Source organism: Ralstonia sp. RL (assembly GCF_001683835.1).
Taxonomy (GTDB): Bacteria; Pseudomonadota; Gammaproteobacteria; order Burkholderiales; family Burkholderiaceae; genus Ralstonia; species Ralstonia mannitolilytica.
Map to the genome: position 1 here is coordinate 1 of NZ_LWRX01000059.1, position 54,465 is coordinate 54,465.

Here is a 54,465-nt window from a genome sequence, read left to right on the forward strand (position 1 = left end):
CAAGACAAAGAAAGTAAGTCGCCCCCGGCAGGGGGTGAAACAAGGGATGCACCAGCAACGTCAAGCAATAACCGACTCAACAAATAAACCACCGCCCCATCATGACCACCCGCCAACTAAGCTGGCTAGAATCCGCCAACACCCCCGACACCCATTTCCCCCTGGAAAACCTGCCCTTCGGCATCTTCTCCACCAAGGAAAACCCGTCGCCACGCGCAGGCGTGGCCCTTGGCGATCAGGTCATCGATCTCGGCGTGCTGGATGATGCCGGCCTGCTCCCCGCAGCAACACGCGGCACGTTCCGCACCGGCAAACTCAACACCTTCATCGCACTCGGCAAGCCCGTCTGGGCAGAAACGCGCAAGAAACTGCAAGCGCTGTTCAGCGTGGCCGACACGCACGTGCGCGACAACGCCACACTGCACGCTCGCGCGCTGGTGCCGCAGGCGCACGCCGTGATGCACCTGCCCATCGACATCCCCGGCTACACCGATTTCTATTCGTCCAAGGAACACGCCACCAACGTCGGCCGCATGTTCCGAGATCCCGAGAACGCGCTGCTGCCCAACTGGCTGGAAATCCCGATCGGCTACAACGGCCGCGCCAGCTCCGTGGTGGTGAGCGGCACACCGCTGCACCGCCCGATGGGCCAGATCAAGCTGCCCGACCAGCCGCGCCCGATCTTCACGGCCTGCCGCAAGCTGGACTACGAGCTAGAGATGGCGTTTGTGGTCGGCAAGCCCAGCGTGCTCGGTGAGCCGGTTTCCGTGGACGCCGCACCGGACTACATGTTCGGCGTCGTGCTGCTCAACGACTGGAGCGCGCGCGACATCCAGCAATGGGAATACGTGCCGCTCGGCCCGTTCAACTCGAAGGGGTTCGGCACATCGATCTCGCCGTGGATCGTGACGATGGAAGCGCTGGAGCCGTTCCGCGTGGCCAATCCGGCGCAATCGCCCGAGCCGCTGGAGTACCTGCGGCAAAGCCGGCCGAACGCCTACGACATTGCGCTGGAAACCGCGCTGCGCCCGCACGGCGGCGAGCGCACCACCATTGCGCGGACGAACTTCCGCGCGATGTACTGGACGATGGCGCAGCAGCTTGCGCACCACACGGTGTCGGGCTGCAACGTGCGCGTGGGCGACCTGATGGGCTCCGGCACCATCAGCGGCACCACCCCGGATTCGTACGGCAGCCTGCTGGAGCTGACGTTCAACGGCAAGCAGCCGCTGGAACTCGGCAACGGCGTCAAACGCGCGTTCCTGGAAGACGGCGACGAAGTGATCATGACCGGCTGGTGCCAGGGCGATGGCTACCGCGTGGGCTTCGGTGAGGTGCGCGGCGAAATCCTGCCGGCGCGCGGCGCGAAGTAAGGCTGGGTTGTGCAACGGATTCACGGTCCGTTGCGCTCTGCCTGCTTGGTTTTGGCTGCGGCGCAGGCCAGCATCGCGTCACCCATCAGGTGCTGGCCGCTGGCCTTGAGTGCCTCGCCGGCGCCGGCCATGTCGCGCGTCTCCTTGTTCTGGCTCAGCTTGAGCTTGCCGTCGAGGCGCGTGATCTCGATCTCGATGCCGACGATCATCTTGAGCAGGGCATCGGTGTAGTCGGCGGGGGCGTCCGACATCTTCCACGGCGTCGGCTGCGATGCCTCGTGCGTGCGCGTCAGGCGCGCCACCACACCGCGCACAAAGCGCTCGTCGTCACGCACGGTGATGCGGCCATGGGCGTGCACCACGCGGTAGTTCCACGTCGGCACCTGCCTGTGCGCCTCGTGCTTGCTCGGGTACCACGTCGGCGAGATATACGCATCGCCCGCACGGAAGATGACGAGGACTTCATCGCCACCGGCCACGTCCTGCCACACCGGGTTGGCGCGCGCCACGTGCGCATGCAGCGTGCCGAGCGGCCCGTCCTCGGGCAGCAGCAGAAACGGAAGGTGGTTCGCATCGAGCCCGTTCCTGCCGTGCGTGACAAGCGAGCCGAACGGGTTCTGCGCGATCAGCGCATGCAGCGCTTCGGTGCGTGATTCTTCGAAGTGGGCGGGGACGTACATGGCGGCTCCGTAAAGTCCGGCGCAGCGGACGAACCCCCCATTGTGCGCGCATGCGTGGCCCCAAAACTGAGCCAACTTTGCGCGAGTGTTTAGGGCCAGCCTAATCGCGCAGCAGGTGCTTGGCGATGATGAGCTGCTGGATCTGCGTCGTGCCTTCGTACAGGCGCAGCAGGCGCACGTCGCGGTAGAAGCGCTCGGCCTTGTATTCGGCAATGTAGCCGGCGCCGCCGTGGATCTGCACCGCGCGGTCTGCCACGCGGCCCACCATCTCGGTGCAGAACATCTTCGTGCAGGAGGCCAGCATGCTCACCTCGTGGTCTTGCTTGCCGACGGGCTTGGCGTCATAGCGGCGGGCGCAGTCGCGCACCATCGACATGCCGGCATACAGCTCGGCCTGGCTGTCGGCCAGCATGGCCTGGATCAGCTGGAAATCGGCGATCGGCTGGCCGAACTGCCTGCGCTCCTTGGCATACGCCACCGCATCGGTAATGAGCCGATGCGCCATGCCGCATGCGAGCGAGGAGATATGCAGGCGCCCGCGATCGAGCACCTTCATCGCCGTCTTGAAGCCCTGCCCTGCCACGCCGCCGATGATGTTCGCCGTCGGCACGCGCACGTTGTCGAGCACCACGTCGCACGTCTTGGTGCCGCGCTGACCCATCTTCTTGTCCGGCTTGCCGAGCGTGATGCCCGGCGTGTCGGCCGGCACGATGAAGGCGGAGATGCCGCCGGCACCCTCGCCGCCAGTGCGCGCCATCAGCGTAAAGGCGCCTGCGCGCGGCGCGTTGGTGATGAAGCGTTTGGTGCCGTTGATGACATAGTGGTCGCCCTCGAGCACGGCGCGCGTCTGCAGCGATGCGGCGTCCGAGCCTGCATTCGGCTCCGTCAGCGCAAACGAGATGATGAGCTCGCCACTGGCGATGCGCGGCAGGTAGCTGGCCTTCTGCGCCTCGGTGCCGTCCATCAGGATGCCCTGCGAGCCGATGCCCACGTTGGTGCCGAACACTGACCGGAACGCCAGCGCCGTATGCCCGAGGTCGTATCCGACCTCGCATTCCTGCGCCATCGACAGGCCGATGCCGCCGTATTGCTCGGGAATGGACAGGCCGAACAGGCCCATTTCCTTCATGTCGGCAACGATGTCAGCGGGCACGTCGTCCTCTTCCTCGAGGATGTTTTCCGCCGGCATGAGCCGTTCTGCGATGAAGCGCTGCACCGATTGCTGCAGCAGGCCGAAGGATTCGTCGTCGAGCGCCATGTGGCTTGGCTCCATAGGGGTGTTGCGGGTGATGTTACCGGGCTGCGACGCTTTGACAATCCTGGCTTGCATCAACAGAATGTCGAATCGCCTTCACCAATTGCGGCCCCCACATGGACCTCAACGCGCTCAAGCTGTTCGTGGAAATCGTCGACGCGGGCAACCTGTCGGCGGCGGCGCGGCGGCTGCAGACCACGCGCTCGAACGTCAGCCACCGGCTCAAGGCATTCGAGCGCGCACTCGGGGTGCAATTGCTGCGCCGGACGACGCGCCGCGTGGAGCCCACGGAGGTCGGCGCCGGCATCTATGAGCATGGACGCAGCATCCTGCGTGAAATGGCGGCGGCCGACGCGCTGGTCTCGTCACTCGGCAAATCGCTGCAGGGCAGCGTGCGGCTGTCAGTTCCGACGGGGTTGGGGCACCTGCTGGTGTCGCCGCTGCTGGTGGCATTCAAGCGCGCCTATCCGGACATCCGCCTCGACGTGCGGTTCGACAACCGTGTATCCGACCTGATCGGCGAAGACGTCGATGTGGCGCTGCGCATCGTGTCGAACCCGCCGGAGTCGCTCGTCGCCACCCTGCTCGACGAGGTCGACTGGGTGCTGTGCGCGGCGCCCGATTACCTGGCCGCGCGCGGGGTGCCGGAAACGCTCGATGCGCTGGCCGGCCACACCATCGTCAGCGCGCCGGCCGTGGGGCAGCCGCTGCGGCTGTCGGCGCAAGCGGGGGAGGAACGCACCCTCGTCACGCTGGACCCGGGCGTCTCGTCAGACAACTACCTGTTCCTGCAAGCGGCCGCGCGCGCCGGCAACGGGCTGGGCATCCTGCCTTACTACGCCGCGGCCGACGATTTGCGCGACGGGCACGTCAAGCGCGTCTTGCCCGGCTATCGGTTCAGCGTCTTCGGCAGCCGCCTGTACATGCTGGCGATGCCGAGCCGGTATCGGACGCTGGCGACGCGGCATTTGCTGGATTTCCTCAAGGAGGGGCTGCAGGGCAAGCTGCCGCGGCTGCCCCAGAAGGCGCGTGCCTGATCAGGCCTCCAGCGGCATCAGCCCCGGCAACTGCGCAAAGCAGATCGCCTTGGCCGTCTCGATGAAGTCCTGCGCAAACGGCGCCTGCGCGTAGTCGCGCGTCATGGCGGCGTAGAGATCGCTCCACAGGCCATCCTTGCCGACACGCTTGGCGATCACGTATTCGTAATCGACGTAGTTCTTGATGCCCCAGCTCGGCAGCGCGGCCAGCCCGCGGCGGCTCGCGACGAGCTGCAGCACGGCAATCGTGAGTTCCGCCGTGCGGCGGTTGAACGCAATGCCGGCAGGCGTCAGGACCTGCCGGATCAGATCGATACGCTCTTCCGGCACGGGATACGTGATGAGCGTCTGGTCGGCAAAGTCCTTCGCCTCCATCCATTTCCTGTTGCGCAGCGGGTGGTCGACCGGCAGCACGGCCAGGATCTCGAAGCGGAACAGCGGCGCGAACACCACGCCCCGGCGCATCTTGGCATCGGAGCCGATGACCACGTCGGCGCGGCCGTCCTTGAGCAGCGCCAGCGGATCCGTATGGAAGCCGGAGACGAGATCCATCTCCACCTCGGGCCAGCGCTGGCGGAAGGCGTCCATCACAGGCATCAGCCAGTCGAAGCACGTGTGGCATTCCAGCGCGATACGCAGCGTGCCGGCCGCCCGGCCCTTGATGCGCTCGAGGTCGCGCTCGGCGGTCTGGATGTCGGCGACGACCTTTTGCGCGAGTTCGAGCAGGCGCTCGCCGGCTTCGGTCAGCTCGACCGTCTGGCCCTTGCGGCGCACGACCGGCAGCCCGTAGTGCGATTCCAGCGCGCGCAACTGGTGCGACAGCGCCGATTGCGTCAGATGCAGCCGCTCGGCTGCGCGCGACACAGAGCCGCCATCGGCCAGGGCGATCAGCGTGCGGAGGTGACGGATTTCGAGCATGTTCCGAGGCGCCTCAAAATATGAATCTTATTCAAAGATACCGAAAATAATATCATTTGATTCATGATCGAGGGTCGCCCATCATCGCAGGACTGCAACACATTGCCTCTCTGTGCGATCAACATGACGACCATCCACACCCTCGGCTACCCGCGCATCGGCGCGGAACGCGAACTGAAATTCGCGCTTGAATCGTTCTGGAAAGGCGCTTCGTCCGAAGACGACCTGCGCGCCACCGGCCGTGCGCTGCGTGAGCGCCACTGGGCTGCCCAGCGCGACGCCGGCCTCGACTACGTGACCGTGGGCGATTTCGCCTGGTACGACCAGGTGCTGCAGACGGCGGCCCTGCTGGGCGCCCTTCCCACGCGCTATGGCTTTGACGCGGCACAGCTGACGCTGGCGCAATCGTTCGTGCTTGCACGCGGCAATGCCGACCACGCGGCCATGGAAATGACCAAGTGGTTCGATACCAACTACCACTACCTCGTGCCGGAACTCACGCCCGACCTGCTTGATCGGCAATGGGGCCCCGGCACCGAATGGCTGTTCGACGAAGTGCGTGAGGCGCAGGCCGCCGGCCATCGCGTGAAGGTCGCGCTGATCGGCCCGGTGACGTTCCTGCATCTGGCCAAGGCGCGCAATGGCCTGACCGACAAGCTCGCGCTGCTGCCGCAACTGCTGCAGGCCTACACGGCCGTGCTCAAGCGCCTGGCCGCACTGAACGTGGAGTGGGTGCAGATCGACGAACCCGCGCTCGTGCTGGACCTGCCGAATGCCTGGGTGGAAGCGTTTGGCCCGGCATACCAGGCGCTGGCCGCCGCCCATGGCCCCAAGCTGCTGCTCGCCACGTACTTCGAAGCCGCTTCGCATCATGCTGCGCTCATCAAGTCGCTGCCCGTGGCCGGCGTGCACCTGGACCTCGTGCGTGCACCGGAACAGTTGGGCAGCTTCGCGCCGTGGCCCGCCGACAAGATCCTGTCGGTGGGCGTGGTGGACGGCCGCAACATCTGGCGTACCGACCTCGCACGCGTGCTCGAGCGCCTGACGCCGCTGGCCGAAGCGTTTGGCGATCGCCTGTGGATTGCCCCGAGCTGCTCGCTGCTGCACGTGCCGGTCGACCTGTCGGCCGAAACCAAGCTCGACGACGAGCTCAAGGGCTGGCTCGCCTTTGCGCGCCAGAAGCTGGATGAACTGGCGGTGCTCAAGCGCGCCCTGGTTGAAGGGCCCGCGGCCGTGCAGACGGCGCTCGACGAGAACCGCGCCGCCATCGCCTCGCGTGCCCAATCGCGCCGCGTGCACAACGCCGGCGTCAAGAAGCGCGTGGCCGCCATCCGCCCCGAAGATGCCGAGCGCGGCGCACCCTACCCGGCTCGCGCTCAAGCCCAGCAGGCCCGCCTGAAGCTGCCGCTGCTGCCCACCACCACGATCGGCTCGTTCCCGCAGACGCCGGAGATCCGCCACGCACGCGCGCAACACAAGCGCGGCGAACTGCCCGCCCTGGACTACCTCGAACGCATGCGCGCCGAGATTGCCGACGTCGTGCGCCGCCAGGAAGCGCTGGGGCTCGACATGCTCGTGCACGGCGAAGCCGAGCGCAACGACATGGTCGAGTACTTCGGCGAGCTCCTCTGGGGCTACGCCTTCACAGCCAACGGCTGGGTGCAGAGCTACGGCTCGCGCTGCGTGAAGCCACCCGTCATCTATGGCGACGTCTATCGCCCCGAGCCGATGACGGTCGAATGGAGCAAGTATGCGCAAAGCCTCACGGCCAAACCGATGAAGGGCATGCTGACCGGCCCGGTGACGATGCTGCAATGGTCGTTCGTGCGCGACGACCAGCCGCGCGAGCAGACCGCGCTGCAGATCGCGCTGGCCCTGCGCGACGAGGTGTGCGACCTTGAAGCCGCCGGCATTGCCGCCATCCAGATCGACGAGCCGGCCTTCCGCGAAGGGCTGCCGCTGCGCGCATCGGATGTGCCGGGCTACCTGGAATGGGCGGCGCGCGCGTTCCGCGTCTCAGCCTCGGGCGTGCGCAACGACACGCAGATCCACACGCACATGTGCTACTCGGAGTTCAACGACATCCTGCCGGCCATCGCGTCGATGGATGCCGACGTGATCACCATCGAAACGTCGCGCTCGAACATGGAGCTGCTCGACGCGTTTGGCGAGTTTGCGTACCCGAACGAGATCGGCCCCGGCGTGTACGACATTCACTCGCCCCGCGTGCCGCGTGTGGAAGAAATGGAAGCGTTGCTCGACAAAGCCGCCCAGGTTGTGCCGGTGCAACGCCTGTGGGTCAACCCAGACTGCGGCCTGAAGACGCGCGGTTGGCCGGAAGTGGAAGCGGCACTGCAAGGCATGGTGGAAGCCACGCGCCGCTTGCGCGCCAAGCATGCCAATGTGCTGCATGCCGGCAGCAGGGCCGACCAGGGCGAAACCGCTACGGCCTGAACGTCAGCAAGGCTCAAAAAAAAGCGCCAACCGGCTTGCGCCGGTTGGCGTTTTGCCTTGTGCACTCACTCACATGGGAGGCTCTGCTCGGCCATGCCGGCCCGCGCCACCCGCAAAGCGCGCGGCGCCCGCAACGCCTTCGGCAAACACGACCGGTACGCCGCGCACGCCCTCCTGCCGCAATGCGTCGGCCAGCGGCAGATCCCATTGCGCATATACCGATGCCCGGTCGGCCAACATGCACTGCTGCGGAAAGGCGGCGATGTCCCGCGCGAGCTGTTGGGCGGCAGCGAGCGCGCCCCCGGGCTCGACCACTCGATTGGCGAGACCCATGGCCAGCGCTTCATCGGCAGACACGGCGCGGCCGGTCAGGATCATGTCCAACGCTCGGCCCATGCCGATGATGCGCGGCAAGCGCACCGTACCGCCGTCGATAAGGGGCACACCCCAGCGGCGGCAGAACACGCCGAATACGGCGTCGCGCTCCATGACGCGCAGGTCGGCCAACAGCGCAAGTTCCAGCCCGCCCGCCACGGCATAGCCGCTTACCGCAGCGATGAGCGGCTTGGACAGCGCCATGCGCGAAGGGCCCATCGGGCCGGGCATGCCGCCGTCAGGATCGAGATGATTGCGTCTGGAGGGGTCACCGACGGCCGTCAGGTCGGCGCCGGCACAGAAGTGGCCGCCAGTGCCGCCAAGCACGGCAACGCGCAACGCGTCATCGGCTTCGAAACGCTCGAACGCATTGAGCAGCGCGGCAGCGGTCGGCCCGTCCACCGCGTTGCGGCATTCGGGCCGGTTGAGCAGGATGGTGCAGACCGGGCCATCGGTCTGGAAGAGCACGGCATCGGGCATGGGCGGTCTCCGCAGCGCGGTACGTTGGCAGACCGCCCGATGCTACACCTAGCGCGGGCCATGCTCCGACGCGGCCTCCGCCCGGTTCCCGTGATGGCGCACGCCGCGGAACTTGTGCAAGGCCCACTCTTTAAAGTCGTCCACCTTCTCGAACACCACCGGCACCACGAGCAGGCTCAGCAGCGTGGAAGTCAGCAGACCGCCGATCACCGCCACGGCCATCGGTGCGCGGAAGCCGGCATCGCCTTCCAAGCCGAGCGCCATCGGCACCATGCCCGCCGTCATGGCCACCGTGGTCATGACGATAGGGCGGGCGCGCTTGTGGCAGGCGTCGATGATCGCCTCGGTGCGCGACATGCCGAGATCGCGCCGCGCAACGATGGCGTATTCGACCAGCAGGATCGAGTTCTTGGTGACGATGCCCATCAGCATCAGCAAGCCGATCAACGCCGGCAACGACAAGCTGAAACCGAACAGCGCCAAGAGCCCGAACGCTCCGCCCACCGACAGCGGCAGCGCCGCCAGGATCGTCACCGGCTGCGTGAAGTCGTGGAACAGCAGCACCAGCACCGCATACACGCACAGCACGCCGGCAAACATGGCGAGGAAGAAGCTGCCGAACAGCTCCTGCATGCCCTCGACATCGCCGGCGGCAATGCGGTGCACGCCTGCGGGCAGGTTCTTGATGGAGGGCAGCGCCTCCACGGCCTCGTTGGTGTCGCCGAGCGCGCGCCCCTCCAGCCCCACGTTGATGGTGACATTGCGGCTGCGGTCGTAGCGGTCGATCTGCGCGGGGCCGCTGGCGATGGAAATGTCGGCGATGTTCTCCAGCGGCACCGCGCCGTTGCGCCCCGGCACGCGCAACTGCCGGATCGTATCGATCTGGTTGCGCGCCTTCGGGTCGAGCTCCACGCGGATGTACACCTGCCGCTCTGGCAGGTTCAGCTTGGGCAGGTTGACGTCGTAGTCGCCGGCGGTGGCCACGCGCACGGCCTGGCCAATCGCCGCGGCGGTCACGCCTTGCTGTGCCGCGCGCGCAAAGTCGGGGCGGATGACGATTTCGGGCCGCAGCAGGCTCGCGGATGAGGTGACGGCACCCAGCCCCGGCACGGTGCGCAAGTCGCGCATGACATCGCGCGCGGCCCGCTGCAGCGTGACCGGGTCGTCGCCGGCCAGCACGACCTGCAGCTGTTCGCCGGAACCGACCGCGCCGAATGAGATACGCACGCCGGGTACGCCCTCGAGCATCTCGCGCAGCTGGCGCTGCACGTCCTGCTGCCTGATGTGGCGCTCGTGCCGGTCCGTCAGCGAGATCGTCAGCGTGCCGGTGCGGACTTCGCCGCCGCTCGAGCCCGGCACACCGGCCATCACGCCGGAGCCGATGGCGGTGTACACGCGTCGCACTTCCTTGTGCTGCATGATGATCCTGCGTACGCGTTCGGTGTTGTCGCGCGTTTGCGCGATGGTGCTGCCGGGCGGGCTTTCGACCGTCATCTGCAGCTGCGCCCAGTCTTCGGGCGGCAGGAACGTCGCTGGAATCAGCCCGATGATGGCGACCGACACGACGAAGAACGCCGCCGCCATGCCGCCCGTCTTCCACGGGTGGACGAGGCACCAGCGCGCCGCGCGCAGATAGCGCGTCATGATCCAGCTATCGCGGTTCGGCTCGGCCTGCGGCTTGAGCAGGTAGGCGGCCATCATCGGGGTGAGCAGCCGCGCCACCAGCAGCGAGGCCAGCACCGCCAGCGACGCCGTCCATCCGAACTGCTTGAAGAATTTGCCCGAGATGCCGCCCATGAAGGCCGTCGGCAGGAACACCGCCACCAGCGTGAGCGAGGTCGCAATCACCGCCAGGCCGATTTCCTGCGCCGCCTCCATGGCCGCTTCGAGGGGCTTCTTGCCGTTGCGCAGGTGGCGCACGATGTTTTCGACCTCCACGATGGCATCGTCGACCAGAATGCCGACGACCAGCGTCAGCGCGAGCAGCGTGATGCCGTTGAGCGTGAAGCCCAGCATGTCCATGGCGGCGAACGTCGGGATGATCGACAGCGGCAGCGCCACCGCCGACACGAACGTCGCGCGCCAGTCGCGCAGGAACAGCCACACCACCAGCACGGCCAGGATGGCGCCTTCGTACAGCGCGTGCATCGATGCGGTGTACGCATCGGACACCGGCTTGACCATGTTGTAGACCTCAGTCACCTGCACGTTGGGGCGTTCGGCCTGCAGCCGGGCCAGTGCGTCGCGTACGCCCTTGGCGACCGAGATCTCGCTCGCGCCGCGCGAGCGGAACACCTGGAAGCTCACCACCGGCTTGCCGTCGAGCAGGGCCATCTGGCGCGGCTCGGCGGCGGTGTCGCGCACGTCGGCCACATCCGAGAGGCGAATGCGCCGGCCGTCGGACAGCGGGATGTCCATCTGCGCGAGCTCGCGGGCGCTCTTCACAGTGCCCAGCGTGCGCACGGCCTGCTCCTGCCCGCCGATGTTGCCGCGCCCACCCGGCGCCTCCTGCTGCATGCCGCGCACCTGCGTGCTGACCTCGGCGGCCGTCACGTTCAGGGCCTGCAGGCGCACGGGGTCGAGCTGTACGCGCACTTCGCGGTCCACGCCGCCCTGGCGCGTGACCTTCGCCACGCCATGCACCGACAGCAGGCGCTTGTTGACCGTGTTGTCGACGAACCAGGAGAGGTCTTCCGGGTCCATGTCCGGCGCATTCACGGCGTAGGTCAGCACGGGCAGGCTGGCAAACGTCACCCGCGAGATGACGGGTTCCTGCACGTCGGACGGCAACTGCGCGCGGATGCGGCTCACCGCATCGCGCACGTCGTTCACGGCCTCCTGCACATCCTTTTCGAGCTGGAACTCGACCATCGTGGTCGAGCTGCCATCGTTGATGGTCGAAGTGATGTGCTTGATGGCGCCGATGCTGGCGATGCTGTCCTCGATCTTGCGCGTGACCTCGGTCTCCATCTGCGTGGGCGTGGCGCCCGGCAGCGTGGCCGTGACCGACACGGCTGGGAAGTCGATGTCCGGAAAATTCTGGATCGACAGCATCTTGAACGACACCAGCCCCGCCACCGTGATCAGGATGAACAGCAGGATCGACGGAATCGGCTTGCGGATCGCCCACGCGGAAAAGTTCATCGCCGGGCTCCTGCGGGCGCCGATGCCGCGGACGCCGCAGCACTGGCGTCCGCCACACGCACCGTGTCGCCATCGCTCAGGAAGGCGGCGCCTGCGGCCACCACGCCATCGTTCGGCCCAATGCCCTGCACGATCTCGACCTGCCCGTCCTGGCGGCGGCCCACCGTCACCTTGGTCTGGCGGACGCGGTTTTGTGCAACAAGCGCCATCACGTAGTCGTAGCCGTCGCGCGAGAACACGGCCGACTCCGGCAGCGTCGCAGCCGGCGCGTCGCCCAGCAGCACGTCGCCCGACAGGTACATGCCGGCCTTGACGCCAGACGCCGCGGCCTGCGCGGGCAGGTCGACGTAGACGAGGCCATTGCGCGTGCTGGCATCCACCGTGGGCGCAACCTGGCGCACACGCCCCTCGACCACACCGCCGTCCATGCGGCGCAGCCGCACGGCCTGGCCGGGCTGGATGCGCGGCAGCACCTCGCCATGCATCTCGGCGCGCCATTCGAGGCGGTTCTTGCGGATCAGCTTGAACAGTTCCGTACCCGACGACACCACCGCGCCCACGGTGGCAGAGCGCGCGCTGATCACGCCATCGTCGGGCGCCACCACGCGCGTGTAACGCAGGCGCAGTTGCTGGCTGTCGAACTGCGCGCGTGCGGCAGCCAGCTTGGCGGCCGCCGTCTTGGCCTGCGTGTCGTACTGGATCAGATCCTGCTGGCTGATGGCGCCGCTCTTGTCGAGCTCATGCGCACGGCGCGCCTCACCGGCCGCCTGTGCGGCCGACGCTTCGGCCTCGACGAGCGTGGCGCGTTGCGCGGCCACATCGGCGCGCACGGTCTCATCCGACAGGTGAGCGAGCAACTGGCCCTGCTTGACCACATCCCCGACGTTGACGAGCACTTCGGCCAGCTTCAGCCCGTTGACCTCGGCGCCGACACTGGCCTCCTGCCACGGTTGGACCGCCCCGCTGGCCGTGGCGATACGTGGCCACACGCGCTGCACCAGATGCACCACGTTGACGGCCAGCGCGGGCTTGGCGGCCTGCTGCTTGTTCTGGTGCTGCGCCGCGGGCTTTCCGCATGCCGCCAGCATGCTGGCCAGCACCATGGCGAGGCCGGCCATCCAAACACGTTGTCCTGTCATGAAGCGTTTCCGGTGGGCGCGCCGCCCTGTGCGGCAGACGCGGGAGCATGAGTGGAATCCGGTAGCGCGCCGGCGACGTCGTCTTCGCGCCAGCCGCCGCCCACGGCCTTGTAGAGCGCGACCCACGCCTGCGCGCGCTCAAGCCTGACGGCCGCCAGCGATTGCGAAGCCTGCAACGCCATGCGGCGCACATCCTCCAGCTGCAGCAGGCTGCCCGCGCCCAGCCGATAGCGGGCATTGGCGGCCTCGAGCACCTTCGCGTATTGCGCATCGGCCTTCGTGGCGGCATCGAGGCGGCGCTCGGCGGCATCCAGGCGCACCAGCGCGTCTTCCACTTCCTGCACCGCCTGGCGGACCTTGGCGCGGTAGCTTGCCAGCGCCTGGTCGTAGCGGGCACGGGCGGTTTCGACGCGCGCGGCGCCGGCACCGCCATCAAAGATGGGCAGCGACACCGACGGCCCGAACGACCACGATTTCGTCGTCACCGACTGGCCGCTGAAGCGAAAGGAATTGATGCCGATGGAACCGGCCAGCGTGATCGACGGCAACCGGCTGGCGACCGCCACGCCAATGTCTGCGCTGGCACCGGCCAGCGCGCGCTCGGCGGACGACACATCGGGCCGTTGCGACAGCACCCGCGCCGGCACCTCCGGCACGCCGGCATCGGGCGGGGCGGGAATCTGCGCACCGGCCTGGGCGAGCAGGCCGTTCAACGTGTCGTGGTCGACGCCAGTCAGGGTGACGAGCTTGTCGATACCCTGGGCGCATTGCGCGCGCTGCGCTTCCAGGGCGTTGATGGCATCGCCCACGGTGGCTTGCGCCTGTGCGTGATCGGCGGGGGTGACGAAGCCCGCGTGAAATTTCCGCTCGGTGAGTTGCAGCGTCTCCTGCCGTGAAGCGAGCGTCGCAGCGCCGATCTCGACGAGCGCCTCGCACTCGCGCTGCTGAAGGTAGGTGTTGGCGACTTCTGCGGCAAGCGATACGCGCGCGTCGTGCCAATCTGCCTCGGCCGCGCTCAAGCGAGCGTCTGCGCCTTCCAGGCTGCGCTGCTTGCCGCCAAAGAGGTCGATCTCCCAGGAGGCGTCGGACTGGGCGGCCAGCGTCGTGATGGTGCCCAGGCCGGGCGTCGGCCCGAGCGTGCCGGCGGGCACCCCGCCAAAGCCGGACGCCCCGCCAAACTGGCTGCTGCCAAACCCGCCCTGACGCGTTGCCGAGCCGGTGCCTTTGAGCTGCGGCAACAGTGCCGCCTGGCTGCTTGAAACGCTTGCCCGCGCCTCGCGCACGCGACCGACCGCCTGGGCCAGCGTCGGGCTCGTCGCGTCGGCCTGCTCGACGAGCCGGGTCAGCACCGGATCGCGAAACTGCTCCCACCAGCGCGCCAGCGCCATACGGCTGCCGTGGTGCGGCAGCGTGGCGTGCCAGCCTTGCGGAGCTTCGGTGCCGCCGAGTTGCGGCGCACGGTAATCGGGCCCGACCGCGCAGGCGGCCAGCGCGAGCGCCGCCAGCAGCGCGGCATATCGCACCCGCCCGCCGTGCGCTGGGCGGCCGGCGCATCGACCTGTCGTCATGGAGAAAGTGTCCTTCGGGAACGCAGCCGGAATTATGCCCAGTCAAGCGTTCGCAAGACACCTGCGCCGCGACGGCGGCCGTTCAACCGCAGGTAAGGGTCAGGCGATGCTCAGAAAGACGCACATGCCCGTCAGATGTAGCCGAGCAGCACCAGGATGATCACGATGACGACGATCAGACCGAGCCCGCCCGTGGGCCCGTAGCCCCAGCCGCGGCTGTACGGCCAGGACGGCAGCGCGCCGATCAGCAGCAGGATCAGAACAATGATGAGGATGGTACCCAGCATGATGCCTCCTGATTTCGTGTTGGTATGCCGTCACCCGGGGGCGAGCGACGGTCTTGTTCGTCACCTAGCACGCCTCGTTCCCATTGCCGGCTGCCTGGCCTGGCGCAGAAAATTGCTGGCGGTTAATTGCATGCACCATGCATCGCGCGGCTTATGATCCGGCCGTTCTGATCAAGGGGTTGCGTATGTCTTCCATTTCGATGGAGTCGCCGGCTTCGCTCGGCTGGATCGGGGCCGGCCGCCTCGCTCGCGCCGTTGCCGCCCGGGCGCGCGACGCTGGGGCGCAGACCGTTGCGGTGGCCAGCCGTACTCCTGCCCATGCGGCATGGCTGGCACAAGCCACCGGCGCCGCCGCGCTCGACGCCCAAGGGGTGGCCGATGCGGCGGACTGGGTCTTCATCACCGTGCCGGATGACGCGATCGCCACCGTGGCGCAACGCGTCCGCTGGCGCCCCGGGCAGCTCGTCATCCACTGCAGTGGCGCTGGCGAGCGCGAGCTGCTTGCCGCCGCGCGACGTGCCGGGGCCGACACCGCCAGCTTTCATCCGCTGTTTCTCTTTGCCGGCCTGCCGGATGATGCCGAGCGGCTGGGGGGCGCCTCCGTCGCCATCGACGCCGACGCTCCACACGACGCCGCGCTCGCCGGCTTTGCGCAGCGCCTCGGCTGCACGCCGCTGAAGGTGCGCGCCGGCCAGCGTGCGCTGTACCACGCCGGGGCCAACTACGCCGCCAGCTTTCTGCTGTGCGCGCTGCACGAAGCGGCGACGTTGTGGGAAGCGGCGGGCATCGATCGCGACGCCGCAGTGGCCGCCATGTGGCCGCTGGTGGACGGCACATTGGCCGCGGCCCGCGCACGCGGCTTGGCGGGCGCGCTGTCAGGCCCCGTCTCTCGAGGCGACGGCGGCGTCATCGACAAACACCTGCACGCGCTCGATACGCTGGGCGCGGATCACGCTGCCCTGTATACGGCGCTCACCCGGCGCGCGCTCGCGTTGGCGGCAGAACGCGGTGCACCGCCTGCCGACGTGCTGGCGAGTCTCGCGCGGCGCCTCGATCCGCCGCAATAACTGCATCGGCGTCATTGGGATTGGGCCGCAGGCATGCACCAATCCAGGGCCTTGCTTACAATCGGCACCCTGCCTCGACGCCCCGCCCTACCATGTCCTCCACACCGTCCTCGTCTGCCACCCCGCACGCTGAACGCCGCTCGACCGGCGCGCTGATCCTCCTGGTGATCGGCCTGGTGCTGGTGGGCGTGAACCTGCGGCCGGCGCTGTCGAGCCTGTCGCCGGTGCTCAAGCAGGTGACGGCCGGCACGGGGCTGTCGGGCGCCACGGCGGGTCTGCTGACGACGCTGCCGGTGCTGTGCCTGGGACTCTTCGCGCCGGCCGCAGCGGTGCTCGCGCGGCGCTTCGGTGCGGAACGTGCCGTTGGCGGCCTGCTCGTCGCACTGGCAGCGGGCATTGCGTTGCGCAGCGCGGGGGGTGTCGCGCCGCTCTTCATCGGCACGCTGGCGGCAGGCGCGTGCATCGGCGTGACCGGCATTCTGCTGCCGGGCATCGTCAAACGCGATTTCGGCCGCCAGGCCGACCTGATGACCGGCGTCTATACGATGGCGCTGTGCTTCGGTGCGGCCGTTGCCGCCGGCGCGACGGCGCCGCTGTCGGCATGGCTTGGCGGCTGGCAGCCGGCGCTCGCGTTCTGGGCGCTGCCCGCGTTGCTGGCTTTCATCGGCTGGTGGCCGCACATGCGGCATGCGCATGGCAAGCACGCCGCCACGCGCCTCGAACGCGTCTCGCTGTGGAACAAGCCGATTGCCTGGCAGGTGACGCTGCACATGGGTCTGCAATCGTCGCTCGCGTACTGCGTGTTCGGATGGCTGCCCGTGATCCTGCAGGACCGGGGGCTGTCTGCGGTGCAATCAGGCGTTGTGGTGGCGGTGTCGATCCTGATGCAGCTCATCACCGCGCTGGGCGGCCCGTTCGTAGCGCGGCTCGGCCGCGACCAGCGCCCGGCCGTGCTGCTGATGATGCTGATGTGCTGGGCGGGCCTGCTCGGCTGCCTCTATGCGCCGCTGTCCACGCTGTGGTGGTGGGCGGTGCTGCTGGGCCTCGGTCAGGGCGGCAACTTCAGCGTGGCGCTTTCATTGATCGTGCTGCGCTCGGCCGATGCGCGCGTGGCAGCCAGCCTGTCGGCCATGACGCAGGGCATCGGCTATACGATGGCGGCAGCCGGCCCGTACCTCATGGGTGTGCTGCACGACCTGACCGGCAACTGGGCCGTGATGGGCTGGCTGTTCAGCGCGATTGCGCTGGCGTCCATCGTGGCGGGCATGCTGGCCGGACGCAACCGCACGCTGCACGCCGAGCGGTCCAGCTAGCGCTTGCCGGCGCGGAAACAGCCGGCTTCGTGGTCGTCCACCATGCCCGTGGCCTGCATGAAGGCATAGCAGATGGTAGGGCCGACAAACTTGAAGCCGCGCGCCACCAGCGCCTTGCTCATCGCCTTGGAGACATCGGTGGCGGCGGGGGCGTCGCGGTAGCTGTCCCAGCGGTTGACGATGGTCTTGCCATCGACGAATGCCCACAGGAACGCATCGAGCGAACCCGCTTCTTCCTGCAGCTCCAGCACCTTGCGCGCGTTGACGACGGCGCCTTCCACCTTGGCCCGGTTGCGGACGATGCCCGGGTCTGCCAGCAGCTTCTCGATGCGCGCGGGCGTGAAACGCGCGACGCGCGCCGGGTCAAACCCCTCGAACACTTCCTGGTAGCGCGCCCGCTTGCGCAGAATGGTCTGCCACGACAACCCGGCCTGGGCGCCTTCGAGCACGAGCATCTCGTAGAGGTGACGATCATCGTGCGAAGGTGAGCCCCATTCAGTGTCGTGGTACTCGATCATCAGCGGGTCTTCGCCAACCCAGCAGCAACGCGCCATCTCTTGTCTCCTAGATCCAGCCGGACCTGCGCAGCTTGCGATACAGCCACACGCAGGCGGCGGCCGTACATGCCAGCACGATCGGGTAGCCGGCGGGGTGCTCCAGCTCCGGCATGCCCTTGAAGTTCATGCCGTAGTTGCTGAACACCACGGTCGGGATGGCAAGGATAGCGCCCCACCCCGCCAGCCGCTTGACGATGTCGTTCTGCGTGACCGACACCAGCGCGACGTTCACGGAGATGGCCGTGGTCAGCATTTCGCGGATCACGTCGAGCGCGCCCACCACGCGGTGTGCATGGTCGGCAATGTCACGGAAGTAGGCGCGCAATTCCTTCGGGACCACCTCTTCGTGCAGGCGGATGAGTTGCCCGGCGATGTCTTCCACCGGCAGCGCGGCGTTGCGCAGCCGCAGGAGCTGGCGCTTGAGCGTATAAAGCCGCTCGATGGCCCCGCGGTCGAACGTATCGCCAAAGATCTGGCTTTCGATCTGCTCGAACTCGTCCTGCATGCGATGCAGCACGGGCTGATAGTTGTCGACCACGAAGTCCATCACTGCATACAGCGCAAACGGCGCGCCCTTGGCGAGCAGTTGCGGCGTGCGTTCGCAGCGCTCGCGCACCGGTGAATACGACGCCGACGGTCCATGCCGCACCGAGACAAGAAAATCGCGCCCGACAAACAGGTGCGTCTCGCCAAAGACGACGTTGCCGTCGTCCATCTGCGCGGTGTTGAGCACGATGAACAGCGTGTCGCCGTACGTTTCGAGCTTGGGGCGCTGGTGCGCGTTGCGGGCGTCCTCAATGGCGAGGTCGTGCAGGCCGAACTCTTCCTGCACGCGCTTGAGCATCGCGTCGTCCGGCTCGTGCAGGCCGAGCCAGACAAACGAGCCCGGCGTGTGCAGGACGTCGCTGATGGCTTCGACGGAAAGATCGCGCTCGCGCTTGCCGTTGCGGTACAGCGCGCTGTTGATCACCATGGACATGGTTGTCTCCGGGCGCATTCTGCGCGCGTTATCGGTCTTCTGGCTGACTGGCGGTCTTGGAAGCGGACGTGCCCGGCAGCAAGGGCACCTCTGCGATGCGCGCTTCGATCTGCGCCAGCGCTTCGGACAGCGCGTGGACGAGATCGTCGGGCAGCCCGTCGAGCGTGGCATTGATGAAGGCGATGCGTCGCGGCATGCAGTCGAGCACGACGGCCAGACCGGCGTCGGACAGAGATACGTTGGTCAGGCGGTTGTCGCGGGCATCGGTGGTGCGTTCGATCCAGCCGAGCTGCTCGAGCACCTTGAGCTGGCGCGTCAGCGCGCCGGGGTCCATCTGCAGGCGCTCGGCCAGCTGCTTCTGGGCCATGCCGCCACCGGTGTGGTCGTGCAGCGCGAGCAGGATGCGCCAGCGCGGCATCGGCTGGCCGACATGCGCCTCGAAAGCGGCCATGAAGGCGCGGTAGGTCCGGCCAAACTGGTGCATGACGGCGAAGCGTTCGCGTTCAGAGGTCATGGATCAAGCGTGAAAGTGCTGAAACCCCGCATGCTAACCGCTGTCGGCCGGTGTGGCGTACTCGGGCTAGTCTGTGTGTTGCACCGGTTCGACGTGATGGAGCACCACCGGCGGCACGCGCCGTACCCGCCACAGGCCCACGAGCGCCGCCACCGTGGCTGCCACAAGGCCGATGTGGATGGCGCCCACCAGCACGTGGCGCGCAGCCTCGAGCAGCGCCGCACCATCGTGGCCGGCGGCATGCAGGTGCGCAAGCAGGGCGGCCTGCGCCTCCTGATCGATGAGGATCTCCGGGTCGGCCAACGGGCGCAGCCAGTGCGTTGCGTTGTCGGCGCTCAGCGCATCGCGAACGCCGGCGGCATAGCGTTCGGTCACCAGCGTGCCGACCAGCGCCGTCCCGACCATCCCGCCGACCATGCGAAGCGATTGCAGCAGCGCGGTCGCGATACCCAGGTGTGCGCGCCCCGCCGTCTGCTGCGCAAACACGGTGAGGTTGGGCAGCACGAAGCCGAGGCCCAGCCCCGCCAGCAGCATCAGCAGCGTAAGCACCGCGTGCGGCATGTCCCTCGAGGACAGCGACATGCCGGCCAACGCCGCGGTCAACAACGCGAAGCCGGCATACAGCATGGCATTCGGCTTAGGGATGCGCGTGACGATGCGCCCGTTGATGATGCTGCCCAGCGTGATGCAGACGACCAGCGGCGTAATCACCAGCCCGGCCTCCTGCGGCGACATGCCGAAGCCGCCCTGGAACAGCAGCGGCGCATAGAAGAGCACCGCGAACATCGAAAACCCCGACAGCAGTGCGAGCACGAACAGCGCAGCGAGCGCGGGATTGCGCACCATGTCGGACGGCAGCAGCGGCTGCTCGGCACGCTGCTCCCACCACCACAGCCCCGCAAAAGCCGCGGCCGACAACGCCAGCCAGCCCAGCATCGGCAATGACAGGCCGTGCCGCGGCAACCACTCGACGAACAGCTGCAGCGCGCCGAGCGCCACCGTAATCAGCAGTGCGCCTTGCCAATCCAGCCGGACGCGCCCGGTGTGCGCGTTCTGGCGCAGATGCGGCAAGAAGCGCCACGCAAACCACAGCCCCAGCACACCAAACGGAATGTTGACGTAGAACACCGAGCGCCAGCCGAACGCCTGCGTCATCCATCCGCCCAGCGTCGGGCCGATGGCGTTGGCAATGCCGAACGACGCACTGAGCATGACCTGCCAGCGCAATCGTACGCGCGCATCGGGAAAGAGGTCCGGGATACAGGCGTAGGCCGTGCCAACGAGCATGCCGCCACCCACGCCTTGCAGCGCCCGCGACCACACCAGGAACGACATGCTGCCCGCCATGCCGCACATGACCGACGCCAGCGTGAAGACCACGATCGATGCGATGACGAAAGGCTTGCGCCCGTAGAAATCCCCCAGCCGCCCGAAGATCGGCACCGTCACCACGGAGGTGAGCAGGTACGACGTGGCCACCCACGCATACAGTTCAAACCCCTTCAGTTCCGCCACCACCGTCGGCAGGGCGGTGCCGACCACGGTCTGGTCGAACGCCACCAGAACGACAACAAAGCAGATGCCGATCATCGCCAGCAGCGATTCCTTGAACGGCAGGACCTGGGTATGCGAGTGCGGGAGCGCGGTATGGACGGCCATGGCAGCAGGGGCAGGATACAAATGATGCATCAACGATTGCTTCGTCAATCAATAGTGTAGCGAAATTGCGTTTCGCCTGCTGGCCGTTGATCGGGGTGAAACAAGAGTCCGCTGCAAAAGCGTATGTGAAGCGGGTCGTATTCCCGCGCACGCATCAGCCAAATCCTGACTGGTACGACGAACGGCGCCCCTTTCGTCCACGCAGTACTGCGAAAGTCCCACCCTCCGGACGCCTGTTCTCGCGCATATCCAATGAGACTGCGTCTGTTACCAAACGCTCACCATTTGAAATGAGATAGACCGGTATAGTTATTTCGCGGCTGCACTCGCAAGCGGCGTCGGCGTATGTCAGTCGCCCACCCCGGCGGAGGCAGCCCATCATCGGTTGAAGGCAGGTCGCACGGCTTGATTGCCAATCGCCCCGCGCACGGCGGGCCCGTGCACGCACGTTTCCGTTTGCATTTTTCCCAGGTGAGCTCATGAAAACCGCAGCGCTGATCGCAATGACTTGTGTTGTACTCACTGCCTGTGGCGGCGGTGACGACTCCTCAACGGCTTCGACCGGCCCGAACACGGGAACGGGCACGGGCACTGGAAATGGACCGGGTACAGGCTCGGGCTCCAACGGCGGGAGCACGCTGACGCTGCGCTATGAAGCCCTGTCGCCCGCTGCAGATGCGGCGAGTTTCCTGGCGCTCCTGAACAGCGAAGGCGCAAAAGGCTTCCGCTACCTGAGCGATCGGTTCAACGCATCGGGGACCACGACGACTTCGGTCTTCGTCAACGACGGCACCGCGCAAACGTACACGTACGAACTGGCTGGCGCACAGAGCAGCGCGTCGGCCTTCCTCGCGCAGGCCAATGCGGAGGGCGCGCGCGGCTATCGCTTTGAAGGTCCGCTGACGTATGGAAACCTGTATCGCAAGGACGGTGGGTCGTCTGCGACCTATACCTACGCTGCCCTGGCCTGGCCAGCAAGCCAGGCCGCGTTCCTCACGCAGGCCAACGGGCAAGGACACTCGGGCTACTGGCTGGTCGGCCCGATCATGCTGGGCTCGGGGAGCACGAGCCTGTACATGAAGGACAATGCCTCGAACGCGACCTACACCTACCATGCGTTGACGCTGCCGGCAACGTCGAGCGATTTCATTGCGCAGGCGAACAGCGAAGGTGCCAATGGCTACCGTGCCAAGGGGGCGCTGGGGTTCGGCACCGACTCCGCGTGGGTCTACGTCAAGGATCAGACGCAATCGTCCTCGTTCACGTACCAGCCGGCGACCATGCAGACGGCGAGCGCAGCGTACATCCAGCAACTGAACGACCTTGGCGCGCAAAGCAACGCATACCTTGGGGACCTCATGATCGGCACGTCGGCGTCCTACTACTTCAAGGCCAGCAACTGCAGTGGGTTCCTCTGCACAACGCTGAATCCGCTGACGCAGAACTGAAGGCTAGCCTGGACGCGCTATCGGATTGGCCACGCAGCGGACGGCGAGCCACTACGGCAACGCCATCATCGGATGCGACTGCCGAGTATTGAAGAATCGTCCGTATGCGCCAACGAAGGAAATGACATGGTCTTCTGCGCGCGCGGACTGGAAATATGGAACAACGCTCGCACACGCGGCGCGAAGGCATCAGGAGCGCATAACGTTTCCAGTTTTTATTCGTTCCCCGCACGATGGGCTTCTTCGACAATGGCTGCCTCCAAAACCATGGGCTGCATGCAATGTCCGCTCGTTCTGCTGGGTTCCGTTTTTTTTCAGCCGCGGTGGCTGCCGCCTCACTGCTGGTGGCCGCTACGGCCCATGCCGATGCCACGCTCGACAAGATCCAGCAGCGCAAGAAGCTGGTGGTGGGCGTCGTGCTGTCAGGCGGCCCGTTTGGCTCCATCGACCCCGCCACGCAGCGGGCGACCGGCTTCAACGTTGACCTCGCACAGGCGCTGGGGCGCGGGCTGGGCGTCGAAGTCGAGACCGTGCAGGTGCAGCCGTCCAACCGCGTGCAGTTTCTGCAGCAGGGGCGCGTCGATGTGCTCGTGGCATCGATGGAACTGAATGCGGAACGCGCGGAACTTCTGGCGCACGTGCCGACGCCCTACTACCGCGTGGGTGGCGTGGCGCTCGTCCCTAAAGACAGCCCCGTGCACCAGTGGAGCGACCTCAAGGGCAAGGACGTGTGCCTGTCGCAAGGCAGCAGCTACACCAAGCCGCTGGCCGCCGACATCGGCGCCACGCCCAAGGGCTTCAAGAGCCCCGCCGAATCGCTCCTGGCCCTGCGCGGCAACAACTGCGCCGCGGCCGTACACGACGCTACGCTGCTGCAGCCGCTGCCGCGCACCAACCCGGAATGGAAGGACTACCGCGTCGTCGGCCCCGACCTCATTCCCGCGCCCACCGTCATCTGGGCACGCAAGGGCGAGAACGACACGGTGGCCGCGCTCGATCGCATCGTGCAGGGCTGGCACCGCACCGGCTGGCTGATCGAAACCGAGAAGAAGCATGGCATCCAGCCGCCCTCGCCCGCGCTGGTGGAGTGGCATGACAAGCTGCGCGCCAATCGCAGCTGACCGAGGATCTGCCGTTGACCGACGACCTGCTTCTGCGCGCGATTGCGCTGGTCCGCCACACCGGCCTCGACTACGGGTTCCTGGCTGAAGCCTACGAGCGCAACTCGCTCCTGCAGGGTGCGAAGACGTCGCTGCTGGTGATGTTGAGCACCGTGGTGCTGAGCCTTGTCTTTGGCGTGGGGCTGGCACGCCTGCTGGTGTCGCCGCACAGGCGTGTGACGCGGCTTGCGCAGGGCTTTGTCGAACTCACGCGCAACACGCCCACGCTGGTGCAGTTGTGCTGCGCGTTCCTGGTCGTCAACACGCTCATCACGCAGGCGTTGGCGCAGTGGCAGTTGACCAATCCGCTCACGCCGTTCTTCTGGGCGGTAACGCTGCTCTCGCTGCACAAGGCAGCCTTCCACGCAGAAGCACTGCGCGCCGGCATCGAAGCCGTGCCGCCCGCCATGCTCGAAGCCGCCGCGTCGCTCGGCTTCAGCGCGCGGGAACGGCTGTGGCGCGTGCAGCTTCCGCTGGCGTTTCGCGCCGCACTGCCCTCGCTGATGAACAACACGGTGGAGCTGGTGAAAGCGTCATCGCTGGCATCGGCCATCGCGGTGGGCGACCTCACCTACAGCGCGCTGATGATCTGGACGCAACGTGACAACGTGCTCGAATGCATGGTGCTGTTGCTGCTGTTCTACGGCGTGGTCACCTATGCCGTGCACGCCATCGGGCTGTGGCTGGAACGGCGCCTGCGCATGCCGGGTTACGGCACAGCCGGCCAGGCCAAGGCCATCGCAGGAGCCGCGCATGCCTGAGAGCCTGTTTGCGACCTTGCTGCACTGGTCACCCGCCCTGCTGCGCGGACTGAGCATCAACATCGGCATCAGCGTGCTGGCGGTTGGCCTCGGTTCGCTGGCGGGGCTTGCGGTGGGCGCGCTGCATCTGTCGCCCGCACGCGGCTGGCAACGCGTGGCCGGGACCTACGTTGTGGCCTTTCGCAATGCGCCGTGGCTTGTGCTGGTCTACGGGATTGCGTATGCCGTGCCATTCGAGGTTGTCGTGCGCGGCCATGTCGTGCCGTTTCCCGACTGGTTCAAGGTGACGCTGGCGCTCGCGTTGCCCGCCAGCGCACACGTGGCCGAGATCTTCCGGGGCGCGGTGCTCTCCATTCCGTCCACGCAATGGGAGGCAGCCGCATCGCTCGCCTTCACGCGCCGCGACATCCTCTGGCGCATCGTGCTGCCGCAATGCGTGCGCCGCATGCTGCCCTCGTGGATGAACCTGTATGCGGTCATCACCATGGGCACGGCAATGGCGTCGCTGGTGGGCGTTCACGACCTGCTCGACACCGCGCAGATCGCGAGCAACACCGTCAACCGCACGCCGTTTACGGTGCTGACGTATTTCACCGTGCTCGCCCTGTTCTTCGTTTACTGCTACCCCATTTCGCGCCTGACCCGGCGCCTGGAGCGCGCCCATGTCGTCGCCTGATCTCCTGCCTCTCGACGCGTCGCCCGATGCCTACGCCGCCGGGCCACTGGTCGCATTGCGCGACGTGCACCTGAGCTTCGGCACCACGCACGTCCTGCGCGGTATCGATCTCGATGTTCGGCGAGGCCAGGCCGTGTCCATCATCGGCCCGTCGGGGTCGGGCAAGTCGACGCTCCTGCGCTGCATCAGCGGATTGCTGCGCCCACAGCGCGGCAGCATCGCGGTGGATGGCATTCGCGTTGACCAGCTTGCCACGGAAGCCGAAACGACTGCCCTGCGCAAGCGCATTGGTTTCGTGTTCCAGCAGTACAACCTGTTTCCGCATCTGAGCGTGCTGGACAACCTCACCGCAGCGCCCGTGCGCGTGCTCGGCCGCAGCCGCCAGGAGGCGGAGTCCGACGCGCACGCGCTGCTCAGCAAGGTGGGCCTGGCCGACAAGGCCCGCGCCTACCCTGGCCAGCTCTCCGGCGGCCAGCAGCAGCGCGTGGCGATTGCGCGTGCGTTGGCGATGCGCCCGGAGCTGATCCTGTTTGATGAAGTCACGTCCGCGCTCGACCCCGAAACCGTGGGCGAAGTGCTCAACGTGATCGAAGCGCTGGTAGACGATGGGCTCACCTGCGTGCTCGTCACGCACGAGATGGCCTTCGCGCGCGCGATCAGTGATGAGGTGGTATTCACAGAACACGGCGTGGTGGTGGAGCGCGGGCCTGCGGCACAGTTGTTCGCGTCCCCGGCCAGCGGACGCACGCGTGCGTTCCTGCGGCGTGCGCTGTCCGGGCATGCCGGTGCAGCGCCGGCCCCGCACGCACCGTGGCACGCCGCCTTCAGCAGCGCGGCGTTTGCGGTCTGACCGCCTGAAACTCACCCACCAATGGCATGCAACGCCGCCGCAGGCACGCGCTGCAACGCCTGCGCCAGATCGGCTATCAGATCGTCCGCGTCTTCCAGCCCGACGTGCAGGCGGAGCACGGCGCCGGCCCGGTTCCACTGCGCGTGGTCATCCAGACGCTCCGGTGCCACGACGGTGACGAGGCTTTCGTAGCCGCCCCACGATGCGCCAATGGCGAACAAGCGCAGCGCATCGGCTACGTGCTCGGCTGCCTGCACGTCGGCACCTTCGAGCACGAACGAAACCAGGCCGTTCGCGCCCTTGAAATCGCGCTTCCACAGCGCGTGGCCCGGGTCATCCGGCAGCGCGGGGTAATACACCCGGCCGACACCGGGCTGCGATTGCAGCCAGCGGGCGACGCGCGTGGCATTGTGCTGGTGCTGCGCCATGCGCACGGGCAGCGTACGCACGCCGCGCAGGGCGAGGTAGGCGTCGTCTGCCCCGATGGTGAGGCCGAGCACATCGTGCGCGGCTGCTATGCGTGCGGCCACGGCATCCGTGCGGGCGATGACCGCGCCCAGCATCACATCAGAATGCCCCGCCACGTACTTGGTGGCGGCCAGCACAGAAATATCCGCCCCTGCATCCAGCGGACGAAACAGGATGCCCGACGCCCAGGTGTTGTCCGTCGCCAGCACAATGTCATGGCGCCGCGCCACGCTCGCAATGGCGGGCAGGTCATAGATTTCGTACAGCAGTGACCCGGGCGATTCCGTATAGATCAGCCGCGTATGCGGCCGGATGGCCGCTTCGAGCTGTCCGTCAGCCAGGTCCACGTACGACAGCTCGATGCCAAGCCGCTGCAACAGCGCCGCATCGAGCCGTCGCACGGGGGCGTAGATGCTATCCGTCACGATGACGTGGTCGCCGGGCGAAAGCAGCGCGAGAAAGGTCAGCGAAATCGCTGACAGGCCGGAGGGCACCAGGAACGCGCGCACGCCGCCTTCAAGCGCCAGCAATGCGTCTTCCAGGGCGCGGTGCGTCTGTGAGCCATGGCGGCCGTAGCTTGCGACGTTCTCGCCGGCCTTGCGGCGCGCATGCACATCGTGCTGGGCCGCCGTGCTGGCATGGCGCACGGTGCTCGTGCGCTCGACAGGCACGTTGACAGGCGCGGTGCCATTCACAAACGGCGGACTGCCTGCGTGGACGATGCGGGTGGCCAGCGCTCCGGAGGCTTGGCGGACGTCGTGCGTCATTGGGCCTCCACTTCGTTGGCTTCGGATGCGGCACGCGCGTGCGCGGGCAAGCCGGGCTTGAAGGCGGCGCGTTCCAGCGCATCGAGTTGCGCCACGAGGCCGACTTCCCAGGCCAGGTAGCCGCGCGCCGCCTCGAGATTGCCGTCGTGGCGGTCGTGCACGAAGAAGAGGTAATCGATGCGCTCGGGGTCGGTCGGCATTGCGGGCGTGGCTTCGAGCGGATATCCGGCGGCGTGCCAGGCAGGGATGCCGCCATCCAGGCGCTGCACGGACGCGGCGCCGTGCTCGCGCACGTCCACCGCGGCCAGCGCGCTGACAGCGGGATCGTCATCGACGAGCACCACATGCACGCCACGCACACCAGCCAACTGGCGCCGTGTCGCCCAGCGTGCGCCGGGGATGTGGCCCGCGCGATAGGCCGCGCTGCTGCGCAGATCGAACACCTGCGTCTGCCCATGCGGGAGGCCATTGTGCAGCGCTGCGGCAGCGATGCCAGAGAGCGCGGGCGGCTGCCACGCCGCGTCGCTTTGCACGAGTGCGGCGGCATTCGCCTCGCTCAGGCCACCGTCGAGCACGACGGCATCGTGGCCCATCTGCCGCAGCCAGCTGACGATCACCGGCGCGCGGATGCCATCGTCGTCGAAGACGATCAGCCGAGCCCCGCGCACGCCAACGTATTGGTCCGTCGCCTGCAGCAGCTGGCCGCCCGGCGCATGCACCGCCCCTGGAAGGCTGCCGCGTGCAAACGCCTCGGCAGGGCGCACATCGAGCAGGAAGACCGTGCGCGCGTCGCGCTGCCGCTCGGCCCGGACATCGGCGGCGGTGACGCTGGGTACGGCAAACCGGCGCGACAGCTCGCTGACGGCTTCCTGCGCACGGCGGCGCGCAGGCACGTCGATCGTGTCGGGGTAGCGACGGTCTGCGCCGTGCTCGAGCGCGAGGCCATGCAGCTGCCAGCCCTGCGTACCGTTTTCCAGGGCATAGATCGGATTGCGCAGGCCGAGGTTGCGCAGCGTCTGCGCACCGATGATGCTGCGCGTGCGGCCCGCGCAATTGACGACGACGGGCGTGTCGTCATCCGGGATGAGCGCAGGCGCACGCAGCGCCAGTTCACCGTTCGGGCACGACACCGCACCGGGAATCGTCATGCGGCGGTATTCGGCGACGGTGCGCCCATCGAGCAAGATGTGCCGCTTGTGTTCACGTTGCCAGGCGGCGAGCTCGCCCGCCGTGATATGCGGCGTCTGGTAAGCCAGTTCCGCGAGCTCGCCGAACGTCTTGGACGGCACGTTGACACCCTGGAACAGCGCATCCCCCGCGGCCTGCCAAGCCGCATTGCCGCCTTCCAGCACGTGCACGCTGGTGTAACCGAGATCGGTCAGGCGCCGCGCAGCCAGTGTGGCGAGGGCGCCGCCATCGGCATCGGTCACGACGAGGCGCACGGCGCGCCGGGGTGCCAGCCGCACGGCTTCCACCTCCAGCCGGCTGTAGGGCACGGGCGTGGCCAGAAACAGGTGCCCTTCACCAAACTCGCCGGCTTCGCGCACGTCGAACAGCGCGATCTCGGCACCGTCATGCAACCAAGTCTTGAGCGTGGTGGCGTGGATGGATGGAACGGACATGCGGGCCTCGCGTGGATGCGTATTCTGCGGTTGCTGGAGGCAGCCATGGTAGGCACGCCGGCACGCACGCGAGAACGAAGCGATGCATCTATCCATATGCAGGATCATGCGTTGGTGGCGCCGGTTCAGCGTTCTACACTCCGGTGTCTTTCCTCTGACCTGATCTGCCATGAGCCTCGCCGAGCAACGCGACCACGCCATCCGTCAAACCCTCGTCGCCGTCCGTGCGATAGCAGCGCAGGACGGCATCACGCGCGCATCGCTTGCACGCATTGCAGAGCGGCTCCAGGAACTGGCCGCGCAGGAGTCGCTGTTTCCGTTCGACGCCTTTCCGCCGCCCCCTGCGGACGATGCCGATGCCTCCAGCCGCTACCTCCTGCATGAAGAGGCGGACAAGACTTTCGCGCTGTACCTGAACTCCATCAACCCCGGCAAGGCGACGCCACCGCACAACCACACCACATGGGCGGTGATCGTCGCGCTGGAAGGCGAAGAGCTGAACCGCGTCTACACGCGCACCGATGACGGCCGTGATCCGGAACGGGCCACGCTGAGCCTGGCGCGCGAGGTGGTGGTGCAGCCGGGCACGCCCATCACCTTCCTGGACGACGACATCCACAGCATCCACGTCGTCGGCAACACTCCGACCCGGCACTTCCACCTGTACGGCCGCGCCCTCGAAACACTCACGGGCCGCATCGGTTTCGATCTCGCCACCGGGCGTGTGCTGAACTACAACCGCAACTACATGAGCGCGACCAGGCAGGCAGCCTGAGCGCGGTCCGAGCTCCGTAGCGGTATTGAAGCCGCCGCTGACGCATTGGGTTTCGAGTGCCCGCATCGGCCCTCAACGCTGGCTACCCGTCGGCGGCGCCGGGTTCGCACACGCCCCCGCCGCAGTTCGACGTTGCGGTGTCTAACACCAGCATGCAGTACACCGCCGGGGCTACTGCAGGTGCGCTGCCCAGGCCATCTTCGGCACCCCATCGGCATGGTCCACCGGTGCTGAGCGCCCGGCCTGCCGGGCACGGTTTGCACACGCTGCACCTGTCTGCCTTCCATTCGGGCGCGTGAGCTTTGCCGCTATCATGATGCCCGCAACGCCATCGGACCGGCCCATGCCGACAGCCTCAGGCAGTGCGTTGCCGACCTTTCCCTTGCCACCCCGAATCCTGTTGCGAGCCATATGACTTCGCGCCAACGCCCCTCGCCGTCTGAGGATCCGGCCACCATGACCGCGTCCCGCCGCGTGTATCTGAGCCTGCGCGAGCGCATCGTCGAGATGGAACTGCTGCCGGGCACGCGCATCGTCGAGAAAGCGCTGGCGGAAGAGTTCGGCACCAGCCGCACGCCCGTTCACGAGGCTGTGCAGCGGCTCGCTGAAGAGGGGCTCATCGATGTCCAGGCGCGCGTCGGTACGTTCGTCTCGCGCATCCCGCTCAATACGCTCGAAGAAGCCATGCTCGTGCGTAGCGCGCTGGAGGCCGCCATCATCGAGAAGGCAGCCGAGCGCATGACGCCCGAGGGCATCCACAAGCTCAACGTCGTGCTCGAGCGCCAGGCCCAATGCGCGCGAGAAGGCAACCGCCGCGGTTTCTTCCGCACCGACGAAGCGTTTCACGCCACGCTGGCCGAGCTGTCGGGTTACCCCGGTGTGTGGCAGATCATCCTGGACGTCAAGACGCAGATCGACCGCTACCGGTTGCTGACGCTTCCGCTGGAAGGGCGCATGAGCGAGGTGCTCGCGGAGCACCGCGCCGTGATCGACGCGCTGGCCTCGAGCAACCCGAAGCAGGCCGTGCGCGCCATGCGCGAGCATCTGGACCGCGTGCTTCCCGTGCTTGAAATCACGCGCCGCCAGCGTCCGGAGTTCTTCACGGTCTAGCGCGGGTATGTGCCCGGCCCAATGGTCTGGGCCCGGCACCTCCGCTGTGGGGCGGGCACGCCACCAACCCCACGTTCAGATCGACAGGCAAAGCTTGCCGAAATGCTTGCCGGCGGCCTGATGCGCAAACGCCTCGCCAATGTCCGGCAGCGCGAACGTGCGGTCGATCACGGGCTTCATCCCCGTGGCCTCAATCGCGCGGACCATGTCGCGCTGCTGGCTGCGGCTGCCCACGATCAGGCCCTGCAGCGTCTGGTGGCGGCGCATCAGCTCGACCGTCGGCACCGGGCCGGCAATGCCGGTCAGCACCCCGATCAATGAGATGTGGCCCCCCGTGCGGCACGCCTGGATGGATTGCGCCAGCGTATCCGGCCCGCCGACTTCGATCACCTGATCGACGCCACGGCCGTTGGTGTATTCGAGCACCTTGGCGGCCCAGTCGGTATCGCGCCGATAGTTGATCGTGTGGTCTGCGCCGAGTGCGCGCACGCGCTCGAGCTTTTCATCCGACGACGACGTTGCGATCACGCTGGCGCCCATCAGCTTGGCAAACTGCAGCGCGAAGATCGACACGCCGCCCGTACCGAGCACCAGTACGGTGTCGCCCGCCTTCAGCCGCGCGTCGACGACCAGCGCCCGCCACGCGGTGAGCCCGGCGGTGGTCAGTGTGGCGGCTTCTGCGTGGGTGTAGCCGCGCGGGGCGTGGGTGAACCAGTGCGCGGGGCGGACGACGTATTCGCGTGCGTACCCGTCCACGCCGTCGCCGGGCACCGTCTGGAAATCGCTGATGGTGGGGCCGCCGTCCAGCCACGTCGGGAAGAACGTGGACACCACCGAATCGCCCACGGCAAATTCCTCGACGCCCTCGCCGACCGCCTCGACCACGCCGGCGCCGTCGGACATCGGGATGCGGCCGTCGGCGCTCGGCATCTTGCCGGTCACGACGCCCAGGTCGTGAAAGTTCAGGGAGCTGGCGTGCACACGCACGCGGATTTCTCCGGCGCGGGGCTGGCCTGGATCGGGCAAATCGACGTATTGAAGTTGGTCGAGGCCAGCGGGCTGGCGCAGGGTGATGCCTTTCATGGTGAAGGGTCCTCAGCAGAACGGTTGGCAGACGACAGCCTTGCAAACACTTGCGCAACGGCTGCGATGCAGGCATTGTCGTGGCGTACATCGAAGCTCGCAAGAACGCACAATTTTGACCAGTACTATCATTTTTGTAGGTATCAACTCATGCGTCTGAAACGTCTGGATGGCAAGAGCGGCTGCGCGGTCGAAGTCACCCTTTCCGTGATCGGTGGCGTGTGGAAGCCGGTGATCCTGTTTCACCTGCTGCCGGGAAAGAAGCGCTTCATGGAGCTGACGCGGCTCATCCCCAATGCCACGCAGCGCATGCTCACGCTGCAGTTGCGCGAACTGGAGGCCGACGGCGTGATCGAGCGGCACGTCTATCCGCAGGTGCCGCCCAAGGTGGAATACGCCCTGACGCCGCTCGGCGAATCGCTGGCGCCCGTGCTCATCAGCCTGCGGGAATGGGGCGAGTCCTATCGCGCCAACGAGCTGGGCGACGCGGCCCCGGCACCATGCGCCACCGGCTCCCCGGCCGCAACGGCCGCCGCCTTGCGGCAGTGACACCGCCCGCCATTTACATCTCGTTACACTTTTGACAACGGGACGTGTCGATTCCGGCCACCCTTCATTCGACGTGCAGGTAGGGGCGCGAAACGCTCGCGCCTCCTCCCGACCCAACCCCCAAGGAGAACCCCATGCGATTCATGGTCCTGCGAATGGCCGACAAGGACACCGAAGCCGGCGTGATGCCCAGCGAAGAACTGCTCAACGCCATGGGCAACTACATGGAAGAGCTCGCCAAGGCCGGCGTGCTGCTGGGCGGCGAAGGCCTGCACCCAAGTTCGCGCGGCGCGCGCGTGGAGTTCCGCGGCGGCAAGCCGACCGTCATCGACGGCCCGTTTGCCGAGGCCAAGGAGCTCATCGCCGGCTACACGATGCTGCAGGTGAAGTCGGAAGAAGAAGCGCTCGAATGGGTCAAGCGCTGGCCCGGGCTCGACGGCGGCGGCAATGTGCGCCTCGAAGTGCGGCGCGTTTTCGAGGCGGAAGATTTTGGTGCGGAGTTCACGCCGGAAGCGCGCGAGCGTGAAGAACGCCTGCGCGCGGAGCTCGCAGCGAAGCAGCCGTAAGCCCGTCCCGCATGCCGTCCATGGCCGACTCAACGCAGGCATCGCAGGCCATCCACCGCACCATCGAGGCGGTGTGGCGCATCGAGTCGGCCAGGATCATCGCCGGGCTCGCGCGGCTGCTGCGCGATGTGGGCCTGGCCGAAGAGCTGGCGCAGGATGCGCTCGTTGCCGCGCTCGAACAATGGCCGGCATCGGGCATTCCGGATAACCCGGCGGCGTGGCTCACGGCCACTGCCAAGCACCGCGCCATCGACCGGCTGCGCCATCACACGCTTGCCGAGCAGAAGCGTGCACTGCTCGCCATCGAGCTGGAGGTCGAGCAGGAACTGGCCCATGCCGATGCCGAAACCGCGCGCGACGAGGCCGTCGGCGACGACCTGCTGCGCCTGCTCTTCATCGCGTGCCATCCGGTGCTGCCGCACGAGGGTCGCGTGGCGCTCACGCTGCGCATGTTGGGCCGCCTGACAACCGATGAGATCGCCCGCGCCTTCCTGGTGCCGGAGCCCACCATCGCACAACGCATCGTGCGTGCGAAGAAGACGCTGTCCGCCGCGCGCGTGCCGTTCGAGCTGCCCGAGGCGGGCCAGTTGCCGGAGCGGCTTTCGGCCGTGCTGCAGGTCGTCTATCTCATCTTCAACGAAGGCTATGCCGCTACCGCCGGCGACGACTGGACGCGCCCCACCCTGTGCGAAGAAGCGCAGCGCCTGGGCCGCATCCTGGCCGGGCTCATGCCCAACGAGCCGGAAGTGCACGGCCTGCTGGCCTTGATGGAACTGCAGGCCTCGCGGCTGCGTGCACGCGTAGGACCGGGCGGCCGACCGATCCTGCTCATGGATCAGGACCGCAGCCGGTGGGACTACCTGCTCGTCCGGCGCGGCTTTGCGGCACTGGCCCAAGCGCAGGCGTGCGGCAAGGGGCTGGGGTCGTACGGCTTGCAGGCCGCCATCGCGGCATGCCATGCCAGCGCACGCACTGCCGACCAGACCGACTGGATGCGCATTGCCGCGCTGTACGATGCGCTCGCCCAGCTCACGCCGTCTCCGGTCGTGGAACTGAATCGCGCTGTGGCCGTCGCCATGGCCTATGGCCCAGCGGCAGGGCTCGAGATTGCCGATACGCTGCTGACGGAACCAGCCCTGCGCGGCTATCACCTGCTGCCCAGCGTGCGCGCAGATCTTCTTGCGCGTCTTGACCGGCTGGACGAGGCCCGCGCGGAGTACGAACGTGCCGCCGCCCTCGCCCGCAATGGGCAGGAGCGCGCGCTGCTGCTGGAGCGTGCGGCCCGCTGCGGCCGTATCGGTTGAGCGGTCGGCACGTCGCTTGCTCGGCAGGTTGAGTTTCGACAACGAGACGGCTGCGGAACCTCGGTTGCGCAAGGTCGTCCATCGTGCGTGAACCGTTCAACGTCGTCTCTCCTCAGCATCCAGGCGCTGCGGGGCTTTGCCGCCCTCTACGTGGTGGTATTCCACTCGGGCCTCGCCCTCGCCCATGCCGACATTCCTGCACTGGCGTGGCTCACCACGCACGTGATCAAGCGTGGGCATGTCGGCGTGGACGTGTTCTTCGTCATCAGCGGCTTCATCATCGCCTGGGTCGCCATCCTGGGCCCGAAGGGGCCCGAGCCGCCCGGCGAGTTCCTGGTGAAGCGGGCGTTCCGGCTTGTGCCGCCTTACTGGCTGATGTCGGTGCTCCACTCGACATGGCTGAACCCGGTCTCGACAGGCGTGTTGTTGACGTCACTGGCGTTCCTGCCCCAAGCCAACACGGACGCGCCGTATTTCGGCTATCCGGCGCTGTATGTCGGCTGGTCGCTTAACTACGAAGTCTTCTTCTACGCACTGTGCGCGGTGGGGCTGGCGCTGTTCGGCCGGCGCGCGCTTGCCGTCGTCGCGCTCGGGTTGTTCACGACCACGGTCATCATGCCGTTCTGGCACGACGGTCTCGTGCAACGCAACCCGGAAGCGCTGTATGACTGGGCCACGCCGCTGCAGGCCATGGCGGCCAACCCGCTGGTGCTCGAGTTCCTGCTCGGCGCGGGACTGGGGTGGCTGTATGCGGCGCATCGGCATCGGCTGACGCCCGCGCTGGCTCGTGTGCTGATGGTCTTGGGTGTGGCCACCTTCGTGCTGTCGGTGATCGGGCCCGTTCCCAAGTTCGACCTGGTTGGACGGGGACTCCCCGCCGGCGCGCTGCTCGTCGGCATGGTGGCAATGGAGCACTGCGGCACACTGCGCGTACCGCGCATGGCCGTCTGGCTTGGTGAGATTTCCTATGCGCTGTATCTCGTGCATCCAAGCGTCATCGAGTCCACGCACCGCGTGGTGGGCGTACTGGCACCGGAGTGGATCGGCACGCAGCTGATGCTCTTTGCCATCAATCTCGGCCTCACGGTGGCGCTGGCTGCGCTGCTGCATCGTTACGTCGAACAGCCGTCCATTGCGCTGGGCCGCCGCACGGTGGAATGGATGCGCGGCCGCCGCCAGGCGTGGCGCGCGCGCCTCGGCATGCAGAGGCCCTGAGCGGCGTCCTCAAGCTGCCGGCGCTTGCATCATCCGCCGTCGCGCAACTGGTTTCCCGCCCGCCTGCTGGAAGCGAACGACCCCGCCGTGGCGCCGTTCCGCCGCACGCTGCTGGCCACCCCGCGCGAGGGCATCCTCGGCGGCTGGGCGGCGGTGCGCGATGCCGACCTGCGCCGCACGATCACGCTGATCACGCATCCGACGCTCGTCATCGCGGGCCGGCACGACACGGTTACCTCCTTGCAGCATGGCGAGGAAATCGCGGCAGCCATCCCCGGCGCGCAACTGCGCGTGCTGGACACCGTCCACCTTGCCAACGTGGAACAGCCGGATGCCTTCCTGGAAGCCGTGCTGGATTTCCTCGCGGTGCAGGAAACGGTCTAATGCATCGACACGCGGCAACGCGCCCGGTTAACATGGCGGCCATCCAACCGATGTGCCGCCACACATGTCCCGCGTCAAGAACGAAGACGAATTCGAACTGCGCCGCGAAAGCGTGCTCGACACCGCCGCCGAGGCCTTCGCGGCCGACAGCTACCCGAGCGTGTCGATGAACCAGCTTGCCGCGGCGTGCGGCGGATCGAAGTCGCGCCTGTACCACTACTACGAGGGCAAGGAAGCGATCCTGTTCGATCTGCTCGATCGCTACACGCGCCGGCTGGTGGATCTCGTCGAACGCGCAAAGAGCGATGCGCGCCACGCCAAGCTGTCGGCGCGCGCCACGCTGCACCTGCTGGTGCGCACGTTCCTGGCCGAATACGCGACCTCGCGCACGCGGCACGTGGCCTTGCTCAACGATGTGAAATACCTCTCGCCCGAGCAGCGCGACATCGTGCTCTCACGCGAACGCGACGTCGTGGCCGCCGTGGGGCGGCAACTCGGCGCGGCGTACCCGGACAAGGTGGACGACGCCAACCGCACGCCCATCACCATGATGCTGTTCGGCATGATGAACTGGACGTTCACCTGGCTCAAACCCGACGGGCCGCTCTCCTACGAAGGCTATGCCGAGATGGTCATCGACATGCTCGAGAACGGCCTGGGCGGCAAGACGCGACCGTGAGCTTCAGAGCCGCAAGCAAACCGGCCATGGCGTCGTTGCGCCTCCCGCAGTAACGAGCACTCGGTACCGGTTGGACCGTCGGCGTCGGCACGCGTCACCGCGGCAGTGTTGTCTGCCGCGCCTAGCGCTCGTCGTAGCTGACCACCACACGCTGCGTCAGCGGCCGCGCCTGGCAGGTCAGCACAAAGCCCTGCTGGATTTCCCAGTCTTCCAGCGTGAAGTTCTTTTCCATCTCCACGCGCCCTTCGAGCACCTTGGCGCGGCACGTACAGCACACCCCGCCCTTGCAGGCATAAGGCAGATCGAGCCCCGCGCTCAACGCGCTGTCGAGTACCTTGGCGTCGCCCGCCATCGGCACCTCATGCGATTTGCCGTCGAGCACAACCGTCAATGCCACATCGCCCCCCACGGCGGCGTGCTTGCGCGGCTTGGCAGAAGCATCGCCCACCGGCACGCCAAAGCGCTCCGCATGCACGCGCTCGCGCGGCACGCCGCGCTCGAGCAGCGCGGCTTCCACCGCATCGATCATCGTTGACGGGCCGCAGATGAAGGCGGCATCGATGTCGTCCGGCGGGATCAGCGCATCGAGGAACGCATGCGTCTTGGCGCCATCGAGCCGGCCGTTGAACAGCGCAATCTCCTGCGCCTGGCGCGACAGCACGTGGTACAGCGCGAACCGATCGAGGTAGCGGTCTTTCAGGTCTTCCAGTGCCTCGCCAAAGATGATGCTGTCGACGCTGCGATTGCCGTAGACCAGCGTGAAGCGGCTTTGCGGCTCGGCAGCCAGCGTGGTCTTGATGAGCGAGAGGATCGGGGTGATGCCGCTGCCCGCTGCAAAGGCGACGTAGTGCCGCGCGTTCTCGGGAGCCAGCGGCACATAGAAGCGTCCATCGGGCGGCAGCACGTCGAGGCTCTGCCCCACACGGATGCGGTCGTGCAGATGGTTGGAGAACACACCCGCATCGACGCGCTTGACGGCCACGCGCAGCTCGCCGTGCTGGTCATAGTCCTGCACCGCGCAGCAGATCGAATACGAGCGGCGCAGCTCGTCCTGCCCCGGCAACTGCCCCGGCGGCACACGCAGCGTCAGAAACTGCCCTTGCTTGAACCGATAGGCGTCACGCAGAGGCTCCGGCACATCGAAGCGCACGGAGATCGTGTCGGCAGTCTCGCTGCGCACCTCGGCAACGCGCAGCGGGTGGAATTGCGGAGTCATGGCGGTCGCTCGGCTCAGTACGGCTTGAAGTAATCGAACGGCTCGCGGCAGGCGCGGCAGCGGTATAGCGCCTTGCACGCGGTCGAGCCGAAAGCGGACACGAGCACCGTGTCCTGCGATCCGCATTGCGGGCAGGGCACGTGCTCGGCGTGGGCCGGCCGTACGAGGTGGATGGCGCGCGCATCGCCCGCACCCGCCCAATGCATGGGCGGGGCGATCCCGAATTCGCGCAGCTTGCGCCGCCCTTGCGCGGTCATCCAGTCGGTGGTCCACGCCGGTGACAGGACCGAACGCACGCGATACGGGCCCACGTCCGCTGCCTGGAGCGCATGGCCGACGTCATCGGCAATCTGGTCCATCGCGGGGCACCCGGAATACGTGGGCGTGATCGTTGCGACCAACGTCCCGCTTTCGTCGACCTGCACATCGCGCAGGATGCCGAGTTCGGCGATCGTGATCACCGGGATTTCCGGGTCCGTCACGGCTTCCAAGGCGGCCCGCGCGCGGCGCAGCCGTGCGTCCATGTCAGCAGAAGCGCTCGGTTGCGCTACCACGATGCCCCCGGGAACTGGCGAGCGAGCCCTTGCATCTCGGCCAGCAGGTAGCCCATGTGTTCGGAATGCACTCCCTGCTTGCCCGTGCTGACGTACGGGCCGGACTCCGGCCACGCGAGCCTGGCCTCGTCCACTGCATCGCGCACCGTCGCCTCCCATGTGTCGCGCAGGTCGGCGGGCCGTACCCCGATGCCAGCGTCCGCTACGGCGTCCTCCACCGCGTCGGTGGCAAAGAACTCGTTGGTGTACGGCATCAGCCAGTCGAGCGCGGCCTGCGCGCGCGCATGCGATGTCTCGGTGCCGTCGCCAAAGCGCACGAGCCAGTCGCGCGTGTGGGCGAGGTGGTAGCGCATCTCCTTGACCGACTTGGCGGCAATCGCGGCCAGCTCGCTGTCGGACGACGCCGTAAGCGCCTGCCACATCGGTACCATCAGCGCGGCATACAGGAAGTGGCGGACGATCGTAACGGCATAGTCGCGCGCGGCCGACGACGTTGCCACCATCGGTCCGGCATGCGGCAGCTCGAGCAGCGTGTAGTTGCGAAAGGCCTGCTCGGCGCGCCAGTAGGCGTAGTCGTCTTCCGTGCGAGGCTGGCCGGTCAGCGCGCCTTCGAGCTGCCCCGCGTGCGTGTACAGCAGCCGCGCTTGGCCAATCAGGTCGAGGCTGAGGTTGGACAAGGCGATGTCTTCTTCCAGCACAGGCCCGTGACCCGTCCACTCCGCATTGCGCTGGCCAAGGATGAGCGCGTTGTCAGCAAGGCGAAGGATGTATTGCAGATGCGCGTCAGAACTCATCGCGCCGCTCACATGTGGTTGACTTCATCGGGCAGCCGATAGAACGTCGGATGCCGGTAGATCTTGTCGGCCATCGGGTCGAACAGCATCGGCTTGTCGTCAGGCTCGCTCGCGGTGATGGCAGACGACGGCACGACCCAGATCGAGATGCCTTCCTGCCGGCGCGTATACACATCGCGCGCCATCTGCAGCGCCTGCTTGGCGTCCACGGCATGCAGGCTCCCGCAGTGCTTGTGCTCCAGGCCCTGCTTGCTGCGGATGAACACTTCCCACAGCGGCCATTCGTGTTGATGCATGGTGTACTCCTCAGGCGGCTTGCTGGTTGGCGGCCGCGCGCTCGGCCTGCTTGCGTGCATAGGCGAGCGCGGCCTCTCGCACCCATTCGCCCTCTTCGTGTGCACGCCGGCGCGTGGCGAGGCGCTCGCGGTTGCATGGGCCGTGGCCGTCGAGCACGCGCTTGAATTCGGACCAGTCGAGCGGCGAAAAATCATAGTGGCCGCGCGCTTCATTCCATTTGAGCCCTGGGTCGGGCAGCGTCACGCCGAGCACGCGCGCCTGCTCGACCGTGGCATCGACGAAGCGCTGGCGCAGGTCGTCGTTCGAGATGCGCTTGATGCCCCAGGCCATCGTCTGCGCGCTGTTGGGCGAGGCGGTATCCGGCGGGCCGAACATCATCAGCACCGGGAACCACCAGCGGTTGACGGCCTCCTGCACCATGTCGCGCTGCGCCTGTGTGCCGCGCATCATCGTCAGCAGCGATTCAAAGCCCTGGCGCTGATGGAACGACTCCTCCTTGCAGATGCGGATCATCGCGCGCGCATAGGGGCCGTACGAGCAGCGGCACAGCGGTACCTGGTTCATGATCGCCGCGCCATCAACCAGCCAGCCGATCACGCCCACATCTGCCCATGACAGCGTCGGGTAATTGAAGATCGACGAGTATTTCGCGCGGCCCTCGTGCAGTGCGTCGATCATCTCGTCGCGCGAGCTGCCGAGCGTTTCCGCAGCGGAATAGAGATACAGGCCATGGCCCGCTTCATCCTGCACCTTGGCCAGCAGGATGGCCTTGCGCTTGAGCGACGGCGCGCGGCTGATCCAGTTGCCCTCGGGCAGCATGCCCACCACTTCCGAATGCGCGTGCTGCGAGATCTGCCGCAGCAGCGTCTTGCGGTATGGCGCAGGCATCCAGTCCTGCGGCTCGATTTTCTGGTCGGCGCCGATGCGCGCATCGAAGCGCGCCTGCAGCGCAGCCTCGTCCTGCGGCACGTTGGCCAGTTCCTGTTCGGTCGGCAGCCCGCCGGGCTGGTCCAGGCTTTGGGTGTACATGCGATCCTCCGGGCCGCGCGCGTGCCGGGCACACACCGGAACGCGGATGTGCACGACGCATCATCCGATGCCGCGCTGGGGCTGGATCGATTATAAACCGTCCGACCGGTCGGTCAATAACAGGTTTCACCGCATGCCTTGATACAGACATGCGGTGAACCTGTTTGTGCGGACGAAGACTAGATCGACGCGGCGGAAGAGGCCTCGCCGTGCGCGGCATGCGGCCGCGTGCGCACGAACGCGCCGGCCAATGCAGACGCCAGCACCGCCGCAATGGCGCCCAGCAGAAACGCGAGGTGATAGCCGCCATTGAGCGCCGTCGCCGCATCCGCGCCGGCCGCGGCCAACCCATCCGTGCGCCCTGCCGCCAGGCTCGCCAGGATGGCCAGGCCCAGTGCACCGCCCATCATGAACGACGTGTTGACCACGCCCGACGCCAGGCCCGATTCGTCGGGCGCAACATCGCTCATGGCGGCCAGCAGCACAGGGTTGAACGCGACGCCCGCACCCAGCCCCAGCAGCAGCATGCCGGGCAGCACATCGAGCACAAAGCTGCCGCCGGCCGGCGCGCGTGCAAACAGCACGAGGCCGACCGCCGCCACCAGCAGGCCGAGCGACAGCGGCGCACGGATCCCAAAGCGCATCACCAGCTTGGCCGACAGCCCCAGCGAGAACACCGCCATGATGACGTTGGCCGGCAGGAACGCCAGCCCGACCTGCATCGCGCTGTAGCCCAGCACGCGCTGCATGTACAGCGCCGAGATGAAGAACCACGCGAACATTGCAGCCGCCCACAGCACGCCCACCACATTGGCCGTGGCCACGTTGCGCAGTGCAAACATGTGCAGCGGCATGAGCGGATGCGACACCCGCGATTCGATGACCAGGAACGCGGCCATCAATGCCACGGCAATGCCCAGCTGCGTCAGCGTTTGCGTGGAAGTCCAGCCCGCTTCGTTGCCGTGCACCACCGCGTACACCGCCAGCATCAGCGATGCGGTCACGGTAATGGCGCCCGCCACGTCCAGCCTGGTGCGGTCAGCCAGCGGCCGGCCGGCCGGCAGGAGCGCCACGCACGCCGCGTAGACGGCCACGCCGATCGGCAGGTTCACCAGGAAGATCCAGTGCCAGCTCAGTGCACTCGTCAGCAGCCCGCCCAGCAGGACGCCGATGCTGCCGCCGCCGGCGCATACAAAACCGTAGATCCCCATCGCCTTGGCGCGATCTGCCGGCGAGGTGAACAGGTTCATGATGAGCGACAGCGACACCGCCGACACCACGGCCCCGCCCAGCCCTTGCACCGCGCGTGCCGTGATGAGCAGACCTTGCGAATTCGCCAGCCCGCATGCAGCCGAGGCCAGCGTGAACAACGTGATGCCGAGCAGGAACATCTTGCGATGGCCGAACAGGTCGCCCAGCCGGCCACCGAGCAGCAGGAAGCCGCCGAAGGTCAGCATATAGGCGTTGACGACCCACACCAGCGACGTTTCGGTAAAACCCAGATCCGCCCGGATGGACGGCAGTGCCACATTGACGATGGTCGTATCCAGCACGATCATCAGCACGCCCAGGCAGAGCACGATGAGAGCAAGCCAGCGTTTGCGTTCGTCGATGCCGTGCGTCATGAATGCACTCCTCGTTGCGATCGGGATGTCTCAAACAAAGAACGGCCACCTCGCGGCGGCCGTCTGCGGCAAGTGCGCAACGTTACATCGGCTTGGGCGCAATCACCATCCACGTGACGCCGAAGCGGTCGATGGCCATGCCGAATGCGTTGGCGAAAAACGTCTCGGCCATCGGCATCGTGACCTGGCCGCCGTCGCTGAGCGCCCGGAACGTGCGCTCGGCGGCGGCCGTGTCGGGCACGCTCACCGAAAGGCCGAAGCCCTTGAAATCGGCCTTGCCCGAAGCCATGCCGTCCGACGCCATCACGACGGTGTCGCCAACGCGGAAGGCCGCGTGCATGACCTTGTCGGCAGGCGGTGCAACGCCGCCGCACTGGTCGGCCTTGGCCTCGGCTCCCGGGGGCGCGTCCTTGAAACGCATCAGCATGTCGACCTTGGCATCGAGCGTCTTCTTGTAGAACTCGAGCGCTTCTTCACAACGGCCTTCGAAGAACAGATACGGTTGAACTTGCATCACAACTCCTTGGGTTAGTAGGGACCGCAAACCCGCGCATCGCATCGCGCGGTCAGCGGTTACATCTCAGTGAAGAACGTCATCCGTCGCGTGCTGGCCGGACACGGGCATCGGTACCGAGGCATGCTCGTGCACGACCCACCAGCGGCCGTCGATCTTGCGAAAGCACACCGTGGCGCGCGTCTGCGCATCGTGCTGCGTGCCATCGCGATAGCGCGCGCGCAAACGGTTCGTGCTAAAGCAATAGGCCAGATCACCACCCACCTCAAGATGCAACTCGATGAACTGGAAATCGGCCTTGTCCACCAGCGCATCAAACCAGCCCTGCCAGTTGCGGCGGTATGCCTGCGCGCCCTTTACGAACAGCGGCGGCATCACGTCAAACACGACCACATCGGGTGCGTAATGCCGCATCACGGCATCGATGTCCTTGTCGCGCACGGCGGCCGCCCACTCGCCGATCAGTGCACGCAGTTGCGCTTCATCGTCTGCCTGGCTTGTGGCATCCGTCATGTAGGCCTCCTGAACTTCTGCCGCATTCCAGGCTTGGAAAGGTGCACAACAGCGTCTAGGGTTGATTTGTGAACACTGTCCACAAACGATAGCAGACATAATGGACGGTGTCCACATCGAATTTTCGGAGATTGACTGCATGTCCCAGGAGCCACCCCGACCGCCCGCACGCACGACGTACCGCCATGGCGACCTGCGCCGGGCGCTGCTGGACGCCGGCATCGAACTCGCGCGTGCCGGCGGCCCCGAGGCCATCGTGCTGCGCGAAGCCACGCGCCGCGCCGGCGTGGTGCCGAATGCGGCGTACCGGCACTTTGCCGGGCGGATGGACCTGCTTCAGGCGGTGCGGGCCGCGGCGCTGGCGGCTCTGGCCCGCGCGATGGAAGCCGAACTCGACACCATCGACCCGAACTGGCCGCAAGACGTGCAGGCGCGCGCGTCGCTGCGTGCCATCGGCGTGGGATACCTGCGATTTGCGCAAATGGAGACGGGCCTGTTCCGCACCGCATTTGCCGTGCCGGATGAAGTGGAAAACGACGTGGATCCGGACAAGGCGGGCAACAGCGGCCTGAACCCGTTCCAGTTGCTCGGCAGGGCCCTGGACCGCATGACGGCAGCCGGCGTGTTGCCCGCCGAGCGCCGCCCGGGTGCGGAGTACCTCGCGTGGTCTGCCGTGCACGGCCTGGCGCTGCTCATCATCGACGGGCCGCTGCGCGGACGCCCGCCGGAGCAGACCGGCGCCATCGCACTGCGCGTGGTCGAGATGGTGGAAAACGGCCTGTAGAGCCTGCGGCCCCGGCGAGCGATGGAATAGTGCTTGCGCCTGGCGTGTTTACCATCAAGCCAGGCGACTTTGGAGAACCACCATGCAGATGCGATTGGGCAAATGGATTGGCGCGGCTGCGCTGGTGTTGAGCGCGTGTGCGGCGTTCACGCCGGTGCAGACGGCGCAGAAGATGATCGGCCAGCCGGAAAGTGCCGTGCGCGAGACCTTCGGCACGCCCACCGAGACCTACGCGCTCGCCGATGGAACGCACCGCTGGATCTATTCGAAACAACCCATGGGCCACGAAGTCTATGCGGCCGACTTCGATGCCGGCGGCAGGCTCACGCGCTTTCGCCAGATGCTGACGGAGAAGGAAATCTTCGAAGCCCGCCCCGGCACGTGGACCAAGCGCGACGTGCTCGAGCGTTTCGGCACGCCGCGCGAGCCCACGCAGTATTACCCGCTCATGAGGCGCGAAGCGTGGTCATACCGGATGCTCACCAACGGCTATCAGCAGGCGCACTTCAGCGCCTACTTTGACGACAACGGCGTGCTCGATCGCACCATGATCATCGTCGACCCGCTTGGCGGCGACCATGATGCGCGCAGCAAATAGACGTCAGCCCAGCGCCGAAGCAATTGCCTGCGCGAGCTCGTTGGCCTCGAACTTGGCGACGTAGCCGTTGGCGCCAACGCGGCGCACGTGGTCTTCATTCGCCGAGCCCGACAGCGAGGAGTGGATCACCACCGGGATCGACTGGAACGCCGGCTCGGATTTGATCTTGCGCGTGAGCGTGAAACCGTCCATCTCGGGCATCTCGAGATCGGTCAGCACGAGGGCGATCTTGTCGCGTACGGTCTTGCCTTCGCGGGCGGCATCGCGCGCGATGTTCTGCAGCGTGTCCCACGCCTCCTGCCCGCTCTTGGTCATCACATACGGCGCGCCCATCGCCTCGAGGCCGTTGGCGATCAGCGAACGCGCAAGGCCCGAGTCATCGGCCACGAGCAGCTTCGCACCCGCCGGAAGCCTGATCGGACGCTCGTCGTTGTCGGGCGCGAGGTCGGTACGGCGGGTCGGGAACACGTCCACCAGGATCTGTTCGACGTCGATGACCTGCGCGAGGCGCGAGTTGTCGGCGCTGCCATCCAGTCGGGCAAGGCTGGTGATGTTGCTGCTGCCCACGCTCGCCTCGGCCGGAAAGATCTGGCTCCATTCCAGGCGCACGATCTCGTCCACCTCTTCCACGGCAAAGCCCTGCGTGGAGCGCGCGTATTCGGTAATCAAGAGGATGTTGGCGTTGCCGTTGCGGGTGCCGATCACGCTGGCGAGGTCAATGACCGGGATGATCTGGCCGCGCACGTTCACGGCGCCGAGGATGTGCGCGCCGGCGTCCGCCACGTGCGTCACGGGCGGCATGACCATGATCTCGCGCACCTTGAACACGTTGATACCGAACAACTCGCGCTGGTTCGAGCGCGCAGACTCGCCCAGGCGGAACAGCAACAGCTCGAAGCGGTTGTTGTTGGTCAGATTGGTCCGTTCATCGACTTCGTGCTGCGAATGCTGTGACATCGCGTCTCCCCCCGTTCAAGCACACATATGTGAGCGGTAAACGGCAGGGCGCCGCGCAACTTGAAGGGATTTGCGAATCCCGCCGCGCTGCCCTTCCAGCGTGGGGAGGCCGCCGCCTAGGCAACCTTCACGTGCGTGACCAGAAAGTCGAGGAATGCACGCACGCGCGCCGGCAAATGCGCGCCCTGGCCGACATAGACGGCGTGGATGTCCTCCGTCTCGCCGGGGTTGTAGTCCTCCAGCACGGGCACCAGCCGGCCGGCATCGAGATCGGCGCGCACCTGGAACTCCGCCAGCCGCGCAAGGCCCAGGCCCGCCACGGCCACCGCGCGCAGCGCCTCGCCGTCGCTGATCTGTGCATTGCCCTGCGGCATGATTTCGGTGCGGCGGCCGCGCTTGAGGAAGGGCCAGCCGTTGACCGCCCGCACGTAGCTGAACGCCAGGCAATTGTGGTGGGCGAGATCCGCCGGCGTGCGCGGCGTACCGGCACGCGCGAGGTACGCCGGCGAGGCCACCACGAGCAGGCGCGTCTGGCCCAGCTTGCGCGCCACCAGCCGGGAGTTCTTCAGCGGGCCGCTGCGCAACGCCACGTCGGTGCGGTCTTCCAGCAGGTCGACCACGCGGTCGGTCAGGGCAATGTCGAGCGACACCTGTGGATGGCACGCCAGGAAGGCCGGCACGATCGGCAGCAGCAAATGCGTGCCGACCGGCACATTCGCGTTGATCCGCAAACGCCCCGAAGGCTGCGCCCCGGCGGATGCTGCGCGCTCGGCCTCGTCGAGATCGGCCAGCACCGCCACGCTGCGCTCATAGAACGCGGCGCCCTCGGGCGTGAGCTGAAAGCGCCGCGTCGAGCGGTTCACGAGTCGCGCGCCCAGCCGGGCTTCCAGCCGCGCGACCAGCTTGCTCACCGCCGACGGCGTCATCCGGCACGCCCGCGCCGCCGCCGAGAAACCGCCCTGCTCCACCACCCGCACGAAGACTTCCATCTCGCCGAAGCGATTGACATCGAGCCGCGCCATTGTGATTTGAATTCATAGATGTTGTTCTTGCAGGCAGTCTATCGCACAGGCTGCCGCTTCGACATACTGGCCTCCGTTCCGCCACTGCGGCCCGTTTCCCGCGTGGCCCTCGGCGTTTGGAGATTACGGATCATGCCCGTCGCTTTACTTGCCCTGACAGCCGGTGCATTCGGCATCGGCGTCACCGAATTCGTCTTGATGGGGCTGCTGCTCGAAGTCGGCACAGACCTGCACGTGACCGTCGCCCAGGCGGGGCTGCTGATTTCCGGCTACGCGTTCGGCGTGGTGCTCGGCGCGCCGGTGTTGACCGCGCTGACGGCGCGCTGGCCACGCAAGGCCGTGCTGGTCGGGCTGATGGTCATTTTCACGATCGGCAACGCGGCGTGCGCGCTGGCGCCCGGCTACGCCCTGCTGATGGCCGCACGCGTGTTGACGGCCTTTGCGCACGGCACCTTCTTCGGCGTCGGGTCGGTGGTGGCCACGGGCCTCGTGCCGCCCAACCGCCGCGCCTCGGCCATCGCCATCATGTTCACGGGGCTGACGGTCGCCTCCATCCTCGGTGTGCCGCTCGGCACGTGGCTTGGCCAGGCGTACGGCTGGCGCGCTACGTTCTGGGCGATTGTGGTCATCGGCGTGGTCGCGCTGGGCGTCATCGCCCGCTTCGTGCCGCACGAAGCTGCGCCGGCCGACGCGGGAGACTGGCGTCAGGACATACGCGTGCTGATGCGCGGCCCCGTGCTGCTTGGCCTCCTCACAACCGTGCTCGGCTATGCGGGCGTGCTTGCGGTGTTCACGTACATCGCGCCGCTCATCACGGAAGTGACGGGCTACACAAGCGCGGCGGTCTCACCGGTGATGCTCGTGTTCGGCGGCGGGCTCATCGTCGGCAACCTCGTCGGCGGACGGCTCGCCGACCGCCACCTGCGCGGCACGCTCATCGGCACGCTGGTGGCGCTGGCCGTGACGCTTGCCCTGATGACGTTTGCCGTGCACGACAAGGTGTGGGTCGTGGTGTTCGTGGCACTGCTGGGCGCGGTGGCGTTCTCGACCGTGCCGCCGCTGCAGATGTGGGTGCTGGAGAAAGCGCACGGTGCGGGCCAGAGCATCGCGTCGAGCTTCAACATTGCCGCGTTCAACCTCGGCAATGCGCTAGGCGCGTGGGCGGGCGGCGTGGTCATCTCGCATGGCCCCGGGCTGACGGCGCTGCCGTGGGTGGCCGCCCTCGCTCCTGTGAGTGCGCTCGCGCTCATCCTCATCGGGCTGCGCCTGCATGGCTCTGGAGAAACGACCGCGCAGTGTCCGCAGGGCGCCTGATCCGACGTCTCCCCCTTCGTTTCAACCCATACGCAATATCACCATGACTGCACAGAACAAAGTCGCGCTCGTCGTGGGCGCACAGGGCGTGATCGGCCGCAACCTGATCGACCACCTTGCCACGCTCGGCGACTGGCACATCGTGGGCCTGTCGCGGCGCGGCGGCGAGTCGAACGGGCGCATCCGCCACATTGCCGTCGACCTGCTCGATGCCGCAGACACGCGTGCCAGGCTGCACACATTGAGCAACGTCACCCACATCTTCTACGCCGCCTACCAGGACCGGCCTACGTGGGCCGAACTCGTGCCGCCCAACCTGGCCATGCTGACCAACGTGGTCGACGCCATCGAAGACGCGTCGCCCAACCTTGCGCACGTGAGCCTGATGCAGGGCTACAAGGTCTACGGCGGACACCTCGGCCCGTTCAAGACGCCGGCCCGCGAAACCGACGCGCATTTCATGCCGCCCGAGTTCATGTTCGACCAGCAGACGTTCCTGCAAGCGCGCCAGCAGGGCAAGGCGTGGACGTGGTCGGCCATCCGCCCGGCGGTGGTGGGCGGCTTTGCGCTGGGCAACCCGATGAACCTGGCCGTGACCATTGCCGTGTATGCGTCGATCTCCAAAGAACTGGGCCTGCCGCTGCGCTTTCCCGGCAAACCCGGTGCGTACGATCACCTGCTGGAGATGACCGACGCAGGCCTGCTGGCCCGCGCCACCGTGTGGGCCGCCACCAACCCGCGCTGCGCCAACCAGGCCTTCAACATCAACAACGGCGACCTGTTCCGCTGGAGCGAGATGTGGCCCAAGATCGCGCACTACTTCGACCTGGAAGTCGCCCCGCCGCTGCCGCTGTCGCTAGACACCGTCATGGCCGACAAGGAACCGCTCTGGCAATGCATGATCGCCAGGCATGGTCTGGCCGACACGCCCTACAGCGATGTGTCTTCGTGGCGCTTTGCCGACTTCGTCTTCTCGTGGGACTACGACATGTTCGGCGACGGCACCAAGGCGCGCCGCTTCGGCTTTCACGAATATGTGGAGACCGAGGCGATGTTCATGCGCATCTTCGACGACCTGCGCCGGCGCAGGATCATTCCGGGCTAGTGCGTCCGGATGCCTGCGCTCGCGCGCTGCATGGATCGATCCGGCTAGGGAAATGTCCCGACTCGGGTCTGCCCGCACAAGGCCGATATAGTGAACACGGGGCGGTAGCTCATGGGTCGAGCGGCGGCGGTTTACCGGCGCAGGCAGGCAGGTTCAAATCCTGTACGCCCCACCATCTGAAGATTTATTGAGGAACAACAAAACTTGTGCCGTTAAGCATAAAGTGGCCATCTGGACAGGTTATGGTTGTTTACCCGTTGGGCTACATTATGTTTTATCGAAAAACGGTGTTAGCCTGAGCGGTTTTTCCCGCTCGAGCAGGAACAGCAGGCGCAAAAAAGCCGACCACTTGGTCGGCTTTTTCTTTGGTTCGAGATGGTCGGCCCGCCTCGTTGCGCACCCTTGCGCCCTGAACGAGGCTAATAACGTTGCGCACTTTCCCGATGACTTCCGGGGGAACCCTCTCTTTCACCTCTCGGAGATTGATTGCTTTGCCCTGACTGGCAATGTCGTGGCAGGCAACCTCGATTGCCTCCCGTGCATTCGCAACACTCTGCTCTCCGCGGCGCCGCATATATTGCCGCCAGCGCTCGGCCAGGATGCGGGCCTCCTTGTTCGCGCTCTGATAGAGCAGGCGCACGTCGACATCAAGGCATCGCGCTGCCTCAGCCACGCTCACGGGAACCAGCAACTTCCCCATGGCCGTCAGTTCTGCACGTATCTGCTCCCAGTCCAGTTCTCTTCGGGCTGCCCGCTCCCCTGGGCGTGGAAACAGGAAGGTCAACTGGTGAACTTCAGTTGTGGGCGACCAGTTTGCCAAGTCACCAGCCAACAACTGGGCAAGCGATAGTCCGGTCTGCGAAGCAATACGAAGATGGGCAGGCAAAGCAGGAATGCCGCCCTCTTTCAGCCAATGGTGCACCGTACCCTTGCTCAGTCCGATTCGCCGCGCAAACGCAGCGCTCTTGCCATGGTCCACTCGAGCAACCAGTTCGCGCAGACCTTCATGTAGAGATTGGCGATGCGGACTTCTCTGCCGTTGCGCTGTTCGTCATCGTGCGCCACTTCTGGCTGATGGGTGAGTATGCCGGCCGCATTGACATGTGGGGTACGCAAGCAATGCCAAAGGCCTGGTTGCAAAAACAAGTCGAACTCATGACGGCATGGGAGAAGCTGCAGACGTCGGATTGAAGACGCTAGCCTCGCGTTTACTGGGAGCGCTGTTGCGACCTTGCACGCTGGGCGTACGCTCGTCTTCATTCAAGGCGGCATCTTTCCGAAGGTGTCTGCCTCGAACTCCCACTCCTGCAACCAGGACTCAGCCGCCAATTCGCCTCGAAGGGCGCCAAGGATGAGACCGGTATCCGTTGTGCTTTCACCCGGCGGCAGCGACTGCTCAAGTTGTCGTGCGCGCATGATGACAATCTGCAAGCATCTGATTTCCCATAGCAGGCGCCGCACGACCGGGTCGTGACCGTACTGCTGCTGAATCTCGTGCAGGCGCTTTCGCGTGAGCGACGGGAAGCGGCGGCGTAGTGGGAATGACATTGTGGAATCCCCCGAAGCCGCAACATTACCGCCGGCCACGCGACAAGCGCTTCAACGCCTGTTCTTCTTCCGTCGACCAACTCAATGGTCGCTCCCACAAACATGGCTCGGCAAACAACGCCGCATCCAGTTCGTTCAATCTCGCCAAGAACGGCTTATCGATACCCCACATGCGGGCCAACGTAAGAACGCCGTATGCCTGCCGCGCGATGTCCTGCAGCCTATGGATTTCCCATAGCAATTCGCGCACTTCTGGCGTGGGGTTGCTCTGCCATATGGCACGGAGCGCTGCCGAAGAGAGCTTCTTGCGGTGAGTTGCAGGGGCGGAAAAGTCACGTGCTACCATAGCGCGAAATACTGTATATTTGTACAGTATCCGCAGCCGAAAACATCTCGTCAACGAGAGATGCTTTGATGTGAAGGATGCGCCTCCAGCAAGCACAGGTGAGTGCTGATGACATCTCGCAAAGCGACTCCAACTCTCTCTCAGACCATGATGCAAACGACACAGGTGGTACGCCTGCCCTCGCGAGCTCCGCGCATCCGCCAGATGGCGACAACGGTCGTTCGTGCCGGTAGCAAGGAAGAGGCGCTACGGTTGGTGGGTTCGGGCAGTGTCGCAGCCGTCGAACTCGACTACGAATCGGGCTGGCAAGACGCAGTTGAGTTAGGCCGGCTCGGCCGAGCAGTTGGCGTTCGCGTAGAGTTCCGAGGCCACGAGAGCATCGCGGTCAAATCGCCTGCCGCGCTCGTTGCCGGTCTTGCGCGCGCGAAGCCATCGTTCCGGCAACGCAATCTCTACTGCCAGTTCGACCTAGACCTATTGCCCGCTGGCCAACTGGAACAGCTCGAGGTCAAGGCCACAAAGCTGGGCGACTACATTTTGGGTGGCCACCTGCTGCGTGAAATCGATGCTGTCTGGTCCGAGTAGCTCAGTGCGTTGACCGCCTTTCATCTCACCGGCAACACCCCTCTTACCGTTGGTTGCCGAGGCACATCCGCTTGTGGCAGTGTGGCGTTCATTACACACACAGCCCAATCCGATGTACTTCCTCTTCGACACTGACCTGGCCGGCAACTTTAAGCGGCTGAACATCAGTTTCTGGACGGGAGTTCTCTGTCTGGCGCTGGTGGCTGGGAAGGTGATGTTGTCCTCAGACAGCTCTGAGCAGATTGGTCCGTTTGGACTCGTGCTTCTCTTCGGAGGCGCGGCTCTCTGCTACTACCTCTTCCTGCTGGACCATATCGCTTTCCGTCTCAAGAAGAACGGGAGCCTATGGGTTTTCGGCTCACTCGTATGCGGCCCACTAGGTTTCCTGATTGGGTACATCAGAATCTGCATTGAGGTCCGCGCACATCGCGCGATTGGCCAAGCTTGAACATCAACTTCCAGTACGTGATTTCGACATGCTCATCATCTGGCACCGGCTTGGCATTCTGATTCTCTTGGTCCCAATTGTCGTTCTTGTGGCCATGCAGCTTGTCGTCGATGGGGCTCTTGGACAGGGCTTCTACTCATCGCATCTCTGGCCAAAGGTGATTGGTGGCCTGTTGACTGCTCTGGCGGTTGGCGTTTTTGGCTATTCCATGAATAAGAACGAGCCCGGGCCACGCAAGCATCGGCTGTTCTTCTTGCCTGTCGAATATTGGTCTGTTGTCGTAGCTGTGCTCACACTCGTACTGACCGTGCGCGCATTGATTACGCGATGACGTCGACCGGAGTGCTTCGTTCAATCAGGATTACACAGGACCCGTATGTTTTGCCCGACATGCAACACCCAAAATTCCGCAACCAGTGTGAGCTGCATCCAATGCGGAACAACCTTAATTTACGAGGCCAAAGGGCACTCTGCCTCCTACATCAAAGGGGCCAGGCTGATTGACTCCAAAATCTACAGCATTGTGGGCATCCTGGTCTGTTTTGGCTTCGCATTCATCTTGCTCAATACGTTCCTGTCTGAATGGTCTGTAGACGAACGTCTCGTATATTTGGCGAGCATAGTCGTGGGGGGCATTGCGGGCCGAGTAATTGCATGGAGAAAGTGGCGCTCATTTCTGCAAGCGTCGAAATCATCTCCTTGACTCGTCACCACGGCGCGCGCTGCACTGGCGTCCCTGGCCTCAACTGTGCACGGCTGAGTTCGACTTTTCGCGGATGGTACCTTTCAGCGCTACGCGATGTTGTCGCCCTGCTGGTTGAGCATATTGGGGCTGGCAAAATCGGTACATCCAGACGGGAGTGTGTATGCCGCACGTCCCAACTGAGCGTAGAGACAATGAGCCATAGGTTGCTATGACAACACGTGCCACGATTCGAAGAGCAGGCAAAGGCGATGCTGCGGCATTGTGTGCAGCAGAGCAAGCCACCGCCCTGACCCCTGGCCTGCTTGTGTCACAGCCCCACGAACTGCAGGTTGACGCATTCGAGCAAAAAATCGAATTCCTAAAGCAAGAAGGGGTGTACCTTGTTGCCGAGAGCGAGGGAGTTCTCATTGGACACGCACTGCTGGAGCCGATGGCGCTCATTGCGCAGGCTCACGTCTTTAGTCTCACCATAGTCGTCCATCCCGGTTATCTGCAGCATGGGGTTGGCACTGCTCTCATGGTCGAGTTGATGAGATGGGCGGAAAACAATCCCCGCGTCGAAAAAATTGAGCTCCGCGTACGTGCTACGAACGCTCGCGCCCTTGCGCTGTACAGGCGCTTTGGGTTCGTTGAAGAGGGGCGATTCGAGAGGCGTATACGACTGCCTGATGGGTCATATATAGATGATGTCTTGATGGCTCGCTTTACTCGCTAGAGAGCACCAACGTCCGTCTTCGGCGAGAAGGAGCCGCTCCTCCACTAGGATGGAGTAACGCAGTCGGTTGCCAAGCAGGGGACAGAATGAGAATCGATGTGTCGCCACAAGCCGGACATCCAGACGTCACTCTTCGCGCTCTCGTAGAATCCGATATTGACCAGTGGTATGACTATCTACGATTGCCTGAGGTCTTCCAGCACACCAGTTGGAACTTGAGGACACGGGACGACCTTCTCCCCCTATTTGAAGAATTCAGTTCCGACTCTCCCGACTCTGCGCGACGGCTAGCGATTGTAGAAAGCAGAACGCTGCGCTTGGTTGGGACAATCGGCTTCCACACGGTTTCTTCTAGGAATCGTACGGCGGAAATCGCCTACGACCTGTCGCCGGAATACTGGGGAAGGGGTATCGCAACAACTCTTTGTTCTGCGGTGACGGCGTGGTCCTTTTCAACATACGGTTTCGTGCGTGTACAGGCCTCGGTCCTACAAACGAACAACAGGTCCGCGACGGTACTTCAGCGATGCGGCTTCCAATACGAAGGCTTGCTCCGCTCGTTCCGCATGGTTCGTGGAACTCCGTCCGACTTCGCCATCTATTCCAAACTGGCGACCGAATAGTTGTCGATGGGCGGCCGCCGCCGCGCGTGCTGTACGTTGACCGCTGTCGGCGGAAGCAGTCGGCAGTTCAACTAGATATATGCCGCGATTTATGTAGTTAGACAGATGGGGAGACCTCTTGCAATCGCTCATCAGCGCTAGTGCCTCCGCAATAGCTCAGCCTTTCCTGATGGTAGACCTACCAGGCCTTGGTCGTCTTTATGAACCCACGGGGGACAAGCATGTTCCTCATGTGCTAGTGCTCCATGGTTCAGAAGGGGCGTGGTCCGGCTTCGCCCACTTACAAGCAGCGAGCTTTGCGGCAAGGGGTATTGCGGCGTTGCCACTGGGATACAGCGTAGGCGGCAACCTCTGGAATGCGGGCGCCATCGAAAATGTGCCCATCGACAAAACCGCCGCAGCAGTGGACGCCTTGCGACGCCTACCCAGGTCGACCGGTAAGGTCGGAGTCTATGGCGTTTCTCGTGGAGCCGAACACGCCTTGCTACTGGCGGTACTCATGACTGTAGATGACTCGATGCATGAGCCCGACGCTGTTGCAGTACACGCCCCGCCCGATGTGGTTTGTGGAGCGTTCGACGCTAAAGAGTGGAGAGACCCAGGCGACCCCGGCTGGCGAGCATGGGACCCTTCGCGGCGCGCCTGGACTTGGAGGGGCGCATCGGACACCTTGCTTCCATCCCAGCCTATTGAGATTCAACGATACGCAGGCCCCCTACTAATAAGCGCTGGTGAAAACGACGCGACGTGGTCATCCGCCATGGCGAAACGTCTTGCGAACCGCTACGCCACCGACGGACGCGCTGCCGAACAACTGATATTCCCCGGAGAGGGTCACGTGTTGTCCGCTGAGGCGACAATGGTCCGGGATGCCCGCATATCGACGTTCTTTGCCCAGCATTTGGCGCAGCAGCGAACCCCCGCTTGAGCCCGCAAGGTGCTTGGTAATTGCCAGA

58 protein-coding genes and 1 tRNA gene are annotated in these 54,465 nt (G+C 65.9%); 30 read left to right on the forward strand and 29 right to left on the reverse strand.

The window, feature by feature from the left end; genetic code table 11:
• The first annotated feature begins 101 nt into the window (after nucleotides 1–101).
• Nucleotides 102–1,373: a fumarylacetoacetase gene (gene fahA / locus A6M56_RS06270; protein WP_102079313.1), complete on the forward strand. Its 1,272-nt coding sequence runs from the start codon at nucleotides 102–104 to the stop codon at nucleotides 1,371–1,373.
• Between the two features lie 20 nt (nucleotides 1,374–1,393).
• Here the strand turns inward: fahA and A6M56_RS06275 are convergent, their stop codons facing one another.
• Both A6M56_RS06275 and A6M56_RS06280 read right to left on the reverse strand, forming a co-directional pair.
• Nucleotides 1,394–2,053, reverse strand: a complete 660-nt coding sequence (locus A6M56_RS06275; protein WP_102079312.1) for an FMN-binding negative transcriptional regulator — start codon at nucleotides 2,051–2,053, stop codon at nucleotides 1,394–1,396.
• 100 nt (nucleotides 2,054–2,153) lie between these two features.
• Nucleotides 2,154–3,311, reverse strand: a complete 1,158-nt coding sequence (locus tag A6M56_RS06280; protein ID WP_102079311.1) for an acyl-CoA dehydrogenase family protein — start codon at nucleotides 3,309–3,311, stop codon at nucleotides 2,154–2,156.
• Between the two features lie 113 nt (nucleotides 3,312–3,424).
• Here A6M56_RS06280 and A6M56_RS06285 point away from each other — a divergent pair, with 113 nt between their 5' ends.
• Nucleotides 3,425–4,345 (forward strand): LysR family transcriptional regulator, encoded by a 921-nt coding sequence (locus A6M56_RS06285; RefSeq protein WP_102079310.1) that lies wholly within the window; start codon nucleotides 3,425–3,427, stop codon nucleotides 4,343–4,345.
• Here the strand turns inward: A6M56_RS06285 and A6M56_RS06290 are convergent, their stop codons facing one another.
• Nucleotides 4,346–5,263 carry a LysR family transcriptional regulator gene (locus tag A6M56_RS06290; RefSeq protein ID WP_062738166.1) on the reverse strand — a complete coding sequence of 306 codons (918 nt, stop codon included), beginning with the start codon at nucleotides 5,261–5,263 and terminating at the stop codon, nucleotides 4,346–4,348. It abuts the gene before it with no gap.
• Between the two features lie 123 nt (nucleotides 5,264–5,386).
• Here A6M56_RS06290 and metE point away from each other — a divergent pair, with 123 nt between their 5' ends.
• On the forward strand, nucleotides 5,387–7,717 hold the full coding sequence (metE, locus tag A6M56_RS06295; RefSeq protein WP_102079309.1) for a 5-methyltetrahydropteroyltriglutamate--homocysteine S-methyltransferase: 2,331 nt from the start codon (nucleotides 5,387–5,389) through the stop codon (nucleotides 7,715–7,717).
• Between the two features lie 69 nt (nucleotides 7,718–7,786).
• On the opposite strand, the gene A6M56_RS06300 is transcribed toward metE, so the two are convergent.
• The 5 genes from A6M56_RS06300 to A6M56_RS06320 all read right to left on the reverse strand — a co-directional run bounded on the left by A6M56_RS06300 (nucleotide 7,787) and on the right by A6M56_RS06320 (nucleotide 14,710).
• Nucleotides 7,787–8,572 (reverse strand): crotonase/enoyl-CoA hydratase family protein, encoded by a 786-nt coding sequence (locus A6M56_RS06300; RefSeq protein WP_045218443.1) that lies wholly within the window; start codon nucleotides 8,570–8,572, stop codon nucleotides 7,787–7,789.
• A 48-nt stretch (nucleotides 8,573–8,620) separates the two neighbouring features.
• Complete coding sequence (locus A6M56_RS06305; protein WP_102079308.1) at nucleotides 8,621–11,716, reverse strand: efflux RND transporter permease subunit; 3,096 nt, start codon at nucleotides 11,714–11,716, stop codon at nucleotides 8,621–8,623.
• Complete coding sequence (locus A6M56_RS06310; RefSeq protein WP_102079307.1) at nucleotides 11,713–12,855, reverse strand: efflux RND transporter periplasmic adaptor subunit; 1,143 nt, start codon at nucleotides 12,853–12,855, stop codon at nucleotides 11,713–11,715. Before A6M56_RS06310 ends, A6M56_RS06305 begins: the two co-directional genes overlap by 4 nt.
• A complete protein-coding gene (locus tag A6M56_RS06315) occupies nucleotides 12,852–14,423 on the reverse strand; it encodes an efflux transporter outer membrane subunit (RefSeq protein ID WP_102079306.1) in 1,572 nt (523 codons plus the stop codon). Before A6M56_RS06315 ends, A6M56_RS06310 begins: the two co-directional genes overlap by 4 nt.
• A 131-nt stretch (nucleotides 14,424–14,554) precedes the next feature.
• Entirely contained in the window at nucleotides 14,555–14,710 is a 156-nt protein-coding gene (locus tag A6M56_RS06320) for a DUF3309 family protein (protein WP_045218452.1), read from the reverse strand.
• A 185-nt stretch (nucleotides 14,711–14,895) separates the two neighbouring features.
• On the opposite strand from A6M56_RS06320, the gene A6M56_RS06325 reads away from it, so the two are divergent.
• A complete protein-coding gene (locus tag A6M56_RS06325; protein ID WP_102079467.1) occupies nucleotides 14,896–15,777 on the forward strand; it encodes a Rossmann-like and DUF2520 domain-containing protein in 882 nt (293 codons plus the stop codon).
• 92 nt (nucleotides 15,778–15,869) lie between these two features.
• Entirely contained in the window at nucleotides 15,870–17,090 is a 1,221-nt protein-coding gene (locus A6M56_RS06330; RefSeq protein WP_102079305.1) for a CynX/NimT family MFS transporter, read from the forward strand.
• Here the strand turns inward: A6M56_RS06330 and A6M56_RS06335 are convergent.
• The 4 genes from A6M56_RS06335 to A6M56_RS06350 all read right to left on the reverse strand — a co-directional run bounded on the left by A6M56_RS06335 (nucleotide 17,087) and on the right by A6M56_RS06350 (nucleotide 20,799).
• Nucleotides 17,087–17,644, reverse strand: a complete 558-nt coding sequence (locus tag A6M56_RS06335; protein WP_045218456.1) for a DNA-3-methyladenine glycosylase I — start codon at nucleotides 17,642–17,644, stop codon at nucleotides 17,087–17,089. The two genes, A6M56_RS06330 and A6M56_RS06335, sit on opposite strands and share 4 nt — an antisense overlap.
• 10 nt (nucleotides 17,645–17,654) lie before the next feature.
• A complete protein-coding gene (locus tag A6M56_RS06340; protein WP_045218460.1) occupies nucleotides 17,655–18,626 on the reverse strand; it encodes a magnesium and cobalt transport protein CorA in 972 nt (323 codons plus the stop codon).
• Between the two features lie 28 nt (nucleotides 18,627–18,654).
• Nucleotides 18,655–19,140 carry a MarR family winged helix-turn-helix transcriptional regulator gene (locus A6M56_RS06345; RefSeq protein ID WP_045218462.1) on the reverse strand — a complete coding sequence of 162 codons (486 nt, stop codon included), beginning with the start codon at nucleotides 19,138–19,140 and terminating at the stop codon, nucleotides 18,655–18,657.
• Between the two features lie 66 nt (nucleotides 19,141–19,206).
• Complete coding sequence (locus A6M56_RS06350; RefSeq protein ID WP_102079304.1) at nucleotides 19,207–20,799, reverse strand: MFS transporter; 1,593 nt, start codon at nucleotides 20,797–20,799, stop codon at nucleotides 19,207–19,209.
• Nucleotides 20,800–21,278: 479 nt separating this feature from the next.
• On the opposite strand from A6M56_RS06350, the gene A6M56_RS06355 reads away from it, so the two are divergent.
• The 5 genes from A6M56_RS06355 (at nucleotide 21,279) to A6M56_RS06375 (ending at nucleotide 25,694) form a co-directional block, all read left to right on the forward strand.
• A complete protein-coding gene (locus A6M56_RS06355) occupies nucleotides 21,279–22,247 on the forward strand; it encodes a hypothetical protein (RefSeq protein ID WP_102079303.1) in 969 nt (322 codons plus the stop codon).
• Between the two features lie 281 nt (nucleotides 22,248–22,528).
• Nucleotides 22,529–23,368 (forward strand): transporter substrate-binding domain-containing protein, encoded by an 840-nt coding sequence (locus A6M56_RS06360; RefSeq protein WP_062738266.1) that lies wholly within the window; start codon nucleotides 22,529–22,531, stop codon nucleotides 23,366–23,368.
• 14 nt (nucleotides 23,369–23,382) lie between these two features.
• Entirely contained in the window at nucleotides 23,383–24,168 is a 786-nt protein-coding gene (locus tag A6M56_RS06365) for an amino acid ABC transporter permease (RefSeq protein WP_045218467.1), read from the forward strand.
• Entirely contained in the window at nucleotides 24,161–24,844 is a 684-nt protein-coding gene (locus A6M56_RS06370; protein ID WP_102079302.1) for an amino acid ABC transporter permease, read from the forward strand. The genes A6M56_RS06365 and A6M56_RS06370 overlap by 8 nt, the downstream gene beginning before the upstream one ends.
• Nucleotides 24,831–25,694, forward strand: a complete 864-nt coding sequence (locus tag A6M56_RS06375; RefSeq protein ID WP_045218471.1) for an amino acid ABC transporter ATP-binding protein — start codon at nucleotides 24,831–24,833, stop codon at nucleotides 25,692–25,694. The genes A6M56_RS06370 and A6M56_RS06375 overlap by 14 nt, the downstream gene beginning before the upstream one ends.
• 11 nt (nucleotides 25,695–25,705) lie before the next feature.
• On the opposite strand, the gene metC is transcribed toward A6M56_RS06375, so the two are convergent.
• The gene (gene metC, locus A6M56_RS06380; RefSeq protein WP_102079301.1) at nucleotides 25,706–26,929 is read right to left on the reverse strand and encodes a cystathionine beta-lyase; all 1,224 of its coding nucleotides are present in this window, start codon (nucleotides 26,927–26,929) and stop codon (nucleotides 25,706–25,708) included.
• A complete protein-coding gene (locus tag A6M56_RS06385) occupies nucleotides 26,926–28,551 on the reverse strand; it encodes a rhodanese-like domain-containing protein (protein WP_286757917.1) in 1,626 nt (541 codons plus the stop codon). The genes metC and A6M56_RS06385 overlap by 4 nt, the downstream gene beginning before the upstream one ends.
• Nucleotides 28,552–28,720: 169 nt before the next feature.
• On the opposite strand from A6M56_RS06385, the gene A6M56_RS06390 reads away from it, so the two are divergent.
• Together A6M56_RS06390 and A6M56_RS06395 are read left to right on the forward strand one after the other, a co-directional pair.
• Nucleotides 28,721–29,326, forward strand: a complete 606-nt coding sequence (locus A6M56_RS06390) for a cysteine dioxygenase family protein (RefSeq protein ID WP_102079299.1) — start codon at nucleotides 28,721–28,723, stop codon at nucleotides 29,324–29,326.
• A gap of 456 nt (nucleotides 29,327–29,782) precedes the next feature.
• Entirely contained in the window at nucleotides 29,783–30,436 is a 654-nt protein-coding gene (locus A6M56_RS06395; protein WP_045220266.1) for a GntR family transcriptional regulator, read from the forward strand.
• A gap of 75 nt (nucleotides 30,437–30,511) precedes the next feature.
• Here the strand turns inward: A6M56_RS06395 and A6M56_RS06400 are convergent, their stop codons facing one another.
• A complete protein-coding gene (locus A6M56_RS06400; RefSeq protein ID WP_045218479.1) occupies nucleotides 30,512–31,519 on the reverse strand; it encodes a zinc-dependent alcohol dehydrogenase family protein in 1,008 nt (335 codons plus the stop codon).
• A gap of 150 nt (nucleotides 31,520–31,669) precedes the next feature.
• Here A6M56_RS06400 and A6M56_RS06405 point away from each other — a divergent pair, with 150 nt between their 5' ends.
• The 6 genes from A6M56_RS06405 to A6M56_RS06430 all read left to right on the forward strand — a co-directional run bounded on the left by A6M56_RS06405 (nucleotide 31,670) and on the right by A6M56_RS06430 (nucleotide 36,216).
• Entirely contained in the window at nucleotides 31,670–32,068 is a 399-nt protein-coding gene (locus A6M56_RS06405; protein ID WP_045218481.1) for a winged helix-turn-helix transcriptional regulator, read from the forward strand.
• Nucleotides 32,069–32,202: 134 nt separating this feature from the next.
• On the forward strand, nucleotides 32,203–32,634 hold the full coding sequence (locus A6M56_RS06410) for a YciI family protein (protein ID WP_045218482.1): 432 nt from the start codon (nucleotides 32,203–32,205) through the stop codon (nucleotides 32,632–32,634).
• Nucleotides 32,635–32,654: 20 nt separating this feature from the next.
• The gene (locus A6M56_RS06415; RefSeq protein ID WP_102079466.1) at nucleotides 32,655–33,938 is read left to right on the forward strand and encodes an RNA polymerase sigma factor; all 1,284 of its coding nucleotides are present in this window, start codon (nucleotides 32,655–32,657) and stop codon (nucleotides 33,936–33,938) included.
• Nucleotides 33,939–34,025: 87 nt separating this feature from the next.
• Nucleotides 34,026–35,153, forward strand: coding sequence for an acyltransferase family protein (locus A6M56_RS06420; protein ID WP_102079298.1), 1,128 nt, complete (start codon nucleotides 34,026–34,028; stop codon nucleotides 35,151–35,153).
• A 24-nt stretch (nucleotides 35,154–35,177) separates the two neighbouring features.
• Nucleotides 35,178–35,537, forward strand: coding sequence for an alpha/beta hydrolase (locus A6M56_RS06425; protein ID WP_373271720.1), 360 nt, complete (start codon nucleotides 35,178–35,180; stop codon nucleotides 35,535–35,537).
• Nucleotides 35,538–35,601: 64 nt separating this feature from the next.
• A complete protein-coding gene (locus A6M56_RS06430; protein WP_102079297.1) occupies nucleotides 35,602–36,216 on the forward strand; it encodes a TetR/AcrR family transcriptional regulator in 615 nt (204 codons plus the stop codon).
• 121 nt (nucleotides 36,217–36,337) lie between these two features.
• Here A6M56_RS06430 and paaE read toward each other — a convergent pair whose 3' ends face one another.
• The 8 genes from paaE to A6M56_RS06470 all read right to left on the reverse strand — a co-directional run bounded on the left by paaE (nucleotide 36,338) and on the right by A6M56_RS06470 (nucleotide 42,758).
• Entirely contained in the window at nucleotides 36,338–37,432 is a 1,095-nt protein-coding gene (gene paaE / locus A6M56_RS06435; RefSeq protein ID WP_045218489.1) for a 1,2-phenylacetyl-CoA epoxidase subunit PaaE, read from the reverse strand.
• A 14-nt stretch (nucleotides 37,433–37,446) separates the two neighbouring features.
• Nucleotides 37,447–37,956, reverse strand: coding sequence for a 1,2-phenylacetyl-CoA epoxidase subunit PaaD (gene paaD, locus A6M56_RS06440; protein ID WP_102079296.1), 510 nt, complete (start codon nucleotides 37,954–37,956; stop codon nucleotides 37,447–37,449).
• Between the two features lie 23 nt (nucleotides 37,957–37,979).
• Nucleotides 37,980–38,780, reverse strand: a complete 801-nt coding sequence (gene paaC / locus A6M56_RS06445) for a 1,2-phenylacetyl-CoA epoxidase subunit PaaC (RefSeq protein ID WP_045218494.1) — start codon at nucleotides 38,778–38,780, stop codon at nucleotides 37,980–37,982.
• 8 nt (nucleotides 38,781–38,788) lie between these two features.
• Nucleotides 38,789–39,076: a 1,2-phenylacetyl-CoA epoxidase subunit PaaB gene (gene paaB, locus A6M56_RS06450; protein ID WP_045218496.1), complete on the reverse strand. Its 288-nt coding sequence runs from the start codon at nucleotides 39,074–39,076 to the stop codon at nucleotides 38,789–38,791.
• A gap of 10 nt (nucleotides 39,077–39,086) precedes the next feature.
• A complete protein-coding gene (gene paaA / locus A6M56_RS06455; protein WP_045218499.1) occupies nucleotides 39,087–40,106 on the reverse strand; it encodes a 1,2-phenylacetyl-CoA epoxidase subunit PaaA in 1,020 nt (339 codons plus the stop codon).
• A gap of 179 nt (nucleotides 40,107–40,285) precedes the next feature.
• Nucleotides 40,286–41,731 carry a DHA2 family efflux MFS transporter permease subunit gene (locus A6M56_RS06460; protein WP_286757920.1) on the reverse strand — a complete coding sequence of 482 codons (1,446 nt, stop codon included), beginning with the start codon at nucleotides 41,729–41,731 and terminating at the stop codon, nucleotides 40,286–40,288.
• Between the two features lie 82 nt (nucleotides 41,732–41,813).
• Nucleotides 41,814–42,245: a VOC family protein gene (locus tag A6M56_RS06465; protein ID WP_286757921.1), complete on the reverse strand. Its 432-nt coding sequence runs from the start codon at nucleotides 42,243–42,245 to the stop codon at nucleotides 41,814–41,816.
• A gap of 66 nt (nucleotides 42,246–42,311) precedes the next feature.
• Nucleotides 42,312–42,758: a YybH family protein gene (locus A6M56_RS06470; RefSeq protein ID WP_045218504.1), complete on the reverse strand. Its 447-nt coding sequence runs from the start codon at nucleotides 42,756–42,758 to the stop codon at nucleotides 42,312–42,314.
• 139 nt (nucleotides 42,759–42,897) lie between these two features.
• Between A6M56_RS06470 and A6M56_RS06475 the strand changes: the two genes are divergently transcribed.
• The gene (locus A6M56_RS06475; RefSeq protein WP_045220270.1) at nucleotides 42,898–43,542 is read left to right on the forward strand and encodes a TetR/AcrR family transcriptional regulator; all 645 of its coding nucleotides are present in this window, start codon (nucleotides 42,898–42,900) and stop codon (nucleotides 43,540–43,542) included.
• Between the two features lie 82 nt (nucleotides 43,543–43,624).
• Entirely contained in the window at nucleotides 43,625–44,140 is a 516-nt protein-coding gene (locus A6M56_RS06480; RefSeq protein ID WP_062738149.1) for a hypothetical protein, read from the forward strand.
• 3 nt (nucleotides 44,141–44,143) lie between these two features.
• On the opposite strand, the gene A6M56_RS06485 is transcribed toward A6M56_RS06480, so the two are convergent.
• Complete coding sequence (locus tag A6M56_RS06485) at nucleotides 44,144–45,097, reverse strand: chemotaxis protein (protein WP_045218507.1); 954 nt, start codon at nucleotides 45,095–45,097, stop codon at nucleotides 44,144–44,146.
• A gap of 116 nt (nucleotides 45,098–45,213) precedes the next feature.
• Nucleotides 45,214–46,119, reverse strand: coding sequence for a LysR family transcriptional regulator (locus A6M56_RS06490; protein WP_062738148.1), 906 nt, complete (start codon nucleotides 46,117–46,119; stop codon nucleotides 45,214–45,216).
• A 132-nt stretch (nucleotides 46,120–46,251) separates the two neighbouring features.
• Here A6M56_RS06490 and A6M56_RS06495 point away from each other — a divergent pair, with 132 nt between their 5' ends.
• The 3 genes from A6M56_RS06495 (at nucleotide 46,252) to A6M56_RS06505 (ending at nucleotide 48,713) form a co-directional block, all read left to right on the forward strand.
• The gene (locus tag A6M56_RS06495; protein WP_102079295.1) at nucleotides 46,252–47,433 is read left to right on the forward strand and encodes an MFS transporter; all 1,182 of its coding nucleotides are present in this window, start codon (nucleotides 46,252–46,254) and stop codon (nucleotides 47,431–47,433) included.
• 43 nt (nucleotides 47,434–47,476) lie between these two features.
• Complete coding sequence (locus A6M56_RS06500) at nucleotides 47,477–48,538, forward strand: SDR family oxidoreductase (protein ID WP_102079294.1); 1,062 nt, start codon at nucleotides 47,477–47,479, stop codon at nucleotides 48,536–48,538.
• Nucleotides 48,539–48,636: 98 nt separating this feature from the next.
• Nucleotides 48,637–48,713 (forward strand) — tRNA-OTHER (locus tag A6M56_RS06505).
• A gap of 99 nt (nucleotides 48,714–48,812) precedes the next feature.
• On the opposite strand, the gene A6M56_RS06510 is transcribed toward A6M56_RS06505, so the two are convergent.
• The 4 genes from A6M56_RS06510 to A6M56_RS06525 form a co-directional block, all read right to left on the reverse strand.
• Entirely contained in the window at nucleotides 48,813–49,460 is a 648-nt protein-coding gene (locus A6M56_RS06510; protein WP_180964211.1) for a hypothetical protein, read from the reverse strand.
• Nucleotides 49,461–49,471: 11 nt separating this feature from the next.
• Nucleotides 49,472–49,684, reverse strand: coding sequence for a hypothetical protein (locus tag A6M56_RS06515; protein ID WP_145997148.1), 213 nt, complete (start codon nucleotides 49,682–49,684; stop codon nucleotides 49,472–49,474).
• A gap of 114 nt (nucleotides 49,685–49,798) precedes the next feature.
• Nucleotides 49,799–50,086 (reverse strand): hypothetical protein, encoded by a 288-nt coding sequence (locus tag A6M56_RS06520; protein WP_102079293.1) that lies wholly within the window; start codon nucleotides 50,084–50,086, stop codon nucleotides 49,799–49,801.
• 25 nt (nucleotides 50,087–50,111) lie between these two features.
• Nucleotides 50,112–50,432: a hypothetical protein gene (locus A6M56_RS06525; RefSeq protein ID WP_145997147.1), complete on the reverse strand. Its 321-nt coding sequence runs from the start codon at nucleotides 50,430–50,432 to the stop codon at nucleotides 50,112–50,114.
• Nucleotides 50,433–50,636: 204 nt separating this feature from the next.
• On the opposite strand from A6M56_RS06525, the gene A6M56_RS06530 reads away from it, so the two are divergent.
• From A6M56_RS06530 to A6M56_RS24275, 7 genes are all read left to right on the forward strand, one after another.
• Nucleotides 50,637–51,017, forward strand: a complete 381-nt coding sequence (locus A6M56_RS06530) for a PHA-granule associated protein 4 (protein WP_102079465.1) — start codon at nucleotides 50,637–50,639, stop codon at nucleotides 51,015–51,017.
• Between the two features lie 112 nt (nucleotides 51,018–51,129).
• Nucleotides 51,130–51,465, forward strand: coding sequence for a hypothetical protein (locus A6M56_RS06535; RefSeq protein ID WP_102079292.1), 336 nt, complete (start codon nucleotides 51,130–51,132; stop codon nucleotides 51,463–51,465).
• Nucleotides 51,452–51,796, forward strand: a complete 345-nt coding sequence (locus A6M56_RS06540) for a hypothetical protein (protein WP_145997146.1) — start codon at nucleotides 51,452–51,454, stop codon at nucleotides 51,794–51,796. The genes A6M56_RS06535 and A6M56_RS06540 overlap by 14 nt, the downstream gene beginning before the upstream one ends.
• A 45-nt stretch (nucleotides 51,797–51,841) precedes the next feature.
• Entirely contained in the window at nucleotides 51,842–52,168 is a 327-nt protein-coding gene (locus A6M56_RS24270) for a zinc-ribbon domain-containing protein (RefSeq protein WP_373271719.1), read from the forward strand.
• A 211-nt stretch (nucleotides 52,169–52,379) separates the two neighbouring features.
• Nucleotides 52,380–52,886: a GNAT family N-acetyltransferase gene (locus A6M56_RS06545; protein ID WP_102079290.1), complete on the forward strand. Its 507-nt coding sequence runs from the start codon at nucleotides 52,380–52,382 to the stop codon at nucleotides 52,884–52,886.
• Between the two features lie 86 nt (nucleotides 52,887–52,972).
• The gene (locus tag A6M56_RS06550) at nucleotides 52,973–53,509 is read left to right on the forward strand and encodes a GNAT family N-acetyltransferase (protein ID WP_102079289.1); all 537 of its coding nucleotides are present in this window, start codon (nucleotides 52,973–52,975) and stop codon (nucleotides 53,507–53,509) included.
• 517 nt (nucleotides 53,510–54,026) lie between these two features.
• Nucleotides 54,027–54,437 (forward strand): alpha/beta hydrolase family protein, encoded by a 411-nt coding sequence (locus A6M56_RS24275; protein WP_411740926.1) that lies wholly within the window; start codon nucleotides 54,027–54,029, stop codon nucleotides 54,435–54,437.
• The last annotated feature ends 28 nt before the right edge of the window (nucleotides 54,438–54,465 follow it).

What these genes read in the sequence shown, in the direction of transcription:
- A6M56_RS06345 (WP_045218462.1), bottom strand. Translation starts at nt 19,140, where the DNA reads ATGACCTCTGAACGCGAACGCTTCGCCGTCATGCACCAGTTTGGCCGG.
- A6M56_RS06370 (WP_102079302.1), top strand. Translation starts at nt 24,161, where the DNA reads ATGCCTGAGAGCCTGTTTGCGACCTTGCTGCACTGGTCACCCGCCCTG.
- A6M56_RS24275 (WP_411740926.1), top strand. Translation starts at nt 54,027, where the DNA reads ATGCATGAGCCCGACGCTGTTGCAGTACACGCCCCGCCCGATGTGGTT.
- A6M56_RS06415 (WP_102079466.1), top strand. Translation starts at nt 32,655, where the DNA reads ATGGCCGACTCAACGCAGGCATCGCAGGCCATCCACCGCACCATCGAG.
- A6M56_RS06500 (WP_102079294.1), top strand. Translation starts at nt 47,477, where the DNA reads ATGACTGCACAGAACAAAGTCGCGCTCGTCGTGGGCGCACAGGGCGTG.
- A6M56_RS06395 (WP_045220266.1), top strand. Translation starts at nt 29,783, where the DNA reads ATGACCGCGTCCCGCCGCGTGTATCTGAGCCTGCGCGAGCGCATCGTC.
- A6M56_RS06530 (WP_102079465.1), top strand. Translation starts at nt 50,637, where the DNA reads ATGGCGACAACGGTCGTTCGTGCCGGTAGCAAGGAAGAGGCGCTACGG.
- A6M56_RS06290 (WP_062738166.1), bottom strand. Translation starts at nt 5,263, where the DNA reads ATGCTCGAAATCCGTCACCTCCGCACGCTGATCGCCCTGGCCGATGGC.
- paaC (WP_045218494.1), bottom strand. Translation starts at nt 38,780, where the DNA reads ATGAGTTCTGACGCGCATCTGCAATACATCCTTCGCCTTGCTGACAAC.
- A6M56_RS06480 (WP_062738149.1), top strand. Translation starts at nt 43,625, where the DNA reads ATGCAGATGCGATTGGGCAAATGGATTGGCGCGGCTGCGCTGGTGTTG.
- A6M56_RS06325 (WP_102079467.1), top strand. Translation starts at nt 14,896, where the DNA reads ATGTCTTCCATTTCGATGGAGTCGCCGGCTTCGCTCGGCTGGATCGGG.
- A6M56_RS06400 (WP_045218479.1), bottom strand. Translation starts at nt 31,519, where the DNA reads ATGAAAGGCATCACCCTGCGCCAGCCCGCTGGCCTCGACCAACTTCAA.
- A6M56_RS06520 (WP_102079293.1), bottom strand. Translation starts at nt 50,086, where the DNA reads ATGTCATTCCCACTACGCCGCCGCTTCCCGTCGCTCACGCGAAAGCGC.
- A6M56_RS06390 (WP_102079299.1), top strand. Translation starts at nt 28,721, where the DNA reads ATGAGCCTCGCCGAGCAACGCGACCACGCCATCCGTCAAACCCTCGTC.
- metE (WP_102079309.1), top strand. Translation starts at nt 5,387, where the DNA reads ATGACGACCATCCACACCCTCGGCTACCCGCGCATCGGCGCGGAACGC.
- A6M56_RS06360 (WP_062738266.1), top strand. Translation starts at nt 22,529, where the DNA reads ATGTCCGCTCGTTCTGCTGGGTTCCGTTTTTTTTCAGCCGCGGTGGCT.
- A6M56_RS24270 (WP_373271719.1), top strand. Translation starts at nt 51,842, where the DNA reads ATGTTTTGCCCGACATGCAACACCCAAAATTCCGCAACCAGTGTGAGC.
- A6M56_RS06385 (WP_286757917.1), bottom strand. Translation starts at nt 28,551, where the DNA reads ATGTCCGTTCCATCCATCCACGCCACCACGCTCAAGACTTGGTTGCAT.
- A6M56_RS06485 (WP_045218507.1), bottom strand. Translation starts at nt 45,097, where the DNA reads ATGTCACAGCATTCGCAGCACGAAGTCGATGAACGGACCAATCTGACC.
- A6M56_RS06490 (WP_062738148.1), bottom strand. Translation starts at nt 46,119, where the DNA reads ATGGCGCGGCTCGATGTCAATCGCTTCGGCGAGATGGAAGTCTTCGTG.
- A6M56_RS06430 (WP_102079297.1), top strand. Translation starts at nt 35,602, where the DNA reads ATGTCCCGCGTCAAGAACGAAGACGAATTCGAACTGCGCCGCGAAAGC.
- A6M56_RS06285 (WP_102079310.1), top strand. Translation starts at nt 3,425, where the DNA reads ATGGACCTCAACGCGCTCAAGCTGTTCGTGGAAATCGTCGACGCGGGC.
- A6M56_RS06355 (WP_102079303.1), top strand. Translation starts at nt 21,279, where the DNA reads ATGAAAACCGCAGCGCTGATCGCAATGACTTGTGTTGTACTCACTGCC.
- A6M56_RS06280 (WP_102079311.1), bottom strand. Translation starts at nt 3,311, where the DNA reads ATGGCGCTCGACGACGAATCCTTCGGCCTGCTGCAGCAATCGGTGCAG.
- A6M56_RS06335 (WP_045218456.1), bottom strand. Translation starts at nt 17,644, where the DNA reads ATGGCGCGTTGCTGCTGGGTTGGCGAAGACCCGCTGATGATCGAGTAC.
- A6M56_RS06305 (WP_102079308.1), bottom strand. Translation starts at nt 11,716, where the DNA reads ATGAACTTTTCCGCGTGGGCGATCCGCAAGCCGATTCCGTCGATCCTG.
- A6M56_RS06535 (WP_102079292.1), top strand. Translation starts at nt 51,130, where the DNA reads ATGTACTTCCTCTTCGACACTGACCTGGCCGGCAACTTTAAGCGGCTG.
- paaB (WP_045218496.1), bottom strand. Translation starts at nt 39,076, where the DNA reads ATGCATCAACACGAATGGCCGCTGTGGGAAGTGTTCATCCGCAGCAAG.
- A6M56_RS06525 (WP_145997147.1), bottom strand. Translation starts at nt 50,432, where the DNA reads ATGGTAGCACGTGACTTTTCCGCCCCTGCAACTCACCGCAAGAAGCTC.
- A6M56_RS06470 (WP_045218504.1), bottom strand. Translation starts at nt 42,758, where the DNA reads ATGACGGATGCCACAAGCCAGGCAGACGATGAAGCGCAACTGCGTGCA.
- A6M56_RS06545 (WP_102079290.1), top strand. Translation starts at nt 52,380, where the DNA reads ATGACAACACGTGCCACGATTCGAAGAGCAGGCAAAGGCGATGCTGCG.
- A6M56_RS06460 (WP_286757920.1), bottom strand. Translation starts at nt 41,731, where the DNA reads ATGACGCACGGCATCGACGAACGCAAACGCTGGCTTGCTCTCATCGTG.
- A6M56_RS06310 (WP_102079307.1), bottom strand. Translation starts at nt 12,855, where the DNA reads ATGACAGGACAACGTGTTTGGATGGCCGGCCTCGCCATGGTGCTGGCC.
- A6M56_RS06550 (WP_102079289.1), top strand. Translation starts at nt 52,973, where the DNA reads ATGAGAATCGATGTGTCGCCACAAGCCGGACATCCAGACGTCACTCTT.
- A6M56_RS06315 (WP_102079306.1), bottom strand. Translation starts at nt 14,423, where the DNA reads ATGACGACAGGTCGATGCGCCGGCCGCCCAGCGCACGGCGGGCGGGTG.
- A6M56_RS06410 (WP_045218482.1), top strand. Translation starts at nt 32,203, where the DNA reads ATGCGATTCATGGTCCTGCGAATGGCCGACAAGGACACCGAAGCCGGC.
- A6M56_RS06350 (WP_102079304.1), bottom strand. Translation starts at nt 20,799, where the DNA reads ATGGCCGTCCATACCGCGCTCCCGCACTCGCATACCCAGGTCCTGCCG.
- A6M56_RS06320 (WP_045218452.1), bottom strand. Translation starts at nt 14,710, where the DNA reads ATGCTGGGTACCATCCTCATCATTGTTCTGATCCTGCTGCTGATCGGC.
- paaD (WP_102079296.1), bottom strand. Translation starts at nt 37,956, where the DNA reads ATGGACGCACGGCTGCGCCGCGCGCGGGCCGCCTTGGAAGCCGTGACG.
- paaA (WP_045218499.1), bottom strand. Translation starts at nt 40,106, where the DNA reads ATGTACACCCAAAGCCTGGACCAGCCCGGCGGGCTGCCGACCGAACAG.
- A6M56_RS06275 (WP_102079312.1), bottom strand. Translation starts at nt 2,053, where the DNA reads ATGTACGTCCCCGCCCACTTCGAAGAATCACGCACCGAAGCGCTGCAT.
- metC (WP_102079301.1), bottom strand. Translation starts at nt 26,929, where the DNA reads ATGACGCACGACGTCCGCCAAGCCTCCGGAGCGCTGGCCACCCGCATC.
- A6M56_RS06465 (WP_286757921.1), bottom strand. Translation starts at nt 42,245, where the DNA reads ATGCAAGTTCAACCGTATCTGTTCTTCGAAGGCCGTTGTGAAGAAGCG.
- paaE (WP_045218489.1), bottom strand. Translation starts at nt 37,432, where the DNA reads ATGACTCCGCAATTCCACCCGCTGCGCGTTGCCGAGGTGCGCAGCGAG.
- A6M56_RS06405 (WP_045218481.1), top strand. Translation starts at nt 31,670, where the DNA reads ATGCGTCTGAAACGTCTGGATGGCAAGAGCGGCTGCGCGGTCGAAGTC.
- fahA (WP_102079313.1), top strand. Translation starts at nt 102, where the DNA reads ATGACCACCCGCCAACTAAGCTGGCTAGAATCCGCCAACACCCCCGAC.
- A6M56_RS06330 (WP_102079305.1), top strand. Translation starts at nt 15,870, where the DNA reads ATGTCCTCCACACCGTCCTCGTCTGCCACCCCGCACGCTGAACGCCGC.
- A6M56_RS06340 (WP_045218460.1), bottom strand. Translation starts at nt 18,626, where the DNA reads ATGTCCATGGTGATCAACAGCGCGCTGTACCGCAACGGCAAGCGCGAG.
- A6M56_RS06475 (WP_045220270.1), top strand. Translation starts at nt 42,898, where the DNA reads ATGTCCCAGGAGCCACCCCGACCGCCCGCACGCACGACGTACCGCCAT.
- A6M56_RS06495 (WP_102079295.1), top strand. Translation starts at nt 46,252, where the DNA reads ATGCCCGTCGCTTTACTTGCCCTGACAGCCGGTGCATTCGGCATCGGC.
- A6M56_RS06300 (WP_045218443.1), bottom strand. Translation starts at nt 8,572, where the DNA reads ATGCCCGATGCCGTGCTCTTCCAGACCGATGGCCCGGTCTGCACCATC.
- A6M56_RS06375 (WP_045218471.1), top strand. Translation starts at nt 24,831, where the DNA reads ATGTCGTCGCCTGATCTCCTGCCTCTCGACGCGTCGCCCGATGCCTAC.